This window comes from Alteriqipengyuania sp. (assembly GCF_964222115.1).
In the GTDB taxonomy this organism is placed as follows: Bacteria; Pseudomonadota; Alphaproteobacteria; order Sphingomonadales; family Sphingomonadaceae; genus Alteriqipengyuania.
On record NZ_CAXQBM010000047.1, the window covers coordinates 1 to 43,695 of the forward strand.

44 protein-coding genes are annotated in these 43,695 nt (G+C 61.2%); 36 read left to right on the plus strand and 8 right to left on the minus strand.

The genetic code is table 11. From position 1 onward, the window contains the following. Together ACEQXE_RS07150 and ACEQXE_RS07155 are read right to left on the minus strand one after the other, a co-directional pair. Nucleotides 1-1,158: aldehyde dehydrogenase family protein (locus ACEQXE_RS07150; RefSeq protein ID WP_370178245.1), on the minus strand; the 1,158-nt coding region annotated here is incomplete at its 3' end. Then, nucleotides 1,155-2,795 carry an acetolactate synthase large subunit gene (locus tag ACEQXE_RS07155; RefSeq protein WP_011413840.1) on the minus strand — a complete coding sequence of 547 codons (1,641 nt, stop codon included), beginning with the start codon at nt 2,793-2,795 and terminating at the stop codon, nt 1,155-1,157. The genes ACEQXE_RS07155 and ACEQXE_RS07150, both read right to left, overlap by 4 nt. 425 nt (nt 2,796-3,220) lie before the next feature. On the opposite strand from ACEQXE_RS07155, the gene lspA reads away from it, so the two are divergent. Further along, complete coding sequence (gene lspA / locus ACEQXE_RS07160; protein ID WP_225899969.1) at nt 3,221-3,787, plus strand: signal peptidase II; 567 nt, start codon at nt 3,221-3,223, stop codon at nt 3,785-3,787. A 26-nt stretch (nt 3,788-3,813) separates the two neighbouring features. On the opposite strand, the gene ACEQXE_RS07165 is transcribed toward lspA, so the two are convergent. Beyond that, nucleotides 3,814-4,209 (minus strand): helix-turn-helix domain-containing protein, encoded by a 396-nt coding sequence (locus tag ACEQXE_RS07165; RefSeq protein WP_010412699.1) that lies wholly within the window; start codon nt 4,207-4,209, stop codon nt 3,814-3,816. 138 nt (nt 4,210-4,347) lie between these two features. Here ACEQXE_RS07165 and ACEQXE_RS07170 point away from each other — a divergent pair, with 138 nt between their 5' ends. From ACEQXE_RS07170 to ACEQXE_RS07230, 13 genes are all read left to right on the plus strand, one after another. Further along, nucleotides 4,348-4,989 (plus strand): cation transporter, encoded by a 642-nt coding sequence (locus ACEQXE_RS07170; protein WP_011413839.1) that lies wholly within the window; start codon nt 4,348-4,350, stop codon nt 4,987-4,989. Beyond that, nucleotides 4,986-6,917, plus strand: a complete 1,932-nt coding sequence (locus tag ACEQXE_RS07175; protein ID WP_094063313.1) for a cytochrome c/FTR1 family iron permease — start codon at nt 4,986-4,988, stop codon at nt 6,915-6,917. Before ACEQXE_RS07170 ends, ACEQXE_RS07175 begins: the two co-directional genes overlap by 4 nt. Nucleotides 6,918-7,076: 159 nt before the next feature. Beyond that, nucleotides 7,077-7,421 (plus strand): hypothetical protein, encoded by a 345-nt coding sequence (locus ACEQXE_RS07180; RefSeq protein ID WP_137678721.1) that lies wholly within the window; start codon nt 7,077-7,079, stop codon nt 7,419-7,421. Between the two features lie 187 nt (nt 7,422-7,608). After that, nucleotides 7,609-8,739: a TolC family protein gene (locus ACEQXE_RS07185; protein WP_232508281.1), complete on the plus strand. Its 1,131-nt coding sequence runs from the start codon at nt 7,609-7,611 to the stop codon at nt 8,737-8,739. 11 nt (nt 8,740-8,750) lie between these two features. After that, nucleotides 8,751-9,899, plus strand: coding sequence for an efflux RND transporter periplasmic adaptor subunit (locus tag ACEQXE_RS07190; protein WP_011413836.1), 1,149 nt, complete (start codon nt 8,751-8,753; stop codon nt 9,897-9,899). A 37-nt stretch (nt 9,900-9,936) separates the two neighbouring features. Then, complete coding sequence (locus ACEQXE_RS07195; RefSeq protein WP_137678839.1) at nt 9,937-13,200, plus strand: efflux RND transporter permease subunit; 3,264 nt, start codon at nt 9,937-9,939, stop codon at nt 13,198-13,200. A gap of 13 nt (nt 13,201-13,213) precedes the next feature. Beyond that, entirely contained in the window at nt 13,214-13,639 is a 426-nt protein-coding gene (locus tag ACEQXE_RS07200) for a hypothetical protein (RefSeq protein WP_225982092.1), read from the plus strand. 116 nt (nt 13,640-13,755) lie between these two features. Then, nucleotides 13,756-16,251: a heavy metal translocating P-type ATPase gene (locus ACEQXE_RS07205; RefSeq protein WP_010412670.1), complete on the plus strand. Its 2,496-nt coding sequence runs from the start codon at nt 13,756-13,758 to the stop codon at nt 16,249-16,251. Continuing rightward, a complete protein-coding gene (locus ACEQXE_RS07210) occupies nt 16,248-16,877 on the plus strand; it encodes a cation transporter (protein ID WP_010412667.1) in 630 nt (209 codons plus the stop codon). The genes ACEQXE_RS07205 and ACEQXE_RS07210 overlap by 4 nt, the downstream gene beginning before the upstream one ends. Further along, a complete protein-coding gene (locus ACEQXE_RS07215) occupies nt 16,874-17,740 on the plus strand; it encodes a hypothetical protein (protein ID WP_010412664.1) in 867 nt (288 codons plus the stop codon). The genes ACEQXE_RS07210 and ACEQXE_RS07215 overlap by 4 nt, the downstream gene beginning before the upstream one ends. Continuing rightward, nucleotides 17,740-18,693 (plus strand): cation diffusion facilitator family transporter, encoded by a 954-nt coding sequence (locus ACEQXE_RS07220; protein ID WP_010412661.1) that lies wholly within the window; start codon nt 17,740-17,742, stop codon nt 18,691-18,693. Before ACEQXE_RS07215 ends, ACEQXE_RS07220 begins: the two co-directional genes overlap by 1 nt. A gap of 199 nt (nt 18,694-18,892) precedes the next feature. After that, nucleotides 18,893-21,127, plus strand: coding sequence for a TonB-dependent receptor family protein (locus ACEQXE_RS07225; RefSeq protein ID WP_370178246.1), 2,235 nt, complete (start codon nt 18,893-18,895; stop codon nt 21,125-21,127). Between the two features lie 194 nt (nt 21,128-21,321). After that, on the plus strand, nt 21,322-21,978 hold the full coding sequence (locus ACEQXE_RS07230; RefSeq protein WP_370178247.1) for a peroxiredoxin: 657 nt from the start codon (nt 21,322-21,324) through the stop codon (nt 21,976-21,978). Nucleotides 21,979-22,076: 98 nt separating this feature from the next. On the opposite strand, the gene ACEQXE_RS07235 is transcribed toward ACEQXE_RS07230, so the two are convergent. Together ACEQXE_RS07235 and ACEQXE_RS07240 are read right to left on the minus strand one after the other, a co-directional pair. Continuing rightward, nucleotides 22,077-22,721, minus strand: coding sequence for a class I SAM-dependent methyltransferase (locus ACEQXE_RS07235; protein WP_010412648.1), 645 nt, complete (start codon nt 22,719-22,721; stop codon nt 22,077-22,079). An 8-nt stretch (nt 22,722-22,729) separates the two neighbouring features. Beyond that, entirely contained in the window at nt 22,730-23,092 is a 363-nt protein-coding gene (locus ACEQXE_RS07240) for a DUF3703 domain-containing protein (RefSeq protein ID WP_010412645.1), read from the minus strand. Between the two features lie 82 nt (nt 23,093-23,174). Between ACEQXE_RS07240 and ACEQXE_RS07245 the strand changes: the two genes are divergently transcribed. Then, nucleotides 23,175-23,561 (plus strand): helix-turn-helix domain-containing protein, encoded by a 387-nt coding sequence (locus tag ACEQXE_RS07245; protein WP_010412642.1) that lies wholly within the window; start codon nt 23,175-23,177, stop codon nt 23,559-23,561. 47 nt (nt 23,562-23,608) lie between these two features. On the opposite strand, the gene ACEQXE_RS07250 is transcribed toward ACEQXE_RS07245, so the two are convergent. Then, nucleotides 23,609-23,875: an AlpA family transcriptional regulator gene (locus ACEQXE_RS07250; RefSeq protein WP_010412637.1), complete on the minus strand. Its 267-nt coding sequence runs from the start codon at nt 23,873-23,875 to the stop codon at nt 23,609-23,611. Nucleotide 23,876: 1 nt separating this feature from the next. Beyond that, nucleotides 23,877-24,269: a hypothetical protein gene (locus tag ACEQXE_RS07255; protein ID WP_010412634.1), complete on the minus strand. Its 393-nt coding sequence runs from the start codon at nt 24,267-24,269 to the stop codon at nt 23,877-23,879. Between the two features lie 432 nt (nt 24,270-24,701). Between ACEQXE_RS07255 and ACEQXE_RS07260 the strand changes: the two genes are divergently transcribed. The 18 genes from ACEQXE_RS07260 to ACEQXE_RS07345 are packed head-to-tail and all read left to right on the plus strand — an operon-like array spanning nt 24,702 to nt 42,301. Further along, nucleotides 24,702-25,028, plus strand: a complete 327-nt coding sequence (locus ACEQXE_RS07260) for a hypothetical protein (protein WP_010412629.1) — start codon at nt 24,702-24,704, stop codon at nt 25,026-25,028. Between the two features lie 26 nt (nt 25,029-25,054). Beyond that, complete coding sequence (gene traL / locus ACEQXE_RS07265) at nt 25,055-25,342, plus strand: type IV conjugative transfer system protein TraL (protein ID WP_010412623.1); 288 nt, start codon at nt 25,055-25,057, stop codon at nt 25,340-25,342. Nucleotides 25,343-25,354: 12 nt separating this feature from the next. Then, nucleotides 25,355-25,924 carry a type IV conjugative transfer system protein TraE gene (locus tag ACEQXE_RS07270; RefSeq protein ID WP_370178248.1) on the plus strand — a complete coding sequence of 190 codons (570 nt, stop codon included), beginning with the start codon at nt 25,355-25,357 and terminating at the stop codon, nt 25,922-25,924. Then, nucleotides 25,921-26,676, plus strand: a complete 756-nt coding sequence (locus ACEQXE_RS07275; RefSeq protein ID WP_011413831.1) for a type-F conjugative transfer system secretin TraK — start codon at nt 25,921-25,923, stop codon at nt 26,674-26,676. Before ACEQXE_RS07270 ends, ACEQXE_RS07275 begins: the two co-directional genes overlap by 4 nt. Further along, nucleotides 26,676-27,959 (plus strand): TraB/VirB10 family protein, encoded by a 1,284-nt coding sequence (locus tag ACEQXE_RS07280; protein WP_370178249.1) that lies wholly within the window; start codon nt 26,676-26,678, stop codon nt 27,957-27,959. The genes ACEQXE_RS07275 and ACEQXE_RS07280 overlap by 1 nt, the downstream gene beginning before the upstream one ends. Continuing rightward, the gene (locus tag ACEQXE_RS07285) at nt 27,956-28,834 is read left to right on the plus strand and encodes a DsbC family protein (RefSeq protein WP_007163824.1); all 879 of its coding nucleotides are present in this window, start codon (nt 27,956-27,958) and stop codon (nt 28,832-28,834) included. The genes ACEQXE_RS07280 and ACEQXE_RS07285 overlap by 4 nt, the downstream gene beginning before the upstream one ends. A 44-nt stretch (nt 28,835-28,878) precedes the next feature. Further along, nucleotides 28,879-29,415 carry a hypothetical protein gene (locus ACEQXE_RS07290; protein WP_370178255.1) on the plus strand — a complete coding sequence of 179 codons (537 nt, stop codon included), beginning with the start codon at nt 28,879-28,881 and terminating at the stop codon, nt 29,413-29,415. Beyond that, complete coding sequence (gene traC, locus ACEQXE_RS07295) at nt 29,412-31,961, plus strand: type IV secretion system protein TraC (protein WP_370178250.1); 2,550 nt, start codon at nt 29,412-29,414, stop codon at nt 31,959-31,961. The genes ACEQXE_RS07290 and traC overlap by 4 nt, the downstream gene beginning before the upstream one ends. Beyond that, nucleotides 31,961-32,365, plus strand: coding sequence for a hypothetical protein (locus ACEQXE_RS07300; RefSeq protein ID WP_010412603.1), 405 nt, complete (start codon nt 31,961-31,963; stop codon nt 32,363-32,365). Before traC ends, ACEQXE_RS07300 begins: the two co-directional genes overlap by 1 nt. Then, entirely contained in the window at nt 32,358-32,738 is a 381-nt protein-coding gene (locus ACEQXE_RS07305; RefSeq protein ID WP_007163821.1) for a TrbI F-type domain-containing protein, read from the plus strand. Before ACEQXE_RS07300 ends, ACEQXE_RS07305 begins: the two co-directional genes overlap by 8 nt. After that, the gene (locus ACEQXE_RS07310) at nt 32,735-33,241 is read left to right on the plus strand and encodes a S26 family signal peptidase (protein ID WP_370178251.1); all 507 of its coding nucleotides are present in this window, start codon (nt 32,735-32,737) and stop codon (nt 33,239-33,241) included. The genes ACEQXE_RS07305 and ACEQXE_RS07310 overlap by 4 nt, the downstream gene beginning before the upstream one ends. Beyond that, entirely contained in the window at nt 33,241-33,873 is a 633-nt protein-coding gene (gene traW, locus ACEQXE_RS07315; protein WP_370178252.1) for a type-F conjugative transfer system protein TraW, read from the plus strand. The genes ACEQXE_RS07310 and traW overlap by 1 nt, the downstream gene beginning before the upstream one ends. After that, the gene (gene traU, locus ACEQXE_RS07320) at nt 33,870-34,883 is read left to right on the plus strand and encodes a conjugal transfer pilus assembly protein TraU (protein ID WP_010412584.1); all 1,014 of its coding nucleotides are present in this window, start codon (nt 33,870-33,872) and stop codon (nt 34,881-34,883) included. The genes traW and traU overlap by 4 nt, the downstream gene beginning before the upstream one ends. Further along, on the plus strand, nt 34,880-35,635 hold the full coding sequence (gene trbC / locus ACEQXE_RS07325) for a type-F conjugative transfer system pilin assembly protein TrbC (protein ID WP_010412581.1): 756 nt from the start codon (nt 34,880-34,882) through the stop codon (nt 35,633-35,635). The genes traU and trbC overlap by 4 nt, the downstream gene beginning before the upstream one ends. Continuing rightward, nucleotides 35,632-37,353 carry a conjugal transfer protein TraN gene (locus ACEQXE_RS07330; protein ID WP_010412579.1) on the plus strand — a complete coding sequence of 574 codons (1,722 nt, stop codon included), beginning with the start codon at nt 35,632-35,634 and terminating at the stop codon, nt 37,351-37,353. Before trbC ends, ACEQXE_RS07330 begins: the two co-directional genes overlap by 4 nt. After that, the gene (locus ACEQXE_RS07335) at nt 37,350-38,162 is read left to right on the plus strand and encodes a conjugal transfer protein TraF (RefSeq protein WP_010412575.1); all 813 of its coding nucleotides are present in this window, start codon (nt 37,350-37,352) and stop codon (nt 38,160-38,162) included. Before ACEQXE_RS07330 ends, ACEQXE_RS07335 begins: the two co-directional genes overlap by 4 nt. After that, the gene (locus ACEQXE_RS07340; protein WP_029140023.1) at nt 38,152-39,588 is read left to right on the plus strand and encodes a conjugal transfer protein TraH; all 1,437 of its coding nucleotides are present in this window, start codon (nt 38,152-38,154) and stop codon (nt 39,586-39,588) included. The genes ACEQXE_RS07335 and ACEQXE_RS07340 overlap by 11 nt, the downstream gene beginning before the upstream one ends. Before the next feature lie 10 nt (nt 39,589-39,598). Further along, a complete protein-coding gene (locus ACEQXE_RS07345; protein ID WP_370178253.1) occupies nt 39,599-42,301 on the plus strand; it encodes a conjugal transfer protein TraG N-terminal domain-containing protein in 2,703 nt (900 codons plus the stop codon). 1 nt (nt 42,302) lies between these two features. Here the strand turns inward: ACEQXE_RS07345 and ACEQXE_RS07350 are convergent, their stop codons facing one another. Continuing rightward, entirely contained in the window at nt 42,303-42,512 is a 210-nt protein-coding gene (locus ACEQXE_RS07350; RefSeq protein ID WP_010412566.1) for a hypothetical protein, read from the minus strand. A gap of 123 nt (nt 42,513-42,635) precedes the next feature. Between ACEQXE_RS07350 and ACEQXE_RS07355 the strand changes: the two genes are divergently transcribed. From ACEQXE_RS07355 to ACEQXE_RS07365, 3 genes are read left to right on the plus strand one after another with little or no spacing between them, the layout of a single operon-like run. Continuing rightward, a complete protein-coding gene (locus ACEQXE_RS07355; RefSeq protein WP_011413817.1) occupies nt 42,636-43,175 on the plus strand; it encodes a thermonuclease family protein in 540 nt (179 codons plus the stop codon). Further along, complete coding sequence (locus tag ACEQXE_RS07360) at nt 43,175-43,306, plus strand: hypothetical protein (RefSeq protein WP_267878786.1); 132 nt, start codon at nt 43,175-43,177, stop codon at nt 43,304-43,306. The genes ACEQXE_RS07355 and ACEQXE_RS07360 overlap by 1 nt, the downstream gene beginning before the upstream one ends. Before the next feature lie 30 nt (nt 43,307-43,336). Next, nucleotides 43,337-43,498, plus strand: a complete 162-nt coding sequence (locus tag ACEQXE_RS07365; RefSeq protein ID WP_370178254.1) for a hypothetical protein — start codon at nt 43,337-43,339, stop codon at nt 43,496-43,498. Nucleotides 43,499-43,695 lie beyond the last annotated feature (197 nt).

Consider the following 43,695-nt stretch of genomic DNA (forward strand, 5'->3'; position numbering starts at 1 on the left):
CAGGGCATTGGCCTGCTCGATAGCCAGGTCGATATCGTCATAGCCATACACGCAGATCACGGGGCCGAAGATTTCTTGCCGGGACACATTGGCACTTTCGGGAGGATCGAGAATGACGGTCGGAGAGAAAAGAGTGTCACTCAGACGGCTTCCCCCGCACACCAGGGTGCCGCCTGCTGCGATGGCATCATCGACCCAGCGTTCGACGCGGTCGACTTCCTCCGTCCGGATCAAGGGGCCGCATTGGGTTTCAGCAACGGCGGGATCGCCCACGACGAGCTTTTCGGCAGCTCGCCCTAGGTCATTGGCGAAGTCTTTCAATTCTGCAGCAGGGACGAATACGCGCTGTACGGAAACGCAGACCTGACCCGAATGATAGAACCCGCCTTTGAGCAACGAGGCGATCACTGCTGCGCGCTCCACGCCGCTGTCCACGATTACCGGCGCCGCACCGCCGTGCTCGAGAGCAATGCGGGTTCCCGGCGCCAGCTTCGAGCGAAGCATCCAGCCGATTTTCGCAGAACCGATGAATGAGAAGAACGCCGTGCGCGAATCGGTTACCATTCTTTCGGCGATGTCGTTGCCGCAAGGTGCGAACCGGCACCAGGCCTCAGGCAGGCCGGCTTCATGGAGAATGCTCACGAAGCTCTGGCATGACAGAGGTGTTTCCAGCGCAGGCTTGATAAGAACGGGGCACCCGGCTGCTACCGCCGGTCCAACCTGATGGACGATCAGGTTGAGGGGGTGATTGAATGCCGAGATCGCCACGACAGGACCGATCGGCTCGCGGAATGTATACGCCGTCCTACCCGCACCCGCTTCTGTCAGGTCCATGGGGATCTCGTGGCCCCCGCCATCGCTCAGCGCCTGAACGCACAAGTCGACGCTATTGATCGCGCGACCGGCTTCCACCCGCGCATCGACCAGGGGCTTGCCGCCCTCCCTGACGATCTGGAGAGCCAGTTCTTCGGCTCGTTCGCGCATGATATCCGCCGTTCGCCGGAGGATGGCGATACGCTCATGCACAGCAAGCCAGCAACTGCGTTCGCGGTGGAGCAACTGCGCTTCATTCAGCCATTCATCGATTTGAGCCCAGTCGACAAGCGCCACTTCTGCAATCGGCGAGCGGTCGAAGGGATTGTGAACGATCGTTTTCATAGCTCGCACACCTTCGCGCCGAGTTCGTCGATCAGCACTTTCTTGTTTTCGGAATAGTCGACGGGCAGGTCGACAAGGTGCACGCCGCCAGCCTCGAATGCGGCGTTCAGGACCGAAACCAGATCCGCGCTTCGCTCGACACGGTGGCCGGTCGCTCCATAGCTCTTGGCATAAGTGACAAAGTCGGGATTGGAAAAGGTCAGGCCGTAGTCCGGAAAGCCGAGCTGGCCCTGCTTCCACCGGATCATGCCGTATGCCGCGTCGTTCAGGATGAGCACGACGAGGTTCAGGCCAAGCCTGACGGCCGTTTCCAGTTCCTGCGAGTTCATCATGAACCCGCCATCGCCGCACACCGCGAGAACCCTGCGCCCGGGCGTGAGAATCGCCGCCATCATGGCGGATGGAAGGCCCGCGCCCATCGTCGCCAATGCATTGTCGAGCAGAATGGTGCCAGGCTCATGAGCGATGTAGTTTCTAGCGAACCAGATCTTGTAGATGCCGTTGTCGAGCGCGACGATATCATCGCGTGCCATTACGCTGCGAACGTCGGCAACGACGCGTTGGGGAACCATTGGAAAACGGTCGTCGTCGCTGGTTTCGGAAATGTGCGAAGCAATCTCGTGATGCAGGGCGGTGTAGTAGCTGCGATCACACTGCAAGTTGCCATCCAAACGGTTTCCCAGCCGCTCGACCGAACCGGCAATGTCACCGATGACTTCCAGCTGCGGGAAATAGACCTGATCGACTTCGGCCGCCTTGTAATTGATATGAATGACAGTCTGACCGTCCGGCTCCATGAAGAATGGCGGCTTCTCCACCACGTCGTGACCGATATTGACGATCAGATCGGCCTTCTCGATCGCACAGTGAACATAATCGTCCGAAGATAGGGCCGCGGTGCCCAGATAGAGTTCGCTATCTTCGTCGACCACGCCCTTGCCCATCTGGGTGTCGAAAAAGGGAAAACCGGTATCGGACACGAATTTCCGCAGCGCCTTCGAAGCGCGGCGGCGGTTTGCTCCGGCTCCGATTAGCAGCAGTGGCCGCTCAGCCGCGATGATCCGCTCGGCCGCTTCGTCGAGCGCCGCATCTCCGGCGACCGCATAACGCCTTTGATGCGGCGGTATGACCGGTTCGATCGTTTCCTCTTCAGCAATATCTTCCGGAAGCTCGAGCAGCACAGCGCCCGGTCTTTCTTCCTGAGCAAGTCGGAAACCTTCGCGAACGAGCGAGGGGATGCGATTGCCGTTCACGATCTGGGTCGAAGCCTTGCATAGCGGAGTAAACAGCGAAACAACGTCGACAATTTGGAACTGCGCCTGTTTCGATGTCTTTATCGGTTTCTGCCCGGTGATGATGATGAGCGGAAAGGCCCCGAGCGCGGCATAGGCCGCCGGAGTTGTCAGGTTCGTCGCACCAGGCCCGAGAGTTGCGAGGCAAACCCCCGCCTTGCCGGTCAGACGGCCATAGGTCGCCGCCATAAAGCCCGCACCTTGCTCATGGCGCGTCAATACCAATTCGATTGAGGACGTGCGCAGGGATTCCAGCAGGTCGAGGTTTTCTTCGCCGGGAACGGCAAAGATGTATTCCACCTTTTCAGCCTCTAATGCAGCGATAAACAAGTCAGAGGCTTTCATTTTCGATATTCCCTTTTCAGAAGCATGAATGCCCTACGGCAATGCTTTCTCACTACAACCGCAAAGAGAGTCACAGACGCAAGGAGCCTCGCCTCATTCGCACCATGCCGTTCAGCGAATGTTCTGAAATGCGCGTAGCCGCAAAAAGTATCCTAAAAACATGACCTTTGGATTTGGCAAGAAGGTAGGGACTCCGTTTCTTGACATTCCCACCGCCGCAGTATGAGTCCGCGATCCACCTCGTGTGCCCCCACGCGAAACCGGTGCAATTTGCGACATCGGCGAAAATGTTTTGCTTGCCCATCAAGGCATGGCGGAGACAGATATTTTCCCGCGCTGGGATCACGTGCCGATGACATTCGGATGCCTGAATGGCTGGGCCAGTGATCGGCGGGACAGTTGACCTCTCTGCATTGACATGATCGATGAGTACCGGGCCCAGACCTGATTTCTATCGTCCAGAGAATCAGAGATATCTGCCGATCATCCAAGGAACCAATATGTACCGAAGTCTTGGTCTTTCGATCGCCGTCGCAGTCTTCGCGAGCGATCTCATTTCAAAATGGCTTATTGTGAATGTGGTCATGGACCCTGCCCGCGTGATAGATGTTTTTCCATTCTTCAATCTGGTGCTCGGATATAATCGCGGTGTTACATTCGGCCTCCTGAGTTCCGGCAATCCAATCGCGCCCTATTTGCTGTCCGGGTTCGCGCTTCTTGTCGTGGGCGTTCTGGCCAGATGGCTCTGGCGCAGTACCGTACGCCTCGAATCCGCCGCGATAGGTTCGATCATTGGCGGTGCATTGGGTAACGTTGCCGACCGACTGGCGGACGGAGCGGTCACCGATTTTCTCGACTTCTATGTCGGCGGCTATCACTGGCCGGCGTTCAATCTCGCGGATGTCGGAATAGTCCTTGGAGTGGCATTGTTTCTCGTTACCTGGTGGTCCGGAGAAACGCAGCGCGACGATGGCACCGCGCCGAAAGTGTAGATTCTGCGCTTTTGCCAAGGCAATCTTCAGGCGGATTTTCTAGCAAGCCCGCCGATGATGCCGCAGTCGGTGGCAGTGCCCCCATCGCAGGCCCGTGCCAGGCCGATCAGTTCCTGTCTCATCGCCTGCAGCTGTTCGATCTGCTCTTCCACCCGGCGCAAATGATTTCGTGCCAAAGTCGCAGCGTCCTTGCAATCCCGGTTTGGTGCGTCCGACACTTCGAGCAGCGAGCGAACTTCGGACACCGAAAAGCCCAAACCCCGAGCCCGCCGGATGAATGCGAGCCGTTCGACATCGGCGTCTGCGTAAATCCTTCGTCCCGACTGGGAGCGCGGAGCGGGCTTCAGAAGACCGATCTCTTCATAATAGCGAACGGTGTTGACTTTGGTCCCGGTCGCGCGGGCAATTTTTCCTATCTGCATTCTTTAATCCTCGATGATGGCCATCGCAGGGTGTGTGTCTCCGCGACGCAATCGCACATCGGCCGTCAGACTTTCTGCGAAAGGTGCGCAGAAAGTCCTTGATCCTCCAGTAACTGGAGATTGTAAAGCTCAAAAATCATGAGTTTAGATGATTCGGAAGACTGTGGTTGCACCGGCGACCCCGAGAGGGCGGTTGACGATCCGCAATACCGCCGCGCGCTTTGGATCGTGATTATCCTCAATGTCGGTTTCGGCATGATCGAGCTGGCCGCCGGGTTTTTAGCCGCGAGCCAGGCGCTCAAAGCCGACGCGCTGGATTTCCTTGGCGATGGCTCGATCACCTTCATCGGACTGCTTGCGCTCGGATGGACGGCATCGACGCGTGCTCGGGTGGCGCTCGCGCAAGGTTTGTTTCTGGCGGCGCTTGGTGTGAGTGTGATCGGCGCGGCGATCTGGCGCATGTTCGATATGGTGCAGCCGGAAGCCGGCATCATGGGCTGGGTGGGTTTTGTCGCCCTGCTTATCAACCTTGCCGCCGTTTTTGTGCTCGCTCGCTTTCGCAAAGGAGGCGATGCTCAAGCGCGCGCGATATGGCTATTTTCACGCAACGATGCCCTGGCCAATGTCGCGGTCATCGTCGCAGCCGGTTTGGTTTATTGGTTGGGAAGCGCATGGCCTGATATCATCGTGGCCGCTGCGATTGCGTTTTTGTTCCTCCATTCGGCTCTCGAAATTATCCGCCATGCGCGCAGCGATATGAAAACGCAGCAGATTGCATGATGAAATATTTGGCGCGCCTGTCCGGCATTTGCCTGGCCCTTCTGTTGTCGTTCGGCAGCGCGCAAGCGTTGGCGGCAGAACCCAACACGATCTGGCGCCTGCTCGATTACATGGCGGTAGATTATGCAGCTGCCGTCGAGGACGGCGAAGTCGTCAACGAAGTCGAATATGAGGAAATGGTCGAATTCGCCGGTACGGTACGATCGGGTATTGCGGAATTGCCTGAACGCCCCGGTCGCGTTCGGCTAGAGGCAAACGCGAAGCAACTTGAAGCCGATATCCTCTCGATGGCCCCCGTTGATCAAGTTGCCACGGCAGCCAGAAAGCTCGCTGCGGATCTCCTAGCCATCTATCCGATCACGCTCTCGCCTTCGAGGGCGCCCGATCTTGAGCGCGGAAGACTGCTGTACCAGGAGACTTGTGCCAGTTGCCACGGGGTGTCAGGAAACGGTCGCGGGCCGGCGTCTGCGGGCCTTGATCCACCGCCGATCGCATTTACCGACGTCGATCGCGCGCGTCAGCGCAGCATTATGGGTCTCTATCAGGTTATCGACCAAGGGATCGATGGCACCGCCATGCCCGGTTTCTCGCAGCTCTCCTCCGACGATCGTTGGGCCCTGGCCTTCTATTCGGGATCCGTCGCCTTTGAGGCGGTCGACGAAGGGGCGCGTCTATGGAAGTCAGATTCCGAACTACGCAAACGCTTTCCCGATCTTGCCGCTCTCACGAAGATCACGCCGGACGAACTGGCAGGAGAGATCGGGCAAGTGCGCGCGGACGCGCTCATGGCCTATCTTCGGGCCAACCCGTCGGCGATCGCCGATGCAGCGGGGCCTCTTGGCATCACACGTACCCGGCTCGCAGAAGCTGAACGCGCCCACGCGAACGGGAATATTTCCCGGGCCAAGGAGCTCGCACTGTCGGCATATTTGGACGGGTTCGAACCCGTCGAACCGATATTGGCGACACGCAATCCGGATCTTCTGGTGCGTATCGAGAGCGGGATGATGGACTTGCGTGCAGCCATCGACGCAGATCTGCCGACCTCTGCGATAAGCGAACGGATCCGGGCCATCGAGGGTTTGCTCGTACAGGCTGAAAATGTCCTTGCGCCGGAATCTGCGACGGGCTGGTCAACCTTCGTGGCATCTTTCGCGATCCTCCTCCGCGAGGGTCTGGAGGCATTGCTGATCGTGATCGCCATGATCGCTTTCGTGAGGAAGGCGGGACAGGATCGGGCATTGCGATTTGTTCATGGCGGGTGGACCGGTGCGCTGGTGGCAGGCGCGCTTACTTGGCTTGCGGCGACCTATCTTCTCGACATCAGCGGTGCCGGCCGGGAATCGATCGAGGCATTCGGTTCGCTGATTGCAGCGCTGGTCCTTCTGTCGGTTGGCGTCTGGATGCACGGAAAATCACAGGCAGACAATTGGCAGCGCTATATCCGCGACAAGCTTGGCAAGGCGCTTTCGCGCGGATCGCTCTGGTTCCTGTTCGGGATCGTATTCCTTGTCGTCTATAGAGAGGTCTTCGAAACCATCCTCTTTTACGCTGCGCTGTCCGCTCAGGGAAGTACGGGCTATCTGCTGGCGGGCGCTGCCACGGCCGGTTTGCTCCTTGTCGTCATCGCCTGGCTGCTGCTGCGCTACAGCCGGACGCTGCCGATCGGAAAGTTCTTTGCCTACAGTTCGGTGCTCATCGCCCTGCTTGCGATTGTCCTGATTGGCAAAGGGATCGCGGGCTTGCAGGAAGCGGGTGTGATCGGAATTGCGCCGATAGCCGGCGGTCCGCGACTAAGTATGCTTGGAGTTTATCCGACGTTCCAAGTGATTGGCGCTCAACTTGCAATGGCATCCGTACTTTTACTTGGTTTCTGGATTAATCACACCCGAGCATCAAACAATGACCGGTCACGCGATGCAGTGTGATATTATATCTTTCTATTACGGCGTTTGTGTCGACCCAGGTCGGTACATGAATAGCGCATTTGTTCGTTCTTATGCATTGAGCTGCGCGACGGCTTCGGAATTCGAAGAGAATATCGACTTGTGCCATGTGATTGGTCCTGCTAGCGGGGCCAAAGTGTCATGACCCTCCGTATGCCCCTTCTTGCCTTGAAGCCGTTTTTCGCCATGCTGATTCTCTTCGGCCTGGTGTTCAGCGTAAGCGTGGACGCGGCGGTATGCGGGCCTGAAATTGGCGAACTTACAAGTGTCGAAGCTGCAAGTAGCGAGACTGGTCAAGACTTGCCGGACAGCCCGAATGAGCAGCATGGCATCTGCGCCCACGGCCATTGCCATCATGGAGTCCAATTTGCAGGCAATGCGGATATCGGGGCCGGTGAGCGTTCATCCGGTGCACAGCATTTCTTCGAACCCGTCGGCCTGACTGCAGTCCAGCAAGCGATTTTGACGCCCCCTCCTCGAATCTGACGTCCAGTATTGCCGCCGCAATGTCGGCGCGCATTCGGCATGTCAGTAGAGGAAAAATCAATTCATGTTTGCCATTATTTGGCGAGGCGCCCTTTTTGCAGGGCTGAGCCTCGCAGTACTGCCCGGTGCGGTGCGTGCACAAGAACGCGCGGTGTTGACGCTCGACGAAGCTCTCGCGCGTGCGGGTGTGGACGAAAGCGCGCAGGTGCAATCAGACAATCCGCGTTTGATCGGGCCGCAGGCCGAAACGGACGCGGCACGCGCGCTTATCGATCAGGCACGGCTTCGGCCAAATCCTGAGCTTGCCTTTGAAGCGGAGAACATCGCAGGAAGCGGTGCCTTTTCAGGGCTGCAAGCAACCGAATATACGCTGTCTTTGAGTCAGCGCCTCGAGCTAGGCGGCAAGCGGGGCGCACGCATTCGCTCGGCCGAGGCCGAGGCGCGCGTGGCAATGCTTTCTGGAGAATTGTCGGTCGCTGAGCTGAGTCGCATGGTGCGCGAACGCTACATCGAGGCGGTCGCTTCAGCTGCGCGACTGGAACTTGCCCGCGACGTAGTCGAACGCAATCGCGAACTCGCGCGTATAGCTGGCCTGCTTGTCGAAGTTGGCCGCGAGCCGCCGCTGCGCTCGCTTCGTGCAGAAGCGGCCCTTGCTGAAGCCGAGGCGGAGTTTGAAGCCGCGCGAGCTTCAGAGATAGCGGCGCGGAGCGCGTTGGTGGCGCTCTGGGGTGAAACGTCCCCTCCCCCGGACGTGCCATCGGCGTTTCCCGGGATCGAACCTCCTGCGATGCTTCTTGCATCGCCTTCTGCTTTGCGTCTCCAAGTCGCGCGTGCCGAACGCGAGGCGGCGGACGCTGCGATCGACAGGGAGCGCTCTTTGGGTGTTCCCGATCCGGCCATCTCCGCCGGTGTCAGGCGGTTCGAGGAAAGCAGGGATCAGGCCTTCCTAGTGGGCGTCTCGATTCCCCTTCCTTTCCGCAATCGCAATCAGGGTAACATCGCCGCTGCCGAGGCCCGCTTCCGCGCGGCCTCCGCACGCGAGGCTGTCGCCCGCGCGGATTTCGAACTCGAAGTAACCCAGGCGCGCGGCCGCTTTCTCGCCGCCGAGGCTCGTGTAGAGACTCTGTCCCAAACCTCCCTGCCTCAAGCGGAAGAAGCCTTGCGCCTCGTCCGGATTGGGTATCGCAACGGCAGGTTCCCGCTGATCGAGGTTCTGGCTGCGGCCGAAGCCCGCGATGCAATCCGAGAAGCCTTGATCCAAGCCCAGGAAGATCGCGGTCGCCTGGCGGCGCAGTTGATCTGGCTTGGCGCCCAATGAGGAAAATACCCATGAACCGTAAGCGTTTGGCCGTACTGATCGGCCTGATCATTCTTGTTTTTGCGGCTGCTGTAATGCTGTGGCCGGACAACGGCGCAGAACCGCACAGCGAAGAGGAAACCGAAGAAAGCGATCTCCCGGAAGGACTGGTCCTACTCGGCGAAGAGCAGATTCGAAGCTCCGAAATCATGGTCGAGACCGTTGGTGAGGGCTCGGCGGTAGAGCTAGTGTTCCCAGCCACAATCGCCGCTAGCCCCACAGGCAGCGCGCGGATCGATGCGCGAGCGGCGGGCGTGGTGCGGAGCGTTCAAAAAACGCTGGGTGATTACGTCCGGCAGGGTGAAACCATTGCGCGTATCGAAAGTGCGGAAGCGGCAGCTTTGGCATCGCAATTGAGCGCGGCGCGCGCGCGCGTCAACGAATTGTCAGCCGCCTATGAGCGCGAACGCCGGCTTTTCGAAGCCAATGTTACGGCGCGGCAGGATCTCGAAGCGGTGCGCGCCAATCTCCAGGTCGCCCAGTCAGAACTGTCCCGCGCGCAGGCAGCGGTTGCGGCAGCGGGCGTGAGTGGCGACGGTCGGTCTTTGGCGGTTACCAGCCCTCTTGCAGGACGGGTAACGGCGGCGCCTATTGTCCTTGGTTCGTTTGTCGATGCGGGAGAGGAACTCTACCAAATCGTGAATCCTAATGCGATGCAGATCGAAGTCGCGCTCCCCTCTGCAGAAGCGAGCCGTATTCAGCCAGGCGATGAAGCCACGCTGGAACTTGCAGAAAACCGCGAGATCGGAGCGCGGGTCCGCTCCGTCACGCCATCGCTCGATCCTGAGAGCCGCAGCGCGACGGCAGTCCTTTCGCTCACGCGGTCCATCCCCGGTCTTCAACCAGGTGCCTTCCTGCAAGCGCGCATCCGACCTTCGGGCGAGGTCGACACGGGCCGCATGTCGGTGCCCGAAAGCGCGGTGCAGTCACTCGACGGCCAGGAAGTGGTTTTCGTGCGCACGCGCCGCGGCTTCCAGACCCGTCCGGTGGTGACCGGCGCACGTTCCGCAGGCCGCGTGGTGATCGAATCCGGTCTCGAAGCGAACTGGCGGATCGCAACCGAGAATGCCTTCCTGCTCAAAGCCGAACTCGAAAAAGAGGAAGCCGAACATGGACACTGATCGCATGCAGGAAACGGAGCACTCGCACCGCCACGGCCTGATCGGCATGATCCTCGACATGGCCGTGCGTTTTCGCTGGGCCATGGTCGTTTTGACGATCGGTGTCGCCATCTATGGCGTGATGAACCTTCTTCGGCTTCCCATTGACGCCGTACCCGACATTACGAACGTTCAGGTGCAGATCAATACCGAAGCGCCCGCCCTTTCCCCCTCCCAGGTCGAAACGCAGGTAACCTATCCGGTGGAAACCGGTCTCGCCGGGATCGATGGTCTGGAAATGACCCGTTCGATTTCGCGCAACGGGTTCAGCCAGGTTACTGCAATCTTCGAAGAAGGTACTGACATCTATTTCGCGCGGCAGCAGGTCAATGAGCGCCTGACGCCGATCACCGCTTCGCTGCCCGAAGGAGCAGAACCGGTAATGGGACCTATCTCGACCGGTCTGGGCGAAGTGCTCATGTATACGATCGAGTTCGAGCATCCGGGGGGCAAGGAAGCACCGAAGGGCAATGCGGTCGGTTGGCAGTCCGACGGAAGCTTCGTTACCGAACGCGGTGACAGGCTGGATAGCGATGTCGCTAAGGCTGCTTATCTGCGTACCATTCAGGACTGGGTGGTCGCTCCACTCATGCGGTCGGTCGATGGCGTCGCCGGTGTCGATTCCATCGGGGGTTTCCGAAAGCAATATCTCGTACAGCCCGATCCTGCTCGCATGACAGGCTACGGGCTTTCATTCGATGAGGTGATCGATGCGCTGGAAGCCGCCAACCTTGCCGAAGGCGCGAATTTCGTCGAGCGATCAGGAGAAGCCCTGCTGGCTCGTGTCGATGCACGGCTCGGCAGTGTCCAGGACATCGAGCAAGCAGTCATATCTACACGTGGAGGCGTTCCCATTCGCGTGGGAGATGTCGCAACGGTCAGCATTGGCGGTGATCTCAGAACCGGGGCTGCATCGCTGAATGGCGACGAGGCTGTGGTTGGTACCGTCCTCATGCGGGCAGGAGAAAACAGCCGCACTGTTTCAGCCCAGGCCGCTGAGAGGCTTGACGAAGTCCGCGCCTCCCTGCCACAAGGTGTGGTAGCCGAAATCGTCTACAATCGTTCGTCTCTCGTCGATGCAACGATCGCGACCGTCGAGAAGAATCTCGTCGAGGGTGCGCTGCTGGTCATAGCCATCCTGTTCCTTTTGCTCGGCAACATACGGGCCGCAATTATCGCCGCTCTGGTTATCCCTTTTTCGATGCTGATGGCATCGATCGGCATGAACCGGCTCGGAGTGTCAGGCAATCTGATGAGTCTGGGCGCGCTTGACTTCGGTCTGATCGTCGATGGGGCCGTGATTATCGTCGAGAATAGTGTGGCACGTCTTGCGGCCAGACAGGAGCATGAGGGCCGGCTCCTGACACTTGGCGAACGGCTGACGGAAACGCGGCTTGCCGCGCAGGAGATGATCAAGCCGACTGTCTATGGTCAGGCGATTATCCTTCTGGTGTTCGCACCGTTGCTGACCTTCACCGGAGTCGAGGGCAAGACGTTCTCGCCGATGGCCATCACGGTCATGCTGGCGCTCGCGTCGGCATTCGTACTCTCGCTGACTTTCGTCCCGGCGATGATCGCGATCCTGCTGAACAAAAAACTGACGGAGAAGGAAGTCAAACCGATCCGGATCGCCAAGGAACGCTATGGGCCTCTTGTCCGCAAAGCCATCGCCCGCCCTTGGCCGGTGATCGGGGCCGGTGCCGGCATTTTTGCCGTTGCTGCTCTGGTGTTCAGTTTCCTTGGCAGCGAGTTTACACCGCAGCTCGACGAGCGCGATATCGCGGTGCAATCATTGCGAATCCCTTCCACATCTCTCGAGCGGTCTCTGGCGATGCAGCGGCGAGTAGAAGATCGATTGGAGGAATTTCCGCAAGTGCAGCTGGTATTCTCACGTACCGGTACTGCGGAAGTGGCCAGCGACCCGATGCCGCCCAACGCCTCCGATGCGTATGTGATCCTGAAGCCGCGCGATGAATGGCCTGACCCGGATCTTTCGAAAGATGATCTGGTGGCAGAAATGGAGAGTGCTCTGGGAGGCCTGGTTGGCAATCTCTATGAGTTCAGCCAACCAATCGAACTTCGCTTCAACGAACTGATCGCTGGCGTGCGCGGCGATGTCGCGGTCAAGATCTACGGCGACGACCTGACCGCCATGACCTCGGCAGCGAACGAGGTCGCCGGGATTTTGCGCGAGGTCGAGGGAGCTGCGGATGTTAAAGTCCAGCAGGTCACCGGTTTCCCAACGCTTGATATTGCCTTCGATCGTCCAACGATCGCTCGATATGGGCTGAAGGTCGAAGACGTCGCTCAATCCGTCGCAATTGCTTTGGGCGGGCGGCCTGCCGGGCTGGTCTTTGAAGGCGATCGAAGGTTCGAGGTCGTCGTTCGGCTTTCGGATGCGACACGCGATGATTTCGATCAGCTTGGTGCATTGCCGGTGCTGCTTCCGAACGGAGCGACCATACCGCTGCGCTCGGTCGCCGAATTCCGGGTTGTGGATGGCCTTGCCGAAGTCCGCCGTGAACAGGGACGCAGGCTGGTGATCGTTTCCTCCAACGTGCGCGAGCGCGATCTTGGCTCCTTCGTTGAGGAAGCGAGGGCGAATGTCGAGGCGCAGGTCGAATTGCCCGCTGCAGCCTTCATCGAGTGGGGCGGCCAGTACCAGAACCTTCAGGCTGCGCAGGAACGGTTGCAGATCGTTATCCCGATCGCTTTCGCGGTTATTCTCCTGTTGCTCTATATGGCAGTCGGAGGCTGGGTTCCCGCTCTGGCTGTTTTCAGCGCGATCCCGCTCGCCCTCGCTGGCGGCATCTTCTCGCTGGCTCTGCGCGGAATGCCGTTTTCGGTTTCGGCGGCAGTCGGGTTCATCGCCCTCTCGGGCGTGGCGACCCTCAACGGTCTCGTGATGGTGACTGCAATACGCCAGCGTCTGGACAAGGGGATGGCGCTCGATGAGGCCATCGTGGAAGGCGGACTGGCGCGCTTGCGTCCAGTATTGATGACGGCTCTGGTCGCGTCGCTCGGGTTTGTCCCCATGGCGATCGCGACCGGCACTGGAGCGGAGGTTCAACGGCCTCTGGCAACGGTGGTCATTGGCGGTCTGATCACCGCCACTGCGCTCACCTTGTTCGTCCTTCCCGCGATCCTGAAGCTCGTCTTCGCCACCAGAAAGGATGACCGGACGTGGCGTCAACGCTGGTGGGACCGCCTGCGCCGCAACGTCACTCCCGAGGAACGGCAAGAGCTGCAAGAGGTTACGTGAATGGAGAGCATCAATGATTAGTAGCCAGCTCAGTGTGACTCTTGCCGGCGCCCTGATACTTTCAAGTGTTCCAGCATCGGCGCAGGATCAGAGCACGCTTGTTCCGATCGCCGGTGTCTGGAGCCTTGGTGAAACGCGGTCTTGTGATAGCGGACCGGCCTGGGTGTTTTTCGCAGATGGCTATTATGCCGAAGTGCAGCTTCCGGACGGTGGCCCCGCCGCCGTCGGAATTTGGCGAGACGAGGGCGATGCCATCGCTTACACCCACGCGCACATGCCATTTGAAGGTCATGAACGGCCGATGCGGGTTCGTCATCTTACCATCGAAGAGCGCACCGCCGAAAAACTGACAACCCGCAATTATCGCGGTGTCACGCGCACGTTTCACCGCTGTCCAGCGAATTCGCTGAAAGTGCCGGCAGGTCAGGACGCACATTGACGCTTTCGTTACGCAATATGCGGGCTTCGCTAGTCCCTATTCGGGTTTCGCGAACCTGCAAGCTTACGGGTCTGCGGCACCGGGAGCGGTCAATTTCCAATGGGAAGCAATAGGCAATGACGCGAACCATCGAACTCGAAGTCTCACCGCTCCTTCCCGACATCCCGAGCGAAACCGATCATTGCATCGCGCGCTTGCAGTCTTTGCTCAGCTCGCGGATCGGCGTGCACGAGGTCACGATATTGCCCGGCGAGAAAGATGCATCCGCCCGACTAGCGATATCATACGATGCCGATCGCCTGACTGTCGCCCGCATCAAGGAGTTGGCCCATGTGGCCGGAGCGGAAATCTCCGAACGCTACGGACACGTTGTCTGGCAAGCCGATGGCATCAATTCCACCCGCCGTGCCCAAACGGTCGCGGACCTGCTGGCCAGCAAACCCGGTATCCTCGAAGCAAATGCTGATGCGAGCGGGAGGTTCATCGCCGAGTACGACCGTCAGCTAACCGATGAGCCTAGGATTGCTGGCGAGCTCAAGAACCTCGGCGTGTCGGTTCTGGCGGGCGATGTCGCCAGGAACGCCGAGCACTCTTCCAAAGACCATGATCACGATGATGAAGATCGTGCCGGGCACAGTCATGGTGGCATTTTCGGCGCGAACACCGAACTCTATTTCTCGCTCGCCTCGGGCGTATTTCTCGCGACCGGGTTCGGGATTGAGAAGCTATGGTCTGGGCATCCAGGATGGCTGCCATTCGCATGCTATCTCGCGGCGTATTTCTTTGGCGGATTCTTTACCGTCCGAGAGGCGTGGGACAATTTGCGCCTGCGCCGGTTTGAAATCGACAGCCTCATGCTTGTCGCCGCTGCGGGCGCCGCCTTTCTCGGGGAATGGGCCGAAGGCGCGCTATTGCTGTTCCTGTTCAGTTTCGGCCACGCGCTCGAACACTACGCGATGGGCCGCGCCAAGAGGGCGATCGAGGCGCTCGCCGAGCTCGCGCCGGAAACGGCACGAGTAAAACGTGGAGATGACGTCGTTGAGGTTCCGGTCGAGGAGCTTGCGCTAGGCGACGTCGTAATCGTGCGTCCGAACGAACGCCTTCCGGCTGACGGCTTCATCTTGGACGGCGTCAGTGCCATCAATCAGGCTCCGGTGACCGGGGAAAGCGTGCCGGTCGACAAGAGCGCGGTTTCGAATATCGCTTCTGCGCGCGCAAATCCTGACAATCTTGCGGATGACAATCGCGTCTTCGCAGGGACGATCAACGGATCGGGCGCGCTCGAAGTGGAAGTGACCCGGCGATCGAGTGACACGACCCTCGCCAAGGTCGTCCAAATGGTGAGCGAAGCCGAGGCTCAGCAATCTCCTACCCAGCGCTTCACGCAGCGCTTTGAGCGAATTTTTGTGCCTGCCGTGCTCGCTTTGGCCGGCCTGCTCCTTTTCGCCTGGGTTGTCATCGACGAGCCGTTCCGCGACAGTTTTTACCGGGCGATGGCGGTGCTTGTGGCTGCCAGCCCCTGCGCTTTGGCGATCGCGACCCCGAGCGCGGTCTTGTCCGGAGTAGCCAGAGCAGCACGCAGCGGCATTCTGGTAAAGGGCGGCGCGCCGCTCGAGGATCTCGGCGCGCTCAAGGCCATCGCGTTCGACAAGACCGGTACTCTTACCGAAGGCGAGCCCCGCATGACCGATGTCCAACCCGCGCAGGGTGTATCTGAAAACGAACTGCTTGCGATTGCCTCGGCGGCTGAAAATCTGAGCGATCATCCCCTAGCACAGGCGATTGTTAGGGACGGCAAGCAGCGGCTTGGCGATGAGGCACTGCCCGAAGCTACAAGTCTTGAAAGCTTCACAGGCAAGGGGATCACCGCGCTTGTCGGCGGTGAGCGGGTGTGGATCGGAAAGCTCGAAATGTTCGGGCAAGACGGGGTCCCTCAGCTCGGTGCCGAACTGTCGGATGCTATCGAGTCCATGCGCGAGCGCGGGCGGACGACGATGGGCGTTCGCTCGGAAACGCGCGATCTTGGAGCGATCGGTTTGCTCGACACGCCGCGGGCGGCAGCAAAGGCGACGCTCGAAGCGTTGCGCGGCCTCGGGATCACCCGAATGATCATGATCTCGGGCGACGACCAAAGAGTGGCCGATGCGGTTGGAAAGGAAGTCGGCCTCGACGAGGCCTGGGGCAATCTCATGCCCGACGACAAGGTCAAGGCCATCCGCAAGCTTGCCGGCCAGGACAAGGTTGCGATGGTCGGAGACGGGGTTAATGACGCTCCGGCCATGGCGAACGCAACGGTCGGAATAGCAATGGGGGCTGCCGGCTCGGACGTTGCATTGGAGACAGCCGATGTCGCGCTGATGGCCGATGATCTCGCCCGACTGCCTTTCGCCGTCGATCTGAGCCGACAAACCCGGTCAATCATCCGGCAGAACATGATCGTCAGTCTCGGAATTGTTGTCGTGCTCATCCCGGCAACCATTTTCGGTCTCGGGATAGGCCCCGCTGTCGCGGTTCACGAGGGATCAACGCTAATCGTGGTCGCCAATGCGCTTCGCCTTCTGGCGTATAAAGAGAAGGGCAGCACAAAAGACATAGCAGAGAAGCCAGTATGAGCTGCAACGATGACTTCGATCTGGATTCGGCGGACAAGCGACGCACATTGTGGATCGTATTGTGGCTCAACGTCGCAATCGCGGTTGGTTTCTTTGTCGTTGCCTATTTTGCGGACTCGAACGCGCTCTTGGCCAACGGGCTCGACAATTCGTCGGACGCGCTTGTCTACGCTCTCAGTCTCCTTGCGCTGAGTCGACCGCGCTCCTGGAAGCGAGGCGCAGCGCGCTTTTCTGGCGTCATGCTTTTGATCTTTGCCGGCGGAGTGATTGCTGATGCCGTCAGGCGGTTTGTTGAAGGTTCTGAGCCGGGTGGCATCCTGATGATCGCGATGGCTGCCGTCGCGGGCATAGTGAACCTCTATTGCCTTCGCCTGTTGCAAAAGATGCAGAACAAGGACGTCAACATGCGGGCCGCCACCACATTCAGCTTCAATGACTTCATTTCGAACGGCGGGATTATCATCGCTGGCGTCATCGTTATGATCACAGGCGCGAACTGGCCGGACCTTGTGGTCGGCATCGCTGTGGCTGGCATAGCTCTTTACGGCGGGATCGATATCCTGCGCGACGCGCACAGTGACAAGCACGACGAGGCGGGAACGGTTCATGGCGAAACACGGGAATGAGCCTCGTCCACGAGATATTTGTAACTGAGGATTTGTCGGCGATCCTGACCTTGGCGATGCTGGCAAGCCTCGGCCTGGGTGCTGGCGTTGTCTGGGAAGAAAAGCACGGGCCTACCCCGAACGAAAATGGGTTCGCGGCGGCCGTCCACTCTGGCGCCCTTGCCGCACTTGCGCTTGTTTTGACCGGTCCTGCAGTTGGACAAGCAAGGGGTGACTTCATAGACGCAGCCCTGCTCCCCGCTGGCGGGACTCTCTATCTTCTGGCGGTGCTGATCGGAGGCTGGGCTTCGCATCGCGACTCAGTTGGAACCCTGTCCGACGCCGTGGGAAGACGCGGGCCGAAGATGACCATTGCGCTTCAAGGCGGTATTGCGCTGGGGTTTGGTGGCATCGCTCTGGGTGCAGCAGCAGCCGTGTCTGTCTTCGCCGGTTTCGCAGCAACACTAGGGGTTGGAATCACCTTTTTCCTGGTGGGGCGAAAGACAACAGCCGGATTTCGCGACAGCGCGATGAAACGCATGGATCGTCTAGCGATCCATGTTTTTCTGTCACTCGCCTTTGTTGCCGCAGCGGTAGCCGGGTTTTGGCTTCTCCACGGCATGAGCGAAACAGCGGACGCGCGGTTGGCAATTCTACTCGCAGGATACTTTCTTGTCTGGTCGGTTCATTTTTTGCTGCAAATCCCGGGCAGACTGGGAGGTTTGAATTTGGCAGCACTCGCGGCCTTCATCTCCGGGCTTGCGATGTTCGGAATGATTGCAGTCGGATTTAACGCCGCGATCGGAGCAATCGATAATTCCGATGCGATCCTTCAGCATCCGGATACCGCCGGCAACAAAATCGCAAATAGCGGAGAAAAGTGATGGCGCACTCGCACGATCAAGCTGGCCACAGTCACGGCGAGGAAAACCTTAGCGATCGTCAGCTGATCCTCGCGGTCGCGATCAATGTCCTCCTGACCCTTGCCCAGATTGTCGGCGGCATCCTTTCAGGGTCACTGGCGCTTATCGCGGATGCATTGCACAACTTCAGCGATGCGGCCTCTCTTGGTCTTGCGTGGTTTGCGCGACGCATAGGCCGGCGTCCGGCGGACAAGCTGATGACCTTCGGCTACGCCCAGGGAGAAGTGGTCGCCGCACTCATCAATCTGACGACCTTGCTGATCATCGGATTCTATCTGATCGTTGAGGCGATCAACCGTTTCGCCGCGCCGCAGCCGGTCGAAGGCTGGACCGTGATCTGGGTTGCCGGGATCGCACTTGTCATCGATCTCGTCACCGCATTCATTGTCTATCGCGGCGCGCATGACAGCATTAACATGAAGGCTGCCTTCCTTCATAACGTTTCGGACGCGCTGGCCTCGATCGGTGTGATCGTCGCCGGAGTGCTAATTATTCTATACGATCTCGTCGTCGCCGATCTCATCATCACTCTCATCATCGCGGCCTATGTCATCTGGCAGGGCGCGACGCTCCTACCGCGAACCGTTCGTCTGCTGATGGGAGCAGTGCCGGACGAGGTGGAATTTGATCAGATGGTTGAAAACCTGCGCGCGCTTGGCGGCGTGCAGGATATTCACCACGTCCATGTCTGGAATCTGGGAGAACATCACCGGGCGCTCGAAGCCCATCTCACTCTTGTTGATTACTCCCAAACAGCATTCGAGGGAGTCAAGCGACGCGCGCGGGCGATGCTGGAAAAGGATTTCGGCATCGCACATGTCACTTTCGAGCCCTGCCTCGCTACGGACTGCGATGATGCGCTGATCCCTGCCCACCCGGCACCCAACAACGGGAAAAACACGGTCGGTGATTAAGCTTTCGCTGGCCTGTTCCTGCCCGGCCGTTCGCAGACCCTGAGCCCTCATCGCGCGCCGGTCGCGGACGGTATTGCAGTCCAGAACCGATGCACCGCGAGCCGCCCTCACCCAATATGGGCATAAAAGCCTACTACTGCTATTGCGAATACGTCTCAATAGCAGTAGTAGGCTGGTAAATGTCTCGAAAGGATTCTCCATGTATCGCGCTACCGCCTCGCTCATAGCAATTGCACTGGCCGCCCCTGCTTACGCCAATGAAAAAGACCCGACCGATGAGCGGCAATCGCAGGACGGGATAGCAAACACAAGCGAATCGATTATCGTGATTGGCGGTCGCATCGATGCGTATGAAGTGGCCGGTGCGGCGGACCTAATCGATGGCGAGGAACTGAGCGAATTCGAGCATGGTGACGTCAACCGTGTCCTGCGCCAGGTGCCGGGGGTCAACATTCAGGAAGAGGACGGTTTCGGGCTATTCCCGAATATTGGCTTGCGCGGCGCGCCGGTCGAACGGTCGAGCAACATCACCTTGATGGAAGATGGCGTTCTCATTGCCCCTGCCCCCTACGCCGCTCCGGCCGCGTATTACTTTCCCGCGATCGGTCGAATGGACGCAGTCGAAGTGATCAAGGGCGCGGGCTCGGTACGCTATGGTCCTCGCACGATCGGCGGGGCCATCAATTTCCGATCGACTCCGATACCGACCGAGAGCCTGGCTGGCGAAGCTTCCGGCCAGCTTGGTTCTCGCGGCTATTATCAGGGTCATGGCTGGATTGGCGCTAGTGCCGACAATTTCGGGGCGATGGTAGAAAGCTATCAGCAAGGCAGTGACGGGTTCAAGACGATAGATGGGCTTCCCGGCGCCGAGACCGGTTTTCAACGTCAGGACTATCGCGCCCGCTTCGCCGTCCACACCAACCCAGATTCGCCGGTCGATGTTCGCCTCGAGTTCGCCTATGGTCGATCCGAACTTGAGGCGAACGAAACCTATTTGGGCCTCGCCGACGCGGATTTCGCGAGCGATCCGTACCGGCGCTATTCGGCCAGCCAACGCGACGTTTTCACGGGCGAGCACGATCAATATCGGCTCACCGGCACCCTCCGGTTGCCCGACGACACGCAGTTCGCGGTTACCCTATATCGCAACGATTTCACACGAAGTTGGTCGAAGCTACAGGACATCGATTTCGATGGTGATGGCAGCTTTGATGCCATCCAACCCGTTTTCGATGCTCCCTCCTCAAACGAGAGAGGCCTCGCAATCCTGCGAGGCGCAGACAGCGCTGAAGGTGCCCTTCGCATTCGCAACAACAACCGCGTCTATCGGAGCGAAGGCGTCCAGCTTTCGTTCGAAAGACCTTTCGAGACCGGCAAGGCCATCCACAACCTGGCTGCGTCGCTCCGGTATCACGAGGATGAAGAAGACCGGTTGCAGAATGAGGAATTCTATACGCAAACGGATGGAGATCTCGTTTTCGTCCGGCAGACGGCTCCGGGCGCTCAAGCCAATCGCGAGGCGAAGGCGAAGGCGATCGCTTTCTATCTGGAGAACCGGATCGAGATCGGCGGGCTTACTCTGACACCCGGCATTCGGTACGAAGGCATCGACCTTACTCGACTGGACTATGATCGAGCCGACCCCGCTCGTCTCGATGGACCTGCGCGCATACGCAAGACCAACGTTGACGAATGGCTTCCCGCACTCGGTGCAACCTATGCACTGGGAGACGTGCTGTTGATTGCAGGCGCTTCGCGCGGTTTTTCTCCCCCCGGGCCCGGAAATCCGGAGGCACGAGCCGAGAAAAGCTGGAACTATGAATTTGGTGGGCGTTTTCGGAATGGCGCCATTCAAGCTTCCGCGATTGCGTTTTATTCCGACTATTCCAATCTGCTCGGAAACTGCACACAATCCGTGGGGTGTAGCGTCGGGGATATTGGCGACCAGTTCAATGCTGGGGCCGTCTCCGTGAAGGGGTTGGAGCTGGCAGCTTCGACGGAGCATCAAGTGGGTAGGGAAATTTCTATTCCCTTCTCGGTGGTTTACACGCTCACCGACGCGCAATTCGAAAGCAGTTTCGAGAGTGCGTTCTTCGGTTCCGTGTCCCAGGGCGACGCACTCCCCTACATCGCTCGCCACCAATTCTATGCCGAAACGGGGCTCGCATTTGGACCGGCATCCTTGCTCGTGAGCGCCAATTACACATCGCAAGTACGCACCGAAGCAGGTAGCGGGGATATTTCGCCCGATGAGCGTATTGACGAAAGGATTGTCTTTGATCTCGCCGGCCGGTTTGCGCTGACGGAAGGTCTCTCTTTGTTTGCCAGAGTGGATAATCTGTTCGACAATGCTTATGCTGTAGCGCGTCGGCCTTCGGGTTTGAGACCGGGGGCTCCCCGGCGCTTCGTAGCAGGCGCTAGCGTGCGCTTCTGAGTATCTACGCCGGCCGATGATCGCGCAATCTTGTAGGAGGCGGGAGCGCCAGTGAGCATTTCCGCCTCACTAAATGCAGGTGAGGTCGAGACTCACGCAATCGATTGCGCCGACATTCGACGTGCCGCAGGCCACACACCCGCCAAAATATGAGGACGGCGGACACCTCCCCCAGAATAAATAGGAGTTTTGACATGACCCTCTCCATTGGCTCGACAGCTCCCGATTTCACAGCGGAAACGACCCAAGGCACCATCACCTTCCATGATTGGATCGGCGACAATTGGGCTATCCTGTTTTCTCATCCAAAGGCATTTACCCCGGTTTGTACGACCGAGCTGGGTTACATGGCCGGTCTCGGCGAGGAATTTGCCAAACGCGACACCAAGATTCTCGGCCTGTCGGTCGACAGCAGCCAAGACAATCGCGACTGGCTACCCGATATCGAGGCGGTCAGCGGCAATAAAGTCGATTACCCGGTGGTCGGCGACAGCGACCTGAAGGTGGCCAAACTCTACAATATGTTGCCCGCCGAGGAGACTGGCAGTGCGGAGCAAAGAACCGCAGCCGACAATGCTACCGTTCGCGCCGTCTATATCGTTGGCCCGGACAAAAAAATCCGTGCGATGCTACTCTATCCGATGAGCAGCGGACGCAATTTCGAAGAAGTGCTCCGATTGCTCGATTCAGTCCAGCTCACCGAAAGTAAAGGCGTGGCAACCCCGGTCAATTGGCAGAGTGGGGATGACGTCATCATTCCACCGTCTGTTTCCGATAAAGAAGCGAAAGCGCGCTTCCCGCAAGGTTTCACAACGCTGCGCCCCTATCTGCGCACGGTTAAAATCGACTGACCAGCGCAAGCGGATGTGGTGTATTTGGGCTCGAACTCAACAGGGGAACCCGCATGAAGCTAGACAAAAGCAGTCACGCAACTGCGGCTTCTGCCGCATTACGATTTGGCACCGACGAATTCGTAAGCGCATCCTGCCAGAAACTCGCGGAAATGGAGTTCGTTCAGCTCTCGGCGGGCTGGTAGCCACGGGCGGAATTCTTCGTATTCGCGCGAGACGCCGAACGGTTTCGTAGCGAATATTCCGATTTCAATCAGCCATCGCGGCCAGCGCTCGGGGTGCTTCAGGCCAAGCAGGGCCATCCGGCCACCCGTCGGGAGAGCAGCTGAGGCGCGCTCGATGATCGCGGCGTAGTCAGGTGGCATTTCCAGTCGAAAGGTGCTGATGACTGCGCTGGTCTCGCTCGGAAAGCGGAAGGCGGCTACGTCTGACTGCACAAATTCGACATTGCTAGCTCGCAGGCGCTTCGCTCGTCGACGGGCTTGGTCGAGCATGCCTTGCGAAAGGTCGACCAGCGTCACCTTGCCGCTTGGTCCTACTCTCTCAAGCAGAAACGCGAGGTTTGCGCCGGTGACAGCACATAGATCGATCACATGGTCACCGGCCTTGAGTTCAAGCCGGTTAACCAGATCGCGTCGCCAGCGACCAAGACCGGCCCACCGAAACCCCGACACCAATCGGTCATAGATTCCCGCGTTCTTGTCGTAGAGACGTTCAACCTGTTCGTTGGATAGAATTGCCATGGCGCGTGCTAGCGAACCTCGTCCGAAGAGATGGTGAAAACCTCCGCGAGGTCGTCCGGGTATGGCATTGGCGCGAATGCGCTCACGTTTGCGCGTCCGGTATTGCCCCAGGGGAGCCGTCCGGTGAGATTACCAAGGGGAGCGAGCGCAAGACGTATGACCTGCCCCAGAACTTCGCGGCCATCGCGGGTTTCAACTGCATAGCCCAGCATCGTCATATGTGAACGAAGGTGCGGCCCGAAGAAGCCCTGGCCCAGAATATGTTCCCGCTCGAGCGCGGTCCAAGCCAAAGCCCGGTCACCAGACTGCCTGGCGGCACGGAAAACGCGCCGCTCAGCTTCGATAAGTTCAATAATGTCCTTCTTTGCCACAGGATTTTACCGTTCTGCTTGCATCTTCGAATCGTCTTATGCACCTTGTAGTGGCTACAAGGTCAAGCATTGCGAGAAACCCATGAAGATTGGTGCCCTGGCGCGGAAGACCGGCACGACCGCCGAAACGATCCGCTACTACGAACGGACCGGATTGCTGGAGGAACCACCACGCACCGCCGGAAACTACCGGGACTATGGCCCGACCGAATTGGCCAGATTGCGGTTTATCCGCCGCGCACGCGACCTCGGCTTCACCATGGCGGAGGTGCGCCAATTGCTTTCTTTGTCGGATGATCCATCGCAATCGTGCGAAGCCGTGGACTCTATTGCCAGCCTCCACCTACGCGAGGTGGATCGGAAGCTTGGTGACTTGCGAAAACTGCGAACCGAACTGCGCCATATGGTCGACGACTGCCAGCACGGAGCGGTTGGCGAATGCCGGATAATCGAAGTGCTTTCCGGCTAGCGGGACAGCGCGCGTTTATTCGAGCGGTGACGGGACGCAAACCATGATCATCTCGAAATTCGGGGCGTGTTCTGACATATCTCGTCGGTGCGTTCGACAACAGAACCGATCCAGTCATCGATCTCGGCTTCGACCCAAACCGTGCAACGGGGACCGAGCGAACGCGACTTTGGAAAACGGCCTTCGCGCATCCGCTGATAGATTGCCGTTCGGCGCAGGCCCACGCGCGCCATGACCTCGGGAAGACGAATGAGCCGGTCTGGCGTTGGCTCGACAGGAACGGCTTCCGCGTCCGTTTCGAGACCAGTCGTCATTTCAGAGAGCGAAGCTTTGTTCATCCTGCCGCTCCAGTTGCGCGAGGTGATCCGACAGGAGACCGGCGGTGCGGTGAGCGGTCCCCTTTGCCCAGCGCGGTCTCACATCGAGCAGCCTCTCGCCCAGCGCTTGATCCAAAGCAGACGGCAACTCGCTTATGAAGGTTTCAAGAAATTCCAGCACGCCGCTATTCTGCCAATCCTTGCTACGCTGCGAGTACCCCGCGAGTGCCAGCATCAGGGAGGTGCGCGGCGCGTGACCGCTCGCGTCAAGGATGGCCAGCGCCTCAAGCAGTGTGGCTGACCTTGTCCCGGCGAGGATGCGTCGGAGCGCGTCCTTGTTGATATTCGTCTGTGCGGCAATCGTCCGCCGGGACTTGCCACTTTCGTCCACGGCATGGTCGAGGAAAGCGGCGACTCCTCGCGATAGTTCTCCCCATTTGTCGTTTGTGTTTCGCGCCATTGTTCCTGCTTCCGGTGATCTTTAGCGAATCACCAACAGGCTAGGCGACGCGTCAAACTGTAGGAAAGGAAAAAGAACAAATAAGGAACTCGTAGGAAACTGGCTCATCGTCACACGATTTGATTCGCGCAGAGTCCGGTCCCTCGATCTCAGATTTCGGTATGGGTGGCGCAATGATCGGTATTCTTGGCCGCAATGTCTGCACCGGTCGCGCAAAGCCCGGTCAGATTGCCCAGAATCGACGATTTCTCTTGGTCGGAATGCCGCGTGCGGCAGTTTCCGTTTTCCTACACCCTGCCTTCCAATCGAGGAAAGAACATACAGCGAACGCATCGCTGCCAATGTTCGAAACGGAGTTCCTCGATGAACAATGCAATCACCCTTCCCCGCCCATCCGTCAAAGGCATTCGTGCCCGCGACTATATTCTTCCGGCCGCGATTGCGGTCGCCTGCGCCGGTGCCGCCTATGCCGGTGCCGACACGACCTTTGATCCGGCGCTGCAGAAGTTCACTGACTTCCTCGAAGGTTCGGGCGGCAAGATCATCACCGTCCTCAGCCTTGCCGGCGGTTTGATCGCGCTCGCCTCGGGCCGCTTCGCCCTTGGGCAGGTCGCGGTCCCGGTCGGTGTCGGAATTGGCGTCGGCACAGGCGTGCCGATCGTCACCTCGGTCGTGACCGCAACCATTTGATCGCGGTCTAACGACGGGAGGGCGGCATGGCCGACAGATACCTCGTTCCACGGCGGCTCGACGACCCGGAGCTCATCGGCTTCTGGACCATCGACGAGTTTGCGGGACTGCTCGTCCCCTTCGCGTGGGGCATCCTTTCGCAGCACATCATCATCGGCACCGGCCTATCGGTCATGACCTGGTTCGCCCTTCGAAAGGCGAAGGCATCAGGCGCAGGGTCGAAACTGGTCCATGCTGCCTACTGGTATCTGCCGGGGAGCTTCCTCGGGCTGAAAGCCACGCCGCCCTCCCACTGCCGCCTGCTCGCAGGCTGAGGGAGGACCCAAGTGAAACACGAATTCGCCTATGAGGAAGCGCAGCGTCACCTCAAACAGCGCAACCGCTTCGCCGCGCTGTCAGCCGTGCTGGGCCTTACCAGCCTGCTGGCGGTCGGCGCGGCGGCGACGCGCGAGGAAAGCGTCATTTTGGTGCCTGTCACGACCGAGCGCCTGACGCTCGGGAGCGGCGGTACCGATGCGCACTACCTCGAACTCGTAACCCGCGACACCGCGCTCATGCTGCTCAATCGCGCACCCGAGAGCCTCGACTACTGGATGGAACAGGTCCTCAAGGTGGCAGATCCGTCAGCGCACGGGAGCCTCAAGGCCGAGCTCGTCAAGATCGTCGACGAGCAGCGCGGTTCGGACATCAGCCAGGCCTTCGTCATCTCGCGGATGGAGGTCGACGCGCAGGCGCTCACCGCTGTCGTCACCGGCACGCTCAAGACCTTCGTCGGTGCGCAGGTGATCGCAAGCCAAGAGCGCAGCTTCGAATTCAGCTGGAACCGCCGCGGCCTCAGCCTCGGCCTCACCGGCTTCCGCCAGCTCCCAACCGAAACCGAGGAGGAGAACCCATGACACTCCTATCCCGCCCCTTCCCCGCCGCGCTGACCAGCGTTGCGCTGGCAATCGCCACGGCCGCCTACGCTTCACCGGCACATGCCGACCAGTTCGTCGAGGCCGCTGATGGCGCCGCGATCGATTGCGTGCTCGCGCGCGGCGCGCTGACCCGTATCGCCCTCATCGAGGATGGTTTCGCCAATGTCTCGAAGATGGCGAGCGGCTATCCCTACAACGATTTCGAGGTGACCCACGAACCGGTGCGCGGCGACATTTATGTCTCGGTGCCGCTGCAATATGCGAGCGCCAGAGTCAGCTTCTTCGCGACCAGCAGCGCGGGCTATGTCTATAAGTTCGCCTGCCGCGTCGATGGCGAGGAAGCGAGCCAGCTCTTCGTCACCAATCCCGCGCTCGCCAAGTCCCAGGCGAGCGAATGGGAAGGCTATGCAGCGACGCGCGACGAAGCCGCGATCCGCCTGATCGAGGCGATGGCGAGCGACGGTGTTCTGCCGGGCTTCCGGGCGCGCGCCGAACTCTCGCGACCACGCCGCACCGACAGCCTCGAAGTGCAGCAGGTCGCCGAATATGAAGGTGCCGAGCTGATCGGTCAGGCCTTCACCCTGCGCAATCTCGGCCCGATGCCCGTCGACCTTGCCGGTGAACGCGAGGCGCCCGCCGGGGCGCTGGCCTTTGCCTATGGCCGCGACAGTCTCCAGCCCGGCGAGAGCACGCAGGCCTTCCTCGTCTTTGCGAAGGGAGGGCTCGAATAATGGCCGATACCGACAGACACGATACGCCCGCCGCAGCGCCCAAGGACGAGACGCGCGGCGAAGCCCGGCGCAATCTCAACCGCACGGTCGCGCAGCGCCAGAAGCTGCTGCTCGCCGGCATCGGCGGGGTGGCACTCATCTCCGGTTCGATGTTCATCTGCGGCGGCGAGGATGAAGCCGGCGCCGGCGGCGCGGGCGCGACCACGATCGAGACCGGCGCGCTGGTCAATCGCAATCTCTCGCAGCGCGAATTCGTCGCCACTTATGGCAACCGTCTTGATGCGCAGGGCCGCGCGATCAAGGACCTGCAGGAAAGCCAGCTTCCCAAGGCCTCGATCGAGCAGGAGCTCGAGACATTGCGCGGCGAAAACGCGCGGATGATCAGCGACGGTCAGGCGGCGATCGATGCGATCTCGGCCGAGAACGCCGCCTTGCGCTCGGAACTCGAGACGGTGCGCGCCAATCCCCCAGTTACGCCGGTTCCCTCAGCCGATCCGCGGGCTCCGGGCTTCCCTCCCGGAGCGCTCGAGCCACCCAGCGAACCCAAGGCAAGCCTGCTGAGTTTCTCATCCGACAAGCCGGGCGCCGCCAAGACCAAGGCAATCGAAAGCGCGCCGACGCTGCTGCTCGAGGCAAGCCGCGATTACCTGCCGCCCAACAGCTATGCACCTGCCACCGTGATCGTCGGGGTCGACGCCTCGACGGGCGTTACCAGCCAGAGCGATCCGCTGCCCGTGGTGCTGCGTATCACCGGTCCGGCGCGCTCGGTGCTGCAGGGCAACAAGCTTCTCACCACCGATCTCACCGGCTGCCTCGTCAACGGCGCGGCGCGCGGCGATCTCTCGGCCGAGAAGGTTTACGTCAAGCTTGTGCGCATGACCTGTGCGCAACCGGGCGGACGCTTTGCGGTGAGCGAGGTCAAGGGGTTCATCGCCTTTGCCGGCAAGTCGGGCGTTCGCGGCAATGTCGTCAGCCGCGAAGGCAGCCTCGTCAGCCAGGCGCTGCTCGCCGGGATCGTCGGCGGGTTCGGACGCGGCTTCTCGGCCAATGCCAACGGCATCTTTGCGCAGCCTGTCGGCAGCGACGGCAGGCGCGACGCGCTCTCGCCGACCGACATTCTCGCAGGCGGCCTCGGCCAGGGCGCGGGCGAAGCCGCCGACACGGTCAGCAAATACCTCATCGAACGCGCAGAACAGTACCAACCCGTCGTCGAGATGCCGACCGGCATCGCAGTCGAGATCGTCTTTCTCGACGGCGTCCATGTCAGGAGCACACCCCAATGAACTACTCGAACCAGCGGCCCGGCCTCAAGGCGCGCGCCGCGCACATATCGCTCGCCGCCGCCAGCGCAGCAGCCCTCCTTACAAGCGGTGTCGCGGTAGTGACCGCCATGCCGGCGCAGGCCGCGATCACGCAGAATGTGGTTGAAGCGCTCAAGCTTCGTCTGCCCAAGACACCGATCGACGCGCTCGATTGCAAGACATTCGCGCCGTGGTGCGAGGTCGTCTCGGGAGAGACGCTGTTCTACATCGACGAAGCGGCACGCTACCTCTTCGTCGGGCGGCTCTACGACATGGAGGAGCGGCGCGACGTAACCGCCGCGCGCCTGCTTGAACTCAATCCCGACCTGCTCGCCGCCGGCGCAGCCCGCGCTGCCGGCGAGGACACTGCCGGTCGGCACGACGTTGCAGAACCCCGCGACAGGCGGGCCGCGACGCATGTCGATCTCAAAGTCTTGCCCGCAGTAGGCGCGATCCTGTGGGGCAATCCCAAGGGGCCGAAGCTGGTTGTCTTCTCGGATTTCCAGTGCGGCTACTGCAAGCGGCTCACCGGCGAACTCGAGAAGGCAGGCGTCCTTGTCGAGGAGCGGCCGATCTCGATCTTCGGCGCATCGAGCCGCCGCATGTCCGAGGCGGTGCTGTGCGCCGCCGATCCGGTCGGGGCGCTCCATGCCGCCTACACCGGCAAGCACCTCGAACCGCGCGCTGCCTGCAAGAAAGCAGCTGCGCTCGATGCCAACGAAGCCTTTGCACAGGCCAACGGCTTTGCCGGAACCCCGGTGATCGTCAGAGCGCGCGACGGTGCGGTGCTGCACGGCTACCGCGATGCAAAGACACTGCGCGCATTTGCCAATGCCAAGACCGGATCGAAGCAATGAGCGGCCGTGTGACCCGTGTCGGAGCGACGGCAACCCTCTCCTTGATGATCGCCAGCTGCGCGACGCTTGGCGGCAACGTCAAGGGCGACTTTTCCTGCCGCGCGCCGGAGGGAAGCTGCGCGCCAACCTCGATGATCGACGATGCCGCCACCCGCGCTTCACAGGCAGAACGGTCCGGTCATGCCTCTGCGCGAGCGCACGGGGTCGGTGATCGCGAATTGCGGATCGTCGTTGCGGGCTACCGCGACGAGGCGGGCCGCATCCACGAGGCCCGGGTCGTTCATGTCGTGCTGCCCGATCGCGCTGCCGAGCGCTGGCGCGCGCCGCGTTCGACCGGCGACGTTCTGCGCGCACTGGCGCGCCCGGCTGAAGCGGAAGGCCCGCCGCCCGCCGCCGCAGAAGCACGTCCATTCCAGCATTCCAATCCCTCCCCCCAGCAGCCTCCCGATGTCCTGGTCATCCCCTCGCAGGATCTGACGGAGCTGCCCGGCGCCAAAGCGCCGGACCCCGGGGCACCTGGTCGTCCCCCCTCCCCCGGCCAGGTGCCCCACCCCGTTCTGCCCGAAGGAGAGCCCAAGTGAACCTCTCGCTATCCTCTGCGCGCGACGCGCTTCTCGCTGGCCTGTTCGGCGATGCGAAAAGGGGCGATCATGCGCAGCCGCGTTTCGCGCTCGACATGCTGTCGGACTGGCTTCCGTACCGAGTCTATGACGAGGGCCCGGGGCTCTACCGCAACGCGCACTCGAAGGGCTTCATTCTCGAAGTCACCCCGCTCATCGGCGCCGACGAGCGGACAGGTGAGATCCTCGGCCAGTTCTTTTCCGAGAGCCTGCCGCAAGGCGCCTGTTTGCAGGTGCTGAACTTCGCGTCCCCGCGCATCGGCGCCATCGTCGGCCCGTGGTTCGCACCGCGCTACGAGCAGGGCGGGATCTACGAAGCGATTGCGAAAGCCCGCACCAACCGGCTCTACGATCTCGTCTGGAAGTCGGGCTCGGCACACGCGCCGTTTCATGCACGCCATGTGCGTCTGGTGCTCTCGCTCGGCGTTCCGGTGCCCGGAAGCGTCACCGATGCAGAACTCACCGAATGCCGCGACGGGATGGCGGGGATGCTGAACTCGCTCGGCCTTGCATCGAACAGGCTCGAGCCCGCAGGCCTCCTCGCACTGGTCGACGAGCTCACCTCGCCGACCACCGCGCGCGAACCCGATCTCACCCACTGGAACCGCGAGGACACGCTCGACGCGCAAGCGATCCGCCGCGACATCGAACTCGAAGTCGAGGACGACCGGCTGATCTTGCGCACCGAGCGCTTCCGCGAGACCGGGCGCTCGCGAGATGGCGTGCCGCAGGTAGGTGAATGCTATCCCGACCGCTTCGATATGCGCCATTACGGCGTGCGCTCTACCCCTGAGCGCTGGGCACCGTGGGAATGCGCGCGGCTCATCGGCGACATGTTCACCGACAAGCTGCGCTTTCCCTGCCCGGCTGCGACCATGCTGTGCCTGCATTATCCCGACCAGGAAGCCGCCTCGGCGCGCGCAGGCTACAAGTTCATGCGCACCACCAGCCTGTCGGAGACCAAAAGCGCGCGCTTCCTGCCCAAACTGTCGGAGCAGTCGGCAGAATGGAGACACGTCCAGGCCGAACTCCAAGCGGGCAAGAAGCTCGTCAAGCTGTTCTATGGTCTCACCACGATCTCGCCGCTCGGCGAAGGCGATGCGCATGAGCGCACGGTCAAGGCGATTTACAAGGCGGCCGGATGGGACCTTGCCGACGAGCGCTTCCTCCAGCTCCAGGGCCTCGTCGCCTCGTTCCCGTTGAGCCTCGCCGATGGTCTGGTCCACGACCTTGCGCGGCTCAAACGCTTTCGAACCATGCTCTCGACCACCGCGGCCAATATCGCCCCCCTGCAGGGCGAGTATCTCGGCGGGACGATCCCGCACCTGCTGCTCCTCGGACGGCGCGGCCAGCCCTTCTTCTGGTCGCCCTTCGAGAACGCGGCGGGCAACCACAACATCGCGATCTGCGGAAAGTCGGGCTCGGGCAAGTCGGTGCTGCTGCAGGAGCTGTGCGCCGCGCTGCGCGGCGCGGGCGCCAAGGTCGTGGTGATCGACGACGGACGCAGTTTTGAGCATTCGGTCAAGTTACAGGGCGGCCGCTTCGTCGAGTTCACGCTCGCCTCGGGATTCTCGCTCAACCCCTTCTCGATGGTCGACGATGCGCGCGCGCATGAAGACGAGGATTACCGGCTCGACTGCTTCGCCATGATCAAGGCCATCGTTGGCCAGATGGCGCGGCCAAGCGCCGCGCCTTCGGACACGGAGCGCGGGCTGATCGACCGCGCGGTGACGCAGGTGTGGGAAGCGCTCGGCAGCGGCGGGGCGATCGACGACGTCGCGCATGCGCTCCATCAGAGCGAGAACGAGGCGGGCAAGGATCTCGCCACAGCGATCGCGCCCTTCTGCCGCGGTGGCAGCTATGCCGGGTTCTTCTCGGGGAAAGCGAGTTTCGCGCTCGAAGACGATTTCACTGTGTTCGAGATGAGCGACCTCGCGTCCCGCGAGGAGCTTCGAAGCGTTGTCCTCTCGGCAATCATGTTCATGACCGGTCAGGCGATGACGCGCTCTTCGCGCTCGACCAAGAAGCTGCTGCTGATCGACGAGGCCTGGGCGATGCTCAGGGGCGGCTCGATGGGCGAGTTCGTCGAGACCTATGCCCGCACCGCGCGCAAATATGGCGGCGCGCTTGCGACCGCGACCCAGTCCTTGAACGACTACTACAAGTCCGATGGTGCGCGCGCCGCGCTCGAAAACAGCGACTGGATGCTGGTGCTCCAACAGAAGCCCGAGACCATCGCCGATTTCCGCAAGGAAGCGCGGCTCGACATGGACGACCGGACCGAGACGCTGATCCGCAGCCTCAAGCGCTCGGGCACCGAGTACAGCGAGATCTACCTCAAAGGTCCCGAGATGGAAGCGGTTGGACGCCTGGTGCTCGACCCACTCTCGGCAACCATCTTCTCCTCCGATCCCGACACCTATGCCGCGATCCACCGCCATGTCGAAAACGGCATGCCGCTGGAGCGCGCAGTCGCGCTGGTCGCAGGCGTGGAAGGAGGCATGTGATGGTGCTCGAGACCACCACGCTCGTAGATCGCGTGCCGCTTCCGTCAGTCAGACAAGCCCGCGACAAGCACCGTGTGATCGACTGGCTGGCGCTGTTCCAGGGCACCTGCCTGGTGCTGATCGAAATGGCAAGCTTCGCGGCGAGCACGCTGCTGCTGGTCCTCGGCCTGCCGCTGTTCGTGTTCCTGGCTGTAGCAGGCTGGGATCTCACGGCGCTGTTCGCGCAGCTCGGCAATCTTGCCGACCATTACCGCACCGCTGAACCGGTCGCGCGCCGCTTCTTTGCGCAGGACCTCCAGATCGCATTTCTCATCGCAGCCGGGGGCCTCACCTTGCTGCGGCTGCCGGCTTTCCTGCGCCGCCTCGATCGCCGCCTCGCCGAAGGATCTCCCCGCCATGGATAGACTGCACCTCCCGCTTAGCCAGCTGGGCCCGAAACTCCTCGCCGTAGCGGTGCTCGTTGCCGCGCTCCTGTGGGGTGCGTGGATCACGCAGCAGGTCACCAGCTCCCCGGAGCAGCGGATCGTCACGGTCCGGCTCGCCGAGACCATCGGGACATTCGTCGAGGAAGCCGCGCGCGCCGATGCCGATCCGGCGGTCGTCCAAGCGGCTAGCCTTGCCTACCTCAAGGCCGCCGAAAGCGCCGTTGCCGACATGGGCCATGACGGCCGCGTGGTGCTGGTTGCCGAGGCCGTGCTCGCGGGCGCTGCCGAAGACGCAACCTCCGAACTCGAGCAGCGCATTGCGGACAAGCTCGCAGGGGAGATCCAGCCATGAGCCTGCCCCGCTCGATCCGCCGTTCACTGCTGCTCTCGGGGCTGGTCCTGCTGCCGCTCGCCTGGGCGCCGCTCGATGCCTTCGGCAAGGACCACGCTTTCCTCATCAATGCGAGCCCGAGCCTGCCAAACTGGGCGTTCTGGCTCGAAAAGCACGCGCCGATCATGCGCGGCAGCCTGATCTTCTTTGAGCCGCCGCAAAGCGAACTCGTCGAAAGGCATTTCGGAAAGGGACCGCAGATGTTCGGCAAGCGCGTCCTTGGCATGCCGGGCGATGTCGTGCGCCACGAGGGCGATGCGGTCTTCATCAACGGGAAGCAGGTCGCGAGCCTGCTCGAGGTCACCCGCCTTGGCGTGCCGCTTACGCGCGGTCCCGAAGGCGCAATACCGGAAGGTTGCTACTACACCGGAACCGACCATCCGCGCGGGCTCGACAGCCGCTACGGCGCAATCGGGTACGTGTGTCGCGGGCAGATCCTCGGCAGCGGGAGGGCAATCCTGTGATGCGCTCCCTCCTTCCGATTGGCGCGCTTTTCCTCGCGGCGCTCCCTGCCAGCCTGCAGGCACGAGACTACGGCCAGCGCGGCGCGGTCTTCCCCGTGATCGAGCGCGACCTGCTCGAACAGATCCATACGCGCCTCGCGCAGATGGAAAAATCGGGCGAGACCGCCCGGCTCAACGAGGAACTCAAACGTCGCACAATCGCCCGCGTCAACCGGCCCGATCCGGTTGCCGGCCTCATTCGCGCAAGCGCAAGCCGTCAATGGGCCTTCGACCCGACAATCACGCTTGCTGCCGATATCCGGGGCGCAAAAGGCGAGCTGATCCATGCCGCCGGAACGCAGGTCAATCCGCTCGACAGCGTCAAGCTGCGCGGCGACCTCCTGTTTATCGACGGCGACGATCCCTCGCAGATCGCCTGGGCGCTGGGGCAGGACGCGCACGCCAAGCTGATCCTCGTGAAAGGCGCACCGCTCGAGCTGATGAAGGCCCGTCAACGCCGCTTCTATTTCGATCAGGGCGGCAAACTGACGCAAAAATTCGGCATCAGGGCCGTCCCCGCGCGGGTGCGCCAGAACGGGCGGATGCTCGAGGTGAGCGAGATCACGCTCCCGCCGCGAAAGGCCCAACCATGAGCAACATCCGCGCCTTCCTGATCCTCGTCACCGCGACGTTGTCGTTCGCTCTTGCCTCGCCCGCCTCGGCCGATGCCGGGCCTGGCAAATGCACCGGGCAGTTCGTCAATCCGATCACCGACATCTGCTGGTCGTGCCTGTTCCCGATCTCAGTCGGCGGGCTCGAAATCTGGCCGAGCAATCGTCCCGATCCCGATAATCCCGACCTGCCGGTGTGCCTGTGCGGTCTGAGGCCCGGGATCGCCATGGGCTTCTGGGAGCCCGTCCGGCTCGCCGATGTCAGCATGAAGCCATGGTGCTTCGTGAACCTCGGCGGGATGAAGCTCGATCCCGGCTTCGATATCGGCTTCCGCTCGATCTCGGGTCCGTCGGCCGTGGGCGGCGCAAGCCAATATTATTCGAGCTGGCACGTCCACTGGTATGCCTATCCGCTGATCTACTGGATGGAGATCGTCGCCGATTTCCTGTGCCTTGAGCCGGGCTCAATCGACATCCTCTACATCTCCGAAATCGATCCGCTGTGGCAGGACAGCGAGCTCACCGCGATCATCAATCCCGAGGCCGTGCTGTTTGCCAACCCGCTGGCGCTTGCCGCGTGCGCTGCGGATTGCGCTGCTTCGACCGCGAACCTGCCGCTCGACGAGATGTTCTGGTGCGCGGGCTGCCAGGGTTCGATGTACCCGATGAATGGCAATGTCTCCGCTTCGATCGGACACGTTCAGGCCTCGCGGCTCGTGCTCTCGCGCTTCGCCTACAAGCTCCACCGCGAGCTCGTCTCATGGGGGACGATGGGGTCGAAGGGCCTGTGCGGCAAGTACCTGATGCCGGTGATGAGGAAGCAGCAATACCGCTTCCAGGCCACCAACCCCAACCCGGCGACCAAGGGCCGCTACGCCTGCCCGCCCGTGGGTGCCTCAACCACCTTCCAGTCCCCCGGACAGGTCATCCCCGCCATTGGCGAAGACATGGGATACCTCGTCTGGCGCAAAAGGAATTGCTGCGCGCTATGAGAAACGCTTTCCCCATACTCGTTGGCCTTAGTCTGGTGATCGCTGCCGGATTTGCCGCAGCTTCTGCGCAGGATGCCGGGCCCGACCTTGACCTCGCTGAGATCCGCGCGCGCGCGGCCGAACATGCCGCCGACGCCGAGGCGCTCGCCACATCGGTCAGGACAAAAGCGGATGCCCTCGCAGACGACGCGCGCGCCGCTCAGCAAACGGCTTTCGACAATCGCGCAGTCTATGCCGAGACTGCGCAGGCGACCGCGAATGCCGGGCCGCTCGATCTCGATGGCATGATCCGCGCCCAGGCCGATGCGGAAGTGGCAGCGATGGGCGAAACGCCCCGGTTCATCGCGTTTGCCTCCTTGGCAATGCCCGAACCCTCATTGAAGGCGCTGGTTCGCGATGTCTCGAGGGCCGGCGGCGTCACCGTATTGCGCGGATTTCCGCAAGGCGACAGCGCGCGCTTCAAGAAGCGCATCGCCGCTATCTGGAGCGATCGCGATGATGCCGGCGCGCTCGGGATCGACCCGCGCCTGTTCCGCGCCTTCGATATCAAGGTTGCCCCGAGCTTCGTGATGATCGCGAGCGATTTCAGCCCCTGCGACGGGTTCGACTGCAAAGACGTCTTGCCGCCGCACGACCGCATTGCCGGCAATATCAGCGTGGCCGAAGTGCTCGACACCTTCGCTTCGGGAGGCGGTCCGGGAGCGCAGCTCGCGCGCCTCCATTCCCGCAGGCTCGAAGGAGAACGGCCATGAGGCTCATACAATCGCTTCGCATAGGACTGCTCGGTCTTCTCGCCGTCGCCGCGCCCCTTTCCGCGCAGCAGCAGGACGCGCGGGCCGATGGCAAGGCCTTTGGCGAAAGCCTGCGCGGCGAAGCGCAAGAAGCTGCCAGATCGCAGCCCAATGCAGCAAACCTGCCCAACTACGACCGCAACGCCGTGCGAAACCTGGAAACGCTCGCCGACGATCCCGACCGGATCGAGAGCAATGCGGCCTCCGCTGTCACCGGACACCAGGGCTATCGGGCAATGCGCGACAGCGTAGCCAATCGCGCGCGCTTCGATCCGAACGAGATCGAGGACGTCATCGCGCGCAGCCTCGCCATCAACGAGACCCCGCTCGACTACACCAGCGGCATGGATATCTCGGGCGGCCAGGGCAATTGTGTCCCCCTGCCGCCCGGCTCGGGCACGGCGGGAACCTATACCGCGACCTGCAACACCGGCACGCGGATCGACCAGTCGGCGGGCCAATGCGCGGTGCCGCTCGTCGCCAACGTGACCCGGCGCCAGCAATGGCACTATCTCTGCAATGAGACGAGCACAGTCTATGGATATCCCTGGTGCTCGGCATTCGATGGTGGCTCGTGCCGGATCACCGGGTATCGGCCCGGACCCTGCCTCCAGTGGCGGCAGGACCAGTTCTACAGATACTGCATTGAACCTGGCGACCCCATCGCCGAAATCACATGCGACACTCCGGATGCACGCTACACGCCCTATGCGGTGACCACGGACAGCACGGTCGATACCTTTTCCGACGAGAGCCAGTGCACCGGATTTGCCGATAATGGCGATTGCGCGCTCGACGCAGAGATCTGCACCGATGCCGATCCCCAAACCCGCGTGGTCGACGGCGTCTCGGTTACGCGGCCCTGCTGGGAATGGCAGCGCAGCTACACCTGCACATCGCGCGAGGCGGCGAGCGACTGTTCGGACATCGAAAGCCAGGGCACTTGCCGCTTCATCCGCGAGGAATGCCTCACCGACGAGACGCCTTGCGAGACCTGGGAGCGCATCTACGAGTGCCCGCTGCCTGAGGCCAATAGCGCCACGCAATATGTCTGCGACGGCGATGTCTATTGCATTGACGGTAGCTGCGAGACGATCGAGCGCACCGCCAATGACGAGTTCAAAGATGCGGCGGTCGCATTGCACGCCATGGACGAGGCGCGCGGCCAGTTCGATCCGAACACGCTGACGCTGTTTCGCGGCACGCGCAACACATGCTCGTCCAAGGTCTTCGGCGTCCTCAATTGTTGCAAGGGCAAGGGCTTCCCGCTCATTCCAGGTATTAGCCTGCTGGTCGCGCTCGGCTGCAACCGCGAGGAAGTGCTGCTCCACGAACGCGATGCGCAGGGGCTGTGCGCCTATGTCGGGACCTATTGTTCGGACAAGTTCCTTGGCGTCTGCCTGACGAAGAAGAAGGTCTATTGCTGTTTCGAGAGCAAGCTCTCGCGGATCCTGCAGGAACAGGGCCGCAAGCAGCTCCCCAAGCCATGGGACAAGCCCAAAGAAGAACAATGTGAGGGGTTCACTCTCGACGAGTTTGCCCGGCTTGATTTGAGCCGGATGGATTTCAGCGAGGTCTATGCCGAGTTCACCGAGGCCGCGCGGCTGCCCGACGAACTCGAGACCAGCATCCTCATCCAGCAGAGGATCGAAGATTATTACGCAAGGGGCGGCCAATGACCCATCTGCATCACCTCACGGCGCTCGCGCTCGGCATAGCTGCCCTGCCCGCCACTCTGGCCCAGGCGCAGGAGCGGCAGGACACAAGATCGACCACCGCTGCCGACGCGCTCTACTGCCAAGAGCGTAGGCTCGGCTACTGGTTCTACTGCGTGAAGCCCGCTCCCATTGAAGAGCCACAACAGCCTGAAGCCGAGCCGGTCGCGGCCAGCCAAGAACTCGACGCGATCACCTCCGAGCTGCGCGAACTCAAAGCGCGCGCGATTCTCTATCCGACCGAAGCCAATGTCGCGGCCTATATCCGCTTTCAGCGCGCGCAGCTCGACCGCGCCTCGCTGTTCTCCGATGTCTGGCAGCGGGCGATCTGGCGGGACCCGGACCTCGACTACACGCTTGAGCGCCCCGTCGGAGCGGTCGCCAAGAAGCAGTGGCAGGATGCCCGCAGCGCGGAGCGCGATCACGTCATGGCAACGCTCTCGCAGCGCTACGGCCTGTTCTATTTCTTCAGTTCGACCTGCGGCCCGTGCGAAGTGATGGGCCCGATCGTCAAAGGCGTCGCCGACCGATGGCGGATTACCGTACGCGCGATCTCGACCGATGGCGGACCCTCGAGACACTTTCCCGACTATCGGGTCGAGACGAACCAGCGCGGCAAGCTTGGTCTCGAAGGCAAAGCCACCCCCGCTCTGGTGCTGTGGGACAGCGTGACCAAACGCCCGATCCCGATCGGTTACGGTGTGCTCTCGGCCGACGAACTCCAGGACCGCATCTACCTTCTCACCTCCAAGGAAGCCGGACATGATTACTAGCATCCGCAATGCGGCATTGACCCTCGCCGCCGCCAGCATGGTTGCCTCACCGGTCGCCGCGAATGTTGGCGACAGCATGGACCGCTTCATGGATGACATGGGGGCGGCGGCGAATGTCACGGGCCCAACCGCCTTCGAAGGCCAGTCGGCGGGATATTACAGCCTCGGCAATGTCTGGACACGCTTCCCTCAGAAGACGACCAACATCGCCAATCTCCAGCTGCCGCGCGCAAGGGCGGGCTGCGGAGGCATCGATATCTTTGCCGGGTCTTTTTCCTTCATCAATGCGAGCGAGATGGTCGCGCTCCTGAAAGCCGTCGCCAACAACGCGGTCGGCTTTGCTTTCAGCCTCGCGATCGACACCGTCTGTCCCGAGTGCAACAAGATCATGCAGGAGTTTTCGCAGAAGGCTCAACTCATGAACAATCTCTCGATCAACTCCTGCGAAATGGCGCAGGGGCTGGTCGGCGGCCTGTGGCCCAAGGGCGATCTCGCCGACAAGGCGATCTGCGAAGCCATCGGGAATTCCGAAGGCATTTTCACCGACTATGCGGCCGCCAAACACGGCTGCGGCACGCGCGGCCAGCGCGCGTCAACCAACGAAGGCGGCGGCACCGACTACGCCGACGTCAATCCGGGCGTCGCGCGCAACTACACCTGGCACGTCCTCAAGAAGAGCGCCTTCTTCAATCCCGGCGGTACCTTCGACCGCGAGCTTGCAGAATACGTCATGACGCTGATTGGCACGGTCATCTACGTGCCGCCCAAGGATGATGAACCCGGCAAGTTCGTGCCCTTCGCGGGCGACGCGTCCTCGACGCTCGTAAGCGCGCTCCTAGACGGGACGCAGGGCCAGACCGTGCGCGTGTTTCGCTGCGACGAGACCGATCTCTGCCTCAATCCCACCTTCGAGCAGATGAGCCTTTCGAATGCGAAGGCCATCCGCCCGCGCGTCGCGCTCCTCATCGGCAATATGGTCGATGCGATCCGCGCCGATACCGCAATCGGCAATGCCGAGAAGGAACTGCTGCAGGTCGCCTCTGTCCCCTTATACAAGATCCTTACCGTCCAGGCCGCCTATGGACGCGGCATGCCGACCGACGATCGCGAAACGCTCGCCGAGATCGCCAGCATCGACCTGCTCTATGCCATCCTCGACCGGATCGTGTCCGAAGCCGGGCGTTCGATGGCAAGCTTCATCGCCGCCGATGAAGCCAAGCTTGCGATCTGGCGCGGCCAGGTCGCCGAAGTTCGCTCGGGCATTGTGCAGCGGCAAGCAACGGGTCAGGCCAAGGTCTCGGCGATAATGCAGATCATCGAGAAAACGGCGATGATCGAAAACGCTCTCGCCGCTTCGATGTCGCCCTCGATGTCCGCAGCGCTCGACTGGTCACGCGGCCTCCAGTCCCGCTCGATCATCCCCTGAGGCGAATACCATGGTCGAGATCTTCACTACCGGCGGCGGCGAGTACATCGTCAATGTCTTGAACGCCGTCGCCGCGTGGACCGGGGCCGGTGGCTACAAGAGCCTGATCCAGGTAGCGCTGGTCATGGGCATGGCGCTTGCGGTCATTGTCGTCGCGTTCAATCAGGACTGGCGCGCCTGGCTCAACTGGTTCCTTGGCGCGACGCTCATCTACATGTGCCTGATGGTGCCGCGCATGGATGTGCAGGTCACCGACCGCGTCAATCCGAGCCTTGCACCGGCAGCAGTGGCCAATGTCCCGCTGGGCCTAGCGCTCATGGCAAGCTTTACCAGCCAGGCGGGCGACTACCTTACCCGTTCCGCAGAGCTCGTCTTTGGCCTTCCCGACGATCTCAACTATTCGAAGAACGGCATGATTTACGGCGCGCGCCTGCTCGAAGCGACACGCTCGCTGCGCATTGCCGATCCCGAGTTTGCCGCCAATTTCGACGAGCATATCCGCCAATGCGTTTTCTACGACCTGCTCCTCGGCCGCTATTCGATGAAGGAATTGTCGGAGAGCAACGATATCTGGGCGACCATCGCGCCTGGCAGCGCCGCGCGTGCACAGCGCTTCGTCACCCGGCAGGCGGATGATAGCGTCACGGCCTCGATCATCACCTGCCGCGAAGCCTATACTGCGCTCTCCAACCAGTGGGCCGGGCTTATCGATGAGATGACACAGGTCGCCGGGCGCCAGCTCTACCCCCGGCAGACCGAAACGCTCGCGAAGGCCAAGCTCATCGCCGACCTGCCGATTGCCTATCAGTACCTCACTGGCGTCTCGAAGGATGCAAGCAGCATCTTCCGCCAGGTTCTGACCATTAACGCCATGAACCAGGCGATGCATGGCTTCGCCGGAGCAAGCGGCGCATCGAGCGTCGATGTGTTCGCTCAGACTCGCGCCGATATCCAGACCGAAAGGACCTATTCCTCGATCGCGCACAACGCGATGAAGTGGGTCCCGATCCTCAATGTCGTCCTGACGGTCGTATTCTACGCGCTCTTTCCGGTGCTCTTTCCGCTGTTCCTGATGCCCAAGACCGGACCGATCGCGCTCAGAGGATACGTCACGGGGTTCTTCTATCTCGCCGCCTGGGGACCGCTGTTCGTCATCCTGCACATGATCCTGATGCTCAAGGGCGCGAGCGATGTGGCGGCAGCGGGCGGCGCAGCCGGTCTCAGCCTAGCGACCTTCTCAGGCATGACCGACGTCAACAACGATATCGGTATCTTGGCCGGTTACCTCGTTGCATCGATCCCGTTCCTTGCCGGCGGGGTCGCCAGGGGCGCGCTCGCAATATCGGGACAGGCAACGAGCTACCTCAACCCGAGCCAGAACGCGGCAGAAGAGGCGGCGCGCGAAGCGAGCACCGGCAATGTTTCGCTCGGCAATACCAGCCTTGAGAACTCGAACGTGTTTTCGCGCCAGTTTGCGCAAGCCAGCCTCGCGCCCAACATTGGCTACGGCGCCGCGCAGACTCGAGCCACGGGCGAAAACGGCACCCAGACCACCGGCTTCCCTCAAGCCGAATTCGCCACCGTGCCGACCTCGAGCTATCCGTTCACCCCGACACTCGGGCGGGACTTCTCGAGCCGACTTGCGACCATGGCGAGCCAAAGCCGCGGCCAGAGCGAGACATTTTCGAACCTTGCCCAACAATCGACGAGTTCGGCTGTCACCCGCTTCAGCGAGCTGCGCGATGCCTACACCCGCTCGCGCTCGAACGAGAGCGTCAGTGGCACGTCAACGAGCGACAGCATCGGCAGCGCATTCAGCGAGGTCGACAACGCCTCGAAGACACTCCAGCAGCAATTCGGGCTCTCGCGCCGTGCCGCCGACGACATCACTGTATCCTGGTTCTTGAACGGCGATGCAGGGATCGGTGCGAAGAAGGAAGGTCGCATATTTACAGGTTCAGGTGGGATCAAAGGGGGACGCAACCAGAGTTGGACCGATAGCGATATCGGGATCGCTTCAGAAGACCGCTCACGCATTACAGGTGCGCTGCGCCAGCTCTCCGACAGCCGTGGTTGGTCTAGCACGCGGGAAGGTTTCTTGCGCGAGACGAGCTCTAGTTCGGAAGCACTGGTGTCCAGCAGCTCGGCAGGCATCACTACCTCGATCACAGAGGCGCAAAGCTATACGCGTGAAGCGCGCCGAGCCGAGGAGATCGCCAGCCGCCTCGAGAACCAGGCAAGCTGGTACGAAAGTGCCAATGCCGCAGGCACTCTCAACCTCAGCCAAGCTTATCGCGAATGGGGCATGGCAGAGATCGAGGCTAACCGGGACTACTACGGTCCCGTCCGCTTTGACGACATCGACTTCCAGATGAGCGCGCGCGGCCAGCAGCTCCAGGCGCGGTTCGTCGAAAGCTATGCGGACCAGCTAAATGCCGAGATCTCAGGTGACCTGGTCCTGCCGTCCTCTGCGCCCGTCGCTCGGCCCTCGGTGAGTAGTGCGGAAAGCGTCCGGGGATCGGTGCGGCTTGGAGGTGTGCCGGGAAGCCTGAGCACCCCATCCAGCGAACGAGAAAACATCGCCCGCGATGTCGATCGAGTCCAGCAACGGGGAGCACAGAGGATCGGTTCCGTAAAGGGCTACCTCGACGGAAAGACCCGCGATGCCAAAGGAGCCTCGGCCGAAGCCGCGGACGATGTGAAAGGATGGTAGCTCAAATCAGTCCGTCGTAGATGATCACATAGATTACGAAGCATGCGATGACGAAGGCGGTGAGATACAAAGCCTTCCTTTCCCAGGGATCAGCCCATGCTTTTTGGACTGAATACTTGGACAGACGATCCTCGGCGATGGCCCGGTCGACCTCCCGAAAGCCTTCCCAGTCCTGCTTGCTGCCATTGGGAGTGTTGTCTGGATCGCTCATCGCTCATTCTCCTTCTGGAGCAAGTCTGCACTCTCCCCTCTAGGCCGCCCCCTCGCGTTGCAGAGAAACTAGCCGAAAATCATCGGGAAAGCGAGCACGGTGTCTTGGCGTGAAGGTCCGGAAATGAAAGAAGGTGGCATGGCAGGAAGATCACCTGAGAATAATGTCTTCGATTTTCGCGCAGGAGTTTCCCGACAGAAGCAAGGCAAACTGCGCGGCCTGGCGCTGCTTGTTGCCGGAGGATTGCTCGTTGGAATTCTGGCCGGCGTCTTAGGCATCTACTGGCCTTTTGGCTCGGCAAGCGCCGAAGCGCGGACGACCCACAGCTTTGCCGTTTGCGGCATGGTCAGGCGCACCTGCGTTGTCGATGGTGACACTATCTGGCTTGAAGGCTTGAAGATCAGGATCGCGGATATCGACACTCCGGAAATCTCGCAGCCAAGATGCGATTACGAATACGATCTCGGCATAAAGGCACGTGACAGGTTGGTGGTTCTGCTCAATCAGGGAGAGTTCTCTGCAGTTCCAATCGGCAATCGAGATGAAGACCAATATGGTCGTAAGCTCCGGGTTTTGATCCGCGATGGCCGCTCGATCGGCGACCAGTTGGTCGCAGAAGGCCTCGCACGAACTTGGTCCGGACGCAGGGATCCGTGGTGCTGATGCGCGACTGGCCCGACAGCGATGATCCGTTGCCGAGCAACGAGCGGGAATGGGAATTGAAGCTCGAAGCATGGCTGCTGGGTATTCCGATTGTCCTCATGCTCATCGCAGGAATTAGGTCACTCTTCTGATGCTCACCCGTGATCAGGAGCTTTTGGGGCATGGCGCTGTGGGTGGATAAACACCATGGCGACGCCGGAGGTGAATTCATTGCGTCGAAGATCGATCAGCTAAGCCAGGTCGGCGAGCCGGACGGGGCAAGACTTTGGCAAGATGTTGCCCGTCGCTATAAGCAACTTGTTGAGCGCAAGTCCCGTTCCTGATGGAACCGTTGGGATCTCCAGCCTCAACTGACTGCAGATAGGCTTCCAGTCGCTCCAGCGTTCGTCGACGCGGCCTTCGCCCTTGCCGGAGGTCGAGTACGAATCGAGGATCACCGACTGCGCGCCTACCGAAGCGTGTCGCCGAAATATGATTATCTTTCAAATGCTTTTCGATCCGTTCTAGATCGGAAGAGCGT

Excerpts from the sequence above, each read along its gene's own strand:
- ACEQXE_RS07305 (WP_007163821.1), top strand. The coding sequence starts at position 32,358 with ATGGATAGACTGCACCTCCCGCTTAGCCAGCTGGGCCCGAAACTCCTC.
- ACEQXE_RS07285 (WP_007163824.1), top strand. The coding sequence starts at position 27,956 with ATGAACTACTCGAACCAGCGGCCCGGCCTCAAGGCGCGCGCCGCGCAC.
- ACEQXE_RS07175 (WP_094063313.1), top strand. The coding sequence starts at position 4,986 with ATGATGAAATATTTGGCGCGCCTGTCCGGCATTTGCCTGGCCCTTCTG.
- ACEQXE_RS07350 (WP_010412566.1), bottom strand. The coding sequence starts at position 42,512 with ATGAGCGATCCAGACAACACTCCCAATGGCAGCAAGCAGGACTGGGAA.
- ACEQXE_RS07190 (WP_011413836.1), top strand. The coding sequence starts at position 8,751 with ATGAACCGTAAGCGTTTGGCCGTACTGATCGGCCTGATCATTCTTGTT.
- traW (WP_370178252.1), top strand. The coding sequence starts at position 33,241 with ATGCGCTCCCTCCTTCCGATTGGCGCGCTTTTCCTCGCGGCGCTCCCT.
- ACEQXE_RS07300 (WP_010412603.1), top strand. The coding sequence starts at position 31,961 with ATGGTGCTCGAGACCACCACGCTCGTAGATCGCGTGCCGCTTCCGTCA.
- lspA (WP_225899969.1), top strand. The coding sequence starts at position 3,221 with ATGAGTACCGGGCCCAGACCTGATTTCTATCGTCCAGAGAATCAGAGA.
- ACEQXE_RS07290 (WP_370178255.1), top strand. The coding sequence starts at position 28,879 with ATGATCGCCAGCTGCGCGACGCTTGGCGGCAACGTCAAGGGCGACTTT.
- ACEQXE_RS07180 (WP_137678721.1), top strand. The coding sequence starts at position 7,077 with ATGACCCTCCGTATGCCCCTTCTTGCCTTGAAGCCGTTTTTCGCCATG.
- ACEQXE_RS07225 (WP_370178246.1), top strand. The coding sequence starts at position 18,893 with ATGTATCGCGCTACCGCCTCGCTCATAGCAATTGCACTGGCCGCCCCT.
- ACEQXE_RS07245 (WP_010412642.1), top strand. The coding sequence starts at position 23,175 with ATGAAGATTGGTGCCCTGGCGCGGAAGACCGGCACGACCGCCGAAACG.
- ACEQXE_RS07310 (WP_370178251.1), top strand. The coding sequence starts at position 32,735 with ATGAGCCTGCCCCGCTCGATCCGCCGTTCACTGCTGCTCTCGGGGCTG.
- ACEQXE_RS07235 (WP_010412648.1), bottom strand. The coding sequence starts at position 22,721 with ATGGCAATTCTATCCAACGAACAGGTTGAACGTCTCTACGACAAGAAC.
- ACEQXE_RS07165 (WP_010412699.1), bottom strand. The coding sequence starts at position 4,209 with ATGCAGATAGGAAAAATTGCCCGCGCGACCGGGACCAAAGTCAACACC.
- ACEQXE_RS07260 (WP_010412629.1), top strand. The coding sequence starts at position 24,702 with ATGAACAATGCAATCACCCTTCCCCGCCCATCCGTCAAAGGCATTCGT.
- ACEQXE_RS07365 (WP_370178254.1), top strand. The coding sequence starts at position 43,337 with ATGGCGCTGTGGGTGGATAAACACCATGGCGACGCCGGAGGTGAATTC.
- ACEQXE_RS07345 (WP_370178253.1), top strand. The coding sequence starts at position 39,599 with ATGGTCGAGATCTTCACTACCGGCGGCGGCGAGTACATCGTCAATGTC.
- ACEQXE_RS07280 (WP_370178249.1), top strand. The coding sequence starts at position 26,676 with ATGGCCGATACCGACAGACACGATACGCCCGCCGCAGCGCCCAAGGAC.
- traU (WP_010412584.1), top strand. The coding sequence starts at position 33,870 with ATGAGCAACATCCGCGCCTTCCTGATCCTCGTCACCGCGACGTTGTCG.
- ACEQXE_RS07250 (WP_010412637.1), bottom strand. The coding sequence starts at position 23,875 with ATGACGACTGGTCTCGAAACGGACGCGGAAGCCGTTCCTGTCGAGCCA.
- ACEQXE_RS07220 (WP_010412661.1), top strand. The coding sequence starts at position 17,740 with ATGGCGCACTCGCACGATCAAGCTGGCCACAGTCACGGCGAGGAAAAC.
- ACEQXE_RS07355 (WP_011413817.1), top strand. The coding sequence starts at position 42,636 with ATGAAAGAAGGTGGCATGGCAGGAAGATCACCTGAGAATAATGTCTTC.
- ACEQXE_RS07230 (WP_370178247.1), top strand. The coding sequence starts at position 21,322 with ATGACCCTCTCCATTGGCTCGACAGCTCCCGATTTCACAGCGGAAACG.
- traL (WP_010412623.1), top strand. The coding sequence starts at position 25,055 with ATGGCCGACAGATACCTCGTTCCACGGCGGCTCGACGACCCGGAGCTC.
- ACEQXE_RS07215 (WP_010412664.1), top strand. The coding sequence starts at position 16,874 with ATGAGCCTCGTCCACGAGATATTTGTAACTGAGGATTTGTCGGCGATC.
- ACEQXE_RS07360 (WP_267878786.1), top strand. The coding sequence starts at position 43,175 with ATGCGCGACTGGCCCGACAGCGATGATCCGTTGCCGAGCAACGAGCGG.
- ACEQXE_RS07200 (WP_225982092.1), top strand. The coding sequence starts at position 13,214 with ATGATTAGTAGCCAGCTCAGTGTGACTCTTGCCGGCGCCCTGATACTT.
- ACEQXE_RS07340 (WP_029140023.1), top strand. The coding sequence starts at position 38,152 with ATGATTACTAGCATCCGCAATGCGGCATTGACCCTCGCCGCCGCCAGC.
- ACEQXE_RS07210 (WP_010412667.1), top strand. The coding sequence starts at position 16,248 with ATGAGCTGCAACGATGACTTCGATCTGGATTCGGCGGACAAGCGACGC.
- ACEQXE_RS07275 (WP_011413831.1), top strand. The coding sequence starts at position 25,921 with ATGACACTCCTATCCCGCCCCTTCCCCGCCGCGCTGACCAGCGTTGCG.
- trbC (WP_010412581.1), top strand. The coding sequence starts at position 34,880 with ATGAGAAACGCTTTCCCCATACTCGTTGGCCTTAGTCTGGTGATCGCT.
- ACEQXE_RS07170 (WP_011413839.1), top strand. The coding sequence starts at position 4,348 with ATGAGTTTAGATGATTCGGAAGACTGTGGTTGCACCGGCGACCCCGAG.
- ACEQXE_RS07335 (WP_010412575.1), top strand. The coding sequence starts at position 37,350 with ATGACCCATCTGCATCACCTCACGGCGCTCGCGCTCGGCATAGCTGCC.
- ACEQXE_RS07330 (WP_010412579.1), top strand. The coding sequence starts at position 35,632 with ATGAGGCTCATACAATCGCTTCGCATAGGACTGCTCGGTCTTCTCGCC.
- ACEQXE_RS07205 (WP_010412670.1), top strand. The coding sequence starts at position 13,756 with ATGACGCGAACCATCGAACTCGAAGTCTCACCGCTCCTTCCCGACATC.
- ACEQXE_RS07155 (WP_011413840.1), bottom strand. The coding sequence starts at position 2,795 with ATGAAAGCCTCTGACTTGTTTATCGCTGCATTAGAGGCTGAAAAGGTG.